Annotated in this window: 72 protein-coding genes and 1 riboswitch (1 of these 73 cut by a window edge); of the genes, 14 read left to right on the forward strand and 58 right to left on the reverse strand. The window is 41.4% G+C overall.

Going from position 1 to position 55,012, the window contains the following annotated elements:
- Positions 1-116: 116 nt before the first annotated feature.
- The 3 genes from JOC54_RS19560 to JOC54_RS19570 all read right to left on the reverse strand — a co-directional run bounded on the left by JOC54_RS19560 (position 117) and on the right by JOC54_RS19570 (position 4,511).
- Positions 117-317 carry a DUF6501 family protein gene (locus tag JOC54_RS19560; protein WP_054793088.1) on the reverse strand — a complete coding sequence of 67 codons (201 nt, stop codon included), beginning with the start codon at positions 315-317 and terminating at the stop codon, positions 117-119.
- 87 nt (positions 318-404) lie between these two features.
- A complete protein-coding gene (gene odhB / locus JOC54_RS19565) occupies positions 405-1,658 on the reverse strand; it encodes a 2-oxoglutarate dehydrogenase complex dihydrolipoyllysine-residue succinyltransferase (protein WP_204468539.1) in 1,254 nt (417 codons plus the stop codon).
- Positions 1,659-1,673: 15 nt separating this feature from the next.
- Positions 1,674-4,511 (reverse strand): 2-oxoglutarate dehydrogenase E1 component, encoded by a 2,838-nt coding sequence (locus JOC54_RS19570; RefSeq protein ID WP_204468542.1) that lies wholly within the window; start codon positions 4,509-4,511, stop codon positions 1,674-1,676.
- Positions 4,512-4,929: 418 nt separating this feature from the next.
- Between JOC54_RS19570 and JOC54_RS19575 the strand changes: the two genes are divergently transcribed.
- Positions 4,930-5,160, forward strand: coding sequence for a hypothetical protein (locus tag JOC54_RS19575; RefSeq protein ID WP_204468544.1), 231 nt, complete (start codon positions 4,930-4,932; stop codon positions 5,158-5,160).
- Here JOC54_RS19575 and JOC54_RS19580 read toward each other — a convergent pair.
- On the reverse strand, positions 5,135-6,121 hold the full coding sequence (locus tag JOC54_RS19580) for a class I SAM-dependent methyltransferase (RefSeq protein ID WP_367617837.1): 987 nt from the start codon (positions 6,119-6,121) through the stop codon (positions 5,135-5,137). The genes JOC54_RS19575 and JOC54_RS19580 overlap by 26 nt on opposite strands.
- A 7-nt stretch (positions 6,122-6,128) precedes the next feature.
- Entirely contained in the window at positions 6,129-7,427 is a 1,299-nt protein-coding gene (locus JOC54_RS19585) for an FAD-dependent oxidoreductase (RefSeq protein ID WP_204468546.1), read from the reverse strand.
- Between the two features lie 118 nt (positions 7,428-7,545).
- On the opposite strand from JOC54_RS19585, the gene JOC54_RS19590 reads away from it, so the two are divergent.
- A complete protein-coding gene (locus JOC54_RS19590; protein WP_367617838.1) occupies positions 7,546-8,175 on the forward strand; it encodes a lytic transglycosylase domain-containing protein in 630 nt (209 codons plus the stop codon).
- Positions 8,176-8,211: 36 nt separating this feature from the next.
- On the opposite strand, the gene JOC54_RS19595 is transcribed toward JOC54_RS19590, so the two are convergent.
- The 6 genes from JOC54_RS19595 to JOC54_RS19620 form a co-directional block, all read right to left on the reverse strand.
- Positions 8,212-9,105 (reverse strand): serine hydrolase domain-containing protein, encoded by an 894-nt coding sequence (locus tag JOC54_RS19595; RefSeq protein ID WP_204468548.1) that lies wholly within the window; start codon positions 9,103-9,105, stop codon positions 8,212-8,214.
- Between the two features lie 96 nt (positions 9,106-9,201).
- On the reverse strand, positions 9,202-9,372 hold the full coding sequence (locus JOC54_RS19600) for a hypothetical protein (protein WP_204468550.1): 171 nt from the start codon (positions 9,370-9,372) through the stop codon (positions 9,202-9,204).
- A complete protein-coding gene (locus tag JOC54_RS19605) occupies positions 9,365-9,811 on the reverse strand; it encodes an OsmC family protein (RefSeq protein WP_204468552.1) in 447 nt (148 codons plus the stop codon). The genes JOC54_RS19600 and JOC54_RS19605 overlap by 8 nt, the downstream gene beginning before the upstream one ends.
- Before the next feature lie 103 nt (positions 9,812-9,914).
- Positions 9,915-10,775 (reverse strand): transglutaminase-like domain-containing protein, encoded by an 861-nt coding sequence (locus JOC54_RS19610; RefSeq protein ID WP_204468554.1) that lies wholly within the window; start codon positions 10,773-10,775, stop codon positions 9,915-9,917.
- A 40-nt stretch (positions 10,776-10,815) separates the two neighbouring features.
- Entirely contained in the window at positions 10,816-11,727 is a 912-nt protein-coding gene (locus JOC54_RS19615; protein WP_035420378.1) for an alpha-E domain-containing protein, read from the reverse strand.
- Between the two features lie 9 nt (positions 11,728-11,736).
- Positions 11,737-13,131 carry a circularly permuted type 2 ATP-grasp protein gene (locus tag JOC54_RS19620; protein WP_239586849.1) on the reverse strand — a complete coding sequence of 465 codons (1,395 nt, stop codon included), beginning with the start codon at positions 13,129-13,131 and terminating at the stop codon, positions 11,737-11,739.
- A 262-nt stretch (positions 13,132-13,393) separates the two neighbouring features.
- On the opposite strand from JOC54_RS19620, the gene sda reads away from it, so the two are divergent.
- Positions 13,394-13,525, forward strand: a complete 132-nt coding sequence (gene sda, locus JOC54_RS19625; RefSeq protein ID WP_081761256.1) for a sporulation histidine kinase inhibitor Sda — start codon at positions 13,394-13,396, stop codon at positions 13,523-13,525.
- Positions 13,526-13,747: 222 nt separating this feature from the next.
- On the opposite strand, the gene JOC54_RS19630 is transcribed toward sda, so the two are convergent.
- The 6 genes from JOC54_RS19630 to queC form a co-directional block, all read right to left on the reverse strand.
- Complete coding sequence (locus JOC54_RS19630) at positions 13,748-14,032, reverse strand: hypothetical protein (RefSeq protein WP_204468558.1); 285 nt, start codon at positions 14,030-14,032, stop codon at positions 13,748-13,750.
- 143 nt (positions 14,033-14,175) lie between these two features.
- Complete coding sequence (locus JOC54_RS19635; protein ID WP_204468560.1) at positions 14,176-14,394, reverse strand: small acid-soluble spore protein Tlp; 219 nt, start codon at positions 14,392-14,394, stop codon at positions 14,176-14,178.
- A 149-nt stretch (positions 14,395-14,543) separates the two neighbouring features.
- Positions 14,544-15,044: a preQ(1) synthase gene (gene queF / locus JOC54_RS19640; protein ID WP_035420386.1), complete on the reverse strand. Its 501-nt coding sequence runs from the start codon at positions 15,042-15,044 to the stop codon at positions 14,544-14,546.
- 9 nt (positions 15,045-15,053) lie between these two features.
- Positions 15,054-15,767 carry a 7-carboxy-7-deazaguanine synthase QueE gene (queE, locus tag JOC54_RS19645; protein WP_204468562.1) on the reverse strand — a complete coding sequence of 238 codons (714 nt, stop codon included), beginning with the start codon at positions 15,765-15,767 and terminating at the stop codon, positions 15,054-15,056.
- Positions 15,760-16,185 (reverse strand): 6-carboxytetrahydropterin synthase QueD, encoded by a 426-nt coding sequence (gene queD / locus JOC54_RS19650; protein WP_054793055.1) that lies wholly within the window; start codon positions 16,183-16,185, stop codon positions 15,760-15,762. The genes queE and queD overlap by 8 nt, the downstream gene beginning before the upstream one ends.
- Positions 16,182-16,847: a 7-cyano-7-deazaguanine synthase QueC gene (queC, locus tag JOC54_RS19655; RefSeq protein ID WP_204468565.1), complete on the reverse strand. Its 666-nt coding sequence runs from the start codon at positions 16,845-16,847 to the stop codon at positions 16,182-16,184. The genes queD and queC overlap by 4 nt, the downstream gene beginning before the upstream one ends.
- Positions 16,848-16,889: 42 nt before the next feature.
- A riboswitch (PreQ1 riboswitch) is annotated at positions 16,890-16,933 on the reverse strand.
- A 121-nt stretch (positions 16,934-17,054) separates the two neighbouring features.
- On the opposite strand from queC, the gene JOC54_RS19660 reads away from it, so the two are divergent.
- Positions 17,055-18,284, forward strand: coding sequence for an aminopeptidase (locus JOC54_RS19660; protein WP_204468567.1), 1,230 nt, complete (start codon positions 17,055-17,057; stop codon positions 18,282-18,284).
- A gap of 177 nt (positions 18,285-18,461) precedes the next feature.
- Positions 18,462-18,866: a GNAT family N-acetyltransferase gene (locus JOC54_RS19665; RefSeq protein ID WP_204468570.1), complete on the forward strand. Its 405-nt coding sequence runs from the start codon at positions 18,462-18,464 to the stop codon at positions 18,864-18,866.
- A gap of 37 nt (positions 18,867-18,903) precedes the next feature.
- Here the strand turns inward: JOC54_RS19665 and JOC54_RS19670 are convergent, their stop codons facing one another.
- The 3 genes from JOC54_RS19670 to JOC54_RS19680 form a co-directional block, all read right to left on the reverse strand.
- Positions 18,904-19,482 (reverse strand): TetR/AcrR family transcriptional regulator, encoded by a 579-nt coding sequence (locus JOC54_RS19670; RefSeq protein WP_204468572.1) that lies wholly within the window; start codon positions 19,480-19,482, stop codon positions 18,904-18,906.
- Positions 19,483-19,512: 30 nt separating this feature from the next.
- The gene (locus JOC54_RS19675; protein WP_035420394.1) at positions 19,513-19,785 is read right to left on the reverse strand and encodes an acylphosphatase; all 273 of its coding nucleotides are present in this window, start codon (positions 19,783-19,785) and stop codon (positions 19,513-19,515) included.
- A gap of 135 nt (positions 19,786-19,920) precedes the next feature.
- Positions 19,921-21,573, reverse strand: a complete 1,653-nt coding sequence (locus JOC54_RS19680) for a glycosyl hydrolase family 18 protein (RefSeq protein WP_204468574.1) — start codon at positions 21,571-21,573, stop codon at positions 19,921-19,923.
- A 392-nt stretch (positions 21,574-21,965) separates the two neighbouring features.
- On the opposite strand from JOC54_RS19680, the gene JOC54_RS19685 reads away from it, so the two are divergent.
- Positions 21,966-22,247, forward strand: coding sequence for a spore morphogenesis/germination protein YwcE (locus tag JOC54_RS19685; RefSeq protein ID WP_035420395.1), 282 nt, complete (start codon positions 21,966-21,968; stop codon positions 22,245-22,247).
- A gap of 41 nt (positions 22,248-22,288) precedes the next feature.
- Here JOC54_RS19685 and qoxD read toward each other — a convergent pair whose 3' ends face one another.
- From qoxD to qoxA, 4 genes are read right to left on the reverse strand one after another with little or no spacing between them, the layout of a single operon-like run.
- Entirely contained in the window at positions 22,289-22,609 is a 321-nt protein-coding gene (gene qoxD / locus JOC54_RS19690; protein WP_035420397.1) for a cytochrome aa3 quinol oxidase subunit IV, read from the reverse strand.
- A complete protein-coding gene (gene qoxC / locus JOC54_RS19695; RefSeq protein ID WP_035420400.1) occupies positions 22,610-23,224 on the reverse strand; it encodes a cytochrome aa3 quinol oxidase subunit III in 615 nt (204 codons plus the stop codon).
- Between the two features lie 3 nt (positions 23,225-23,227).
- Entirely contained in the window at positions 23,228-25,177 is a 1,950-nt protein-coding gene (qoxB, locus tag JOC54_RS19700; protein ID WP_094189967.1) for a cytochrome aa3 quinol oxidase subunit I, read from the reverse strand.
- Between the two features lie 30 nt (positions 25,178-25,207).
- Entirely contained in the window at positions 25,208-26,146 is a 939-nt protein-coding gene (gene qoxA, locus JOC54_RS19705) for a cytochrome aa3 quinol oxidase subunit II (protein WP_204468721.1), read from the reverse strand.
- A 298-nt stretch (positions 26,147-26,444) separates the two neighbouring features.
- On the opposite strand from qoxA, the gene JOC54_RS19710 reads away from it, so the two are divergent.
- Positions 26,445-26,696, forward strand: a complete 252-nt coding sequence (locus tag JOC54_RS19710; RefSeq protein WP_035420402.1) for a DNA alkylation repair protein — start codon at positions 26,445-26,447, stop codon at positions 26,694-26,696.
- Between the two features lie 44 nt (positions 26,697-26,740).
- Here JOC54_RS19710 and JOC54_RS19715 read toward each other — a convergent pair whose 3' ends face one another.
- The 7 genes from JOC54_RS19715 to JOC54_RS19745 form a co-directional block, all read right to left on the reverse strand.
- A complete protein-coding gene (locus tag JOC54_RS19715; RefSeq protein WP_204468723.1) occupies positions 26,741-27,928 on the reverse strand; it encodes an alpha/beta hydrolase in 1,188 nt (395 codons plus the stop codon).
- Between the two features lie 44 nt (positions 27,929-27,972).
- Positions 27,973-28,503: a peptide-methionine (S)-S-oxide reductase MsrA gene (gene msrA, locus JOC54_RS19720; protein WP_204468576.1), complete on the reverse strand. Its 531-nt coding sequence runs from the start codon at positions 28,501-28,503 to the stop codon at positions 27,973-27,975.
- Positions 28,493-29,389 (reverse strand): UV DNA damage repair endonuclease UvsE, encoded by an 897-nt coding sequence (uvsE, locus tag JOC54_RS19725; RefSeq protein ID WP_204468578.1) that lies wholly within the window; start codon positions 29,387-29,389, stop codon positions 28,493-28,495. The genes msrA and uvsE overlap by 11 nt, the downstream gene beginning before the upstream one ends.
- 10 nt (positions 29,390-29,399) lie before the next feature.
- A complete protein-coding gene (locus JOC54_RS19730; RefSeq protein ID WP_035420405.1) occupies positions 29,400-29,705 on the reverse strand; it encodes a HesB/YadR/YfhF family protein in 306 nt (101 codons plus the stop codon).
- 249 nt (positions 29,706-29,954) lie between these two features.
- Entirely contained in the window at positions 29,955-30,833 is an 879-nt protein-coding gene (locus JOC54_RS19735) for a chemotaxis protein CheV (RefSeq protein WP_204468580.1), read from the reverse strand.
- Between the two features lie 61 nt (positions 30,834-30,894).
- Complete coding sequence (locus tag JOC54_RS19740; protein WP_204468582.1) at positions 30,895-31,566, reverse strand: SurA N-terminal domain-containing protein; 672 nt, start codon at positions 31,564-31,566, stop codon at positions 30,895-30,897.
- 13 nt (positions 31,567-31,579) lie between these two features.
- On the reverse strand, positions 31,580-32,527 hold the full coding sequence (locus JOC54_RS19745; RefSeq protein ID WP_204468585.1) for a dipeptidase: 948 nt from the start codon (positions 32,525-32,527) through the stop codon (positions 31,580-31,582).
- Between the two features lie 87 nt (positions 32,528-32,614).
- Between JOC54_RS19745 and JOC54_RS19750 the strand changes: the two genes are divergently transcribed.
- Together JOC54_RS19750 and JOC54_RS19755 are read left to right on the forward strand one after the other, a co-directional pair.
- Entirely contained in the window at positions 32,615-33,034 is a 420-nt protein-coding gene (locus JOC54_RS19750; protein WP_204468587.1) for an Hsp20/alpha crystallin family protein, read from the forward strand.
- Between the two features lie 14 nt (positions 33,035-33,048).
- Positions 33,049-33,369: a YppG family protein gene (locus tag JOC54_RS19755; RefSeq protein ID WP_035420416.1), complete on the forward strand. Its 321-nt coding sequence runs from the start codon at positions 33,049-33,051 to the stop codon at positions 33,367-33,369.
- A gap of 21 nt (positions 33,370-33,390) precedes the next feature.
- Here the strand turns inward: JOC54_RS19755 and JOC54_RS19760 are convergent, their stop codons facing one another.
- The 4 genes from JOC54_RS19760 to metA are packed head-to-tail and all read right to left on the reverse strand — an operon-like array spanning position 33,391 to position 36,844.
- Positions 33,391-33,720 carry an iron-sulfur cluster assembly accessory protein gene (locus JOC54_RS19760; protein WP_204468589.1) on the reverse strand — a complete coding sequence of 110 codons (330 nt, stop codon included), beginning with the start codon at positions 33,718-33,720 and terminating at the stop codon, positions 33,391-33,393.
- A 20-nt stretch (positions 33,721-33,740) separates the two neighbouring features.
- On the reverse strand, positions 33,741-34,961 hold the full coding sequence (locus JOC54_RS19765) for an EAL-associated domain-containing protein (RefSeq protein ID WP_204468591.1): 1,221 nt from the start codon (positions 34,959-34,961) through the stop codon (positions 33,741-33,743).
- 59 nt (positions 34,962-35,020) lie between these two features.
- On the reverse strand, positions 35,021-35,869 hold the full coding sequence (locus JOC54_RS19770) for an alpha/beta fold hydrolase (protein WP_204468594.1): 849 nt from the start codon (positions 35,867-35,869) through the stop codon (positions 35,021-35,023).
- A gap of 60 nt (positions 35,870-35,929) precedes the next feature.
- Complete coding sequence (metA, locus tag JOC54_RS19775) at positions 35,930-36,844, reverse strand: homoserine O-acetyltransferase MetA (RefSeq protein WP_035420420.1); 915 nt, start codon at positions 36,842-36,844, stop codon at positions 35,930-35,932.
- Between the two features lie 153 nt (positions 36,845-36,997).
- Between metA and JOC54_RS19780 the strand changes: the two genes are divergently transcribed.
- Complete coding sequence (locus JOC54_RS19780; RefSeq protein ID WP_204468596.1) at positions 36,998-37,297, forward strand: hypothetical protein; 300 nt, start codon at positions 36,998-37,000, stop codon at positions 37,295-37,297.
- A gap of 118 nt (positions 37,298-37,415) precedes the next feature.
- Positions 37,416-38,378: a bile acid:sodium symporter family protein gene (locus tag JOC54_RS19785; RefSeq protein WP_204468598.1), complete on the forward strand. Its 963-nt coding sequence runs from the start codon at positions 37,416-37,418 to the stop codon at positions 38,376-38,378.
- A gap of 74 nt (positions 38,379-38,452) precedes the next feature.
- On the opposite strand, the gene JOC54_RS19790 is transcribed toward JOC54_RS19785, so the two are convergent.
- The 10 genes from JOC54_RS19790 to JOC54_RS19835 all read right to left on the reverse strand — a co-directional run bounded on the left by JOC54_RS19790 (position 38,453) and on the right by JOC54_RS19835 (position 44,412).
- Complete coding sequence (locus JOC54_RS19790) at positions 38,453-38,623, reverse strand: hypothetical protein (protein ID WP_158332423.1); 171 nt, start codon at positions 38,621-38,623, stop codon at positions 38,453-38,455.
- A gap of 194 nt (positions 38,624-38,817) precedes the next feature.
- Positions 38,818-39,363, reverse strand: coding sequence for a DUF1572 family protein (locus JOC54_RS19795; protein WP_035420421.1), 546 nt, complete (start codon positions 39,361-39,363; stop codon positions 38,818-38,820).
- Between the two features lie 57 nt (positions 39,364-39,420).
- The gene (locus JOC54_RS19800; RefSeq protein WP_054793038.1) at positions 39,421-39,630 is read right to left on the reverse strand and encodes a hypothetical protein; all 210 of its coding nucleotides are present in this window, start codon (positions 39,628-39,630) and stop codon (positions 39,421-39,423) included.
- A 73-nt stretch (positions 39,631-39,703) separates the two neighbouring features.
- Positions 39,704-39,910: a hypothetical protein gene (locus JOC54_RS19805; protein WP_204468600.1), complete on the reverse strand. Its 207-nt coding sequence runs from the start codon at positions 39,908-39,910 to the stop codon at positions 39,704-39,706.
- Between the two features lie 21 nt (positions 39,911-39,931).
- Positions 39,932-40,231 (reverse strand): hypothetical protein, encoded by a 300-nt coding sequence (locus tag JOC54_RS19810; protein ID WP_204468602.1) that lies wholly within the window; start codon positions 40,229-40,231, stop codon positions 39,932-39,934.
- Between the two features lie 125 nt (positions 40,232-40,356).
- The gene (locus JOC54_RS19815) at positions 40,357-41,136 is read right to left on the reverse strand and encodes an AAA family ATPase (protein WP_367617839.1); all 780 of its coding nucleotides are present in this window, start codon (positions 41,134-41,136) and stop codon (positions 40,357-40,359) included.
- A gap of 163 nt (positions 41,137-41,299) precedes the next feature.
- Complete coding sequence (locus tag JOC54_RS19820; RefSeq protein ID WP_035420427.1) at positions 41,300-42,100, reverse strand: lytic polysaccharide monooxygenase; 801 nt, start codon at positions 42,098-42,100, stop codon at positions 41,300-41,302.
- A gap of 275 nt (positions 42,101-42,375) precedes the next feature.
- The gene (locus tag JOC54_RS19825) at positions 42,376-43,095 is read right to left on the reverse strand and encodes an alpha/beta fold hydrolase (RefSeq protein WP_204468607.1); all 720 of its coding nucleotides are present in this window, start codon (positions 43,093-43,095) and stop codon (positions 42,376-42,378) included.
- 156 nt (positions 43,096-43,251) lie between these two features.
- Complete coding sequence (locus JOC54_RS19830) at positions 43,252-43,647, reverse strand: DUF3888 domain-containing protein (RefSeq protein WP_204468610.1); 396 nt, start codon at positions 43,645-43,647, stop codon at positions 43,252-43,254.
- Positions 43,648-43,716: 69 nt separating this feature from the next.
- Positions 43,717-44,412: a hypothetical protein gene (locus JOC54_RS19835; RefSeq protein ID WP_204468612.1), complete on the reverse strand. Its 696-nt coding sequence runs from the start codon at positions 44,410-44,412 to the stop codon at positions 43,717-43,719.
- 366 nt (positions 44,413-44,778) lie between these two features.
- Here JOC54_RS19835 and JOC54_RS19840 point away from each other — a divergent pair, with 366 nt between their 5' ends.
- Positions 44,779-45,240 carry a hypothetical protein gene (locus JOC54_RS19840; RefSeq protein ID WP_204468614.1) on the forward strand — a complete coding sequence of 154 codons (462 nt, stop codon included), beginning with the start codon at positions 44,779-44,781 and terminating at the stop codon, positions 45,238-45,240.
- Here JOC54_RS19840 and JOC54_RS19845 read toward each other — a convergent pair.
- The 3 genes from JOC54_RS19845 to JOC54_RS19855 form a co-directional block, all read right to left on the reverse strand.
- The gene (locus tag JOC54_RS19845; protein ID WP_204468616.1) at positions 45,237-46,367 is read right to left on the reverse strand and encodes an MFS transporter; all 1,131 of its coding nucleotides are present in this window, start codon (positions 46,365-46,367) and stop codon (positions 45,237-45,239) included. The two genes, JOC54_RS19840 and JOC54_RS19845, sit on opposite strands and share 4 nt — an antisense overlap.
- Positions 46,368-46,439: 72 nt before the next feature.
- Complete coding sequence (locus JOC54_RS19850; RefSeq protein ID WP_204468619.1) at positions 46,440-46,961, reverse strand: TetR/AcrR family transcriptional regulator; 522 nt, start codon at positions 46,959-46,961, stop codon at positions 46,440-46,442.
- An 82-nt stretch (positions 46,962-47,043) separates the two neighbouring features.
- Positions 47,044-48,255 (reverse strand): MFS transporter, encoded by a 1,212-nt coding sequence (locus tag JOC54_RS19855; protein ID WP_204468621.1) that lies wholly within the window; start codon positions 48,253-48,255, stop codon positions 47,044-47,046.
- A gap of 120 nt (positions 48,256-48,375) precedes the next feature.
- Here JOC54_RS19855 and JOC54_RS19860 point away from each other — a divergent pair, with 120 nt between their 5' ends.
- Positions 48,376-49,260, forward strand: coding sequence for a LysR family transcriptional regulator (locus tag JOC54_RS19860; protein WP_204468623.1), 885 nt, complete (start codon positions 48,376-48,378; stop codon positions 49,258-49,260).
- A 196-nt stretch (positions 49,261-49,456) separates the two neighbouring features.
- Here JOC54_RS19860 and JOC54_RS19865 read toward each other — a convergent pair whose 3' ends face one another.
- The 7 genes from JOC54_RS19865 to JOC54_RS19895 all read right to left on the reverse strand — a co-directional run bounded on the left by JOC54_RS19865 (position 49,457) and on the right by JOC54_RS19895 (position 53,302).
- A complete protein-coding gene (locus tag JOC54_RS19865) occupies positions 49,457-49,666 on the reverse strand; it encodes a hypothetical protein (protein ID WP_204468625.1) in 210 nt (69 codons plus the stop codon).
- Between the two features lie 68 nt (positions 49,667-49,734).
- The gene (locus JOC54_RS19870; RefSeq protein WP_204468627.1) at positions 49,735-50,607 is read right to left on the reverse strand and encodes a class I SAM-dependent methyltransferase; all 873 of its coding nucleotides are present in this window, start codon (positions 50,605-50,607) and stop codon (positions 49,735-49,737) included.
- Positions 50,608-50,682: 75 nt separating this feature from the next.
- On the reverse strand, positions 50,683-51,090 hold the full coding sequence (locus JOC54_RS19875) for an Rrf2 family transcriptional regulator (RefSeq protein WP_054793027.1): 408 nt from the start codon (positions 51,088-51,090) through the stop codon (positions 50,683-50,685).
- Between the two features lie 83 nt (positions 51,091-51,173).
- Positions 51,174-51,599: a hypothetical protein gene (locus tag JOC54_RS19880; protein ID WP_204468629.1), complete on the reverse strand. Its 426-nt coding sequence runs from the start codon at positions 51,597-51,599 to the stop codon at positions 51,174-51,176.
- Positions 51,596-52,369, reverse strand: coding sequence for an HAAS domain-containing protein (locus JOC54_RS19885; RefSeq protein WP_204468632.1), 774 nt, complete (start codon positions 52,367-52,369; stop codon positions 51,596-51,598). The genes JOC54_RS19880 and JOC54_RS19885 overlap by 4 nt, the downstream gene beginning before the upstream one ends.
- Positions 52,356-52,712 carry a PadR family transcriptional regulator gene (locus JOC54_RS19890; RefSeq protein WP_204468635.1) on the reverse strand — a complete coding sequence of 119 codons (357 nt, stop codon included), beginning with the start codon at positions 52,710-52,712 and terminating at the stop codon, positions 52,356-52,358. Before JOC54_RS19890 ends, JOC54_RS19885 begins: the two co-directional genes overlap by 14 nt.
- A gap of 116 nt (positions 52,713-52,828) precedes the next feature.
- Positions 52,829-53,302 carry an SRPBCC domain-containing protein gene (locus tag JOC54_RS19895; protein ID WP_204468637.1) on the reverse strand — a complete coding sequence of 158 codons (474 nt, stop codon included), beginning with the start codon at positions 53,300-53,302 and terminating at the stop codon, positions 52,829-52,831.
- Between the two features lie 110 nt (positions 53,303-53,412).
- On the opposite strand from JOC54_RS19895, the gene JOC54_RS23275 reads away from it, so the two are divergent.
- Complete coding sequence (locus JOC54_RS23275) at positions 53,413-53,541, forward strand: hypothetical protein (RefSeq protein ID WP_275582733.1); 129 nt, start codon at positions 53,413-53,415, stop codon at positions 53,539-53,541.
- A gap of 221 nt (positions 53,542-53,762) precedes the next feature.
- Here the strand turns inward: JOC54_RS23275 and JOC54_RS19900 are convergent, their stop codons facing one another.
- The 3 genes from JOC54_RS19900 to JOC54_RS19910 form a co-directional block, all read right to left on the reverse strand.
- The gene (locus JOC54_RS19900; RefSeq protein WP_204468639.1) at positions 53,763-54,413 is read right to left on the reverse strand and encodes a VOC family protein; all 651 of its coding nucleotides are present in this window, start codon (positions 54,411-54,413) and stop codon (positions 53,763-53,765) included.
- Between the two features lie 110 nt (positions 54,414-54,523).
- A complete protein-coding gene (locus JOC54_RS19905) occupies positions 54,524-54,793 on the reverse strand; it encodes a hypothetical protein (protein WP_054793019.1) in 270 nt (89 codons plus the stop codon).
- An 83-nt stretch (positions 54,794-54,876) separates the two neighbouring features.
- A protein-coding gene (locus JOC54_RS19910) for an ABC transporter substrate-binding protein (protein ID WP_204468641.1) crosses the window boundary here: on the reverse strand, positions 54,877-55,012 show its 3' end. 797 nt of this gene lie beyond the right edge of the window; the window shows 136 of its 933 coding nt (coding positions 798-933); its start codon lies beyond the right edge, outside the window; it ends in the stop codon at positions 54,877-54,879.

The raw sequence follows: 55,012 nt of genomic DNA on the forward strand, positions 1-55,012 counted from the left end.
TTTTCACCATCAAATTTCGTCATTGGGACCAATCAAAAGACCATAAGAGAAAGCCTGGGTTCACAGAACCAAGGCTTTCTCGACAATCTGAGAAGGCGCTTAGCGCCTTCTCTTTTTTAGCCTTGAAAATACGTTTTATAAAAGCCACCGATTTTACCAGAGTTGTCGATAATGAAATAAAACTCATCGGTTTCGTTTTTAAGCTCGTATTCTTTTCCAACCGTTAACACGTGATCAACGACGAATTTTGCAGCATCGGTATGCACACATTTAATCGTGCGAATGGTTGGCGCTTCTGTCCAAGTTTGATGAATCATGTTTGCTTCACTCCTTTGTTCCAATCCTTTTTCATTGTACAAGAAAAAAGGCTAGCAAGCTAGCCTCCTTCCTTACATGATTCGCTATTACCCTTCAAGTAAAAGTTGTTCCGGATCTTCAATCAAATCTTTTACTTTGACTAAGAAGCTAACCGCTTCTTTTCCATCAACGATGCGGTGGTCATAAGAAAGAGCCAAGTACATCATTGGACGGTTTTCAAAGCGCTCGTTGTCAATCGCAACAGGACGCATTTGAATCTTGTGCATGCCTAAAATACCGACTTGAGGCGCATTTAGGATTGGTGTTGACCATAGGGAACCAAACACTCCACCGTTTGTAATTGTAAACGTCCCGCCCTGCATATCGCCAAGCTGAAGTTTGTTATCACGGGCTTTTTTACCGAGCTCGCCAATTCCTTTTTCAATTCCAGCAAAACCTAATCGGTCTGCATCGCGTAACACTGGTACTACTAATCCCGTATCCGTTGAAACTGCAATACCAATGTCATAGAATTTCTTAATTAATAGTTCGTCACCTTGAATTTCCGCGTTCAAGAGCGGGAATTCTTTTAACGCACCAACAACGGCTTTTGTGAAAAAGCTCATAAAGCCAAGCTTCACTCCGTTCTTGTCTAAGAACGCGTCTTTGCGACGTTTTCTTAAGTCCATTACCGCTGTCATATCAACTTCGTTAAATGTTGTTAGCATGGCAGATGTTTGTTGAACTTCAACAAGACGCTTAGCAATCGTTTGACGACGACGAGACATTTTCTCGCGCTCAACTGGCTTACCAGCTTCAGAATCAGAAGAAGACGCTTGAGGCTTGCTTTGTTTCGGCGCTTCCGCTTGTTTCGGTTTTTGGCTATGAGCATCCACATCTTGACGACGGATTTTGCCTGTTGGATCAGTTGGCGTAATGGAATCAAGCGAGATGCCTTTTTCACGCGCTAACTTACGCGCTGCTGGAGAAGCAAGTGGGCGATTTGTGCTCGTTTCTTCTTCCGCTACTTGTGTCTCAGGTTGCTTTTCTTCTTTAGGAGCCTCTTCTTTCTTAGGCTCTTCCCCTTTTTCTTCTTTTGGAGCTGACGTATCCCCACCGCTTGTGCCACTTTCATCAATGATCGCTATAACTTCACCGATCTCAACTGTATCGCCTGGCTCACGCTTAAATTCTTTAATAACGCCTGATGTTTCAACAGGAATTTCTGCATTTACCTTATCTGTTTCCAACTCAGCAATGAAGTCTCCCTGTTCTACATAATCGCCTACTTCTTTTAACCACTGAGAGATCGTTCCTTCAGTAATTGATTCACCTAGTTCCGGTACTTTAATTTCAGTCACGTTACAATGCCTCCTCTAGTTTTTACGGGTTAACGATTCACTAATGATGCGTTTTTGCTCTAGCTTGTGTGCATTGGAAACGCCTTCCGCTGGACTTGAACGTTGAGTTCTTCCAATGTAACTTAATGGAACATCTTTCGGTAAAATTTCTAGAATACGAGGCTCAACAAATGTCCAAGCACCCATATTTTTTGGTTCTTCTTGAACCCACTTCACTTCTTCTAAATTCGGGAATTCTTTTAACAGTTCGCGAATCGCCCGACGTGGGAACGGATAAATTTCCTCGACGCGAATAATGTGAAGCCAGCTCCAATCCTCATCATTCTTTTTAATATGGTCTTGAAGCTCAACCGCAAGCTTACCACTCGCAAGCAAAATTCGTTTTACTTTTTTCTTATCTTGACCGAGCAACGGCTCTTCCAAAATCGCCTGAAATTCACCTTCTGCAAAATCAGCCGTTGTTGAAGCAATTGCTTGATTACGCAATAAGCTTTTTGGTGTCATGATAATTAGTGGTCGAACAGTATTCTTTTGTAAAATCTTCGCTTGTCTACGCAAGATATGAAAATACTGTGCTGCGGACGTACAGTTGGCAACCGTCCAGTTATTTTCGGCAGCAGAGCTTAAGAAACGCTCCACACGCCCACTTGAATGCTCAGGTCCAGCGCCTTCATAGCCATGCGGCAATAGGATGACTAAACCTGACTTTTGGCCCCATTTCGCGCGAGCAGCAGCAACCCATTGGTCAAAAATAACTTGTGCTCCGTTGACGAAGTCACCGAATTGGGCTTCCCACATAACAAGCGTTTCTTTTGAAAATACGTTGTAACCGTACTCAAAACCAACACATGCTTGCTCTGATAAAGGACTGTTATAAACAGCAAACGATGCATTTGCGTCTTCAAATGATTGCAATGGTGTATACGTTTCATTGTTATCACGATCATGAAGCACGAGATGACGGTGAGCAAAGGTTCCTCGCTCTGTGTCTTGACCACTTATACGTATTGGCGTTCCATCATGAATGATGGAAGCAAACGCAAGAACTTCAGCAAGTCCCCAATCAACGCTTCCCTCGTCGTCAAACGCTTTGAGGCGTCTTTGTAGAATCTTTTCCAGCTTTTGGTTTGGCTTAAATGATTCTGGCCACTCAAGTAGCTGTTCATTAAAGGAAATAAGCTTCTCTTTTTCAACGCCGGTTTTCACTTTCGGAAGACCGTCAACGATAAAATCGGGTGGGCTTAATTCATACTTTCGTTCCGCCTTATCGGCATTTACTTTGTTGTATTCCTCTAATAAGTAATCATACATGTCCGCATCAAGCTTCTTCGCTTCATCTGAACGAACAACGTTTTCATTTGCTAATTGCTCTGCATAGATTGCTCTAGCCGTTGGATGTTTACGAATTTGCGTATACAAGTCCGGTTGTGTAACAGCTGGTTCGTCTCCTTCGTTATGACCAAACCTTCTGTAACCAATCAAATCAATTAAGAAATCTTTCTTAAACTGGCGACGGTATTCAACCGCAAATTGAACGGCCTTTACACACGCTTCAGGATCATCAGCATTAACGTGTACAATTGGTACTTCAAATCCTTTTGCAGGGTCACTTGCGTATGTAGTTGATCGGGAATCGTACGTTTCAGTTGTGTAGCCAATGTTGTTGTTGGCAATTAAGTGCAATGATCCACCAACTTGGTAGCCATTTAAACGACTTAAGTTTAACGTTTCCGTTACAATTCCTTGACCAGGAAATGCGGCATCCCCATGAATTAAAATAGAGTAAGCACGCGTTGTATCTTGTGTTGGTACCCCTTTTTGACTGCGGTCTTCTTGGGCAGCTCGGGCATAACCTTCGACAATTGGTGAGACAAACTCTAAGTGACTTGGATTGTTCGCCAAGGAAACGATTGTTTCTGAGCGATCATCATCCGAAATTTGGCGATCGGCACCTAGGTGGTATTTAACGTCTCCGGTCCAACCAGAATACGTTTCACCAAGTCCTTCAGACGGAGCGATTAGTTTGTTTGGTGCTTGCAAAAACTCCGCAAAGATAGCCTTAAACGGTTTTCCAAGCGTGTGTGCAAGAACATTTAAACGTCCGCGGTGCGCCATACCAATCATGACATGATCGGTTTTTTCTTTGCGCACTTCATTAATCGCCATATCAAGCATTGGTACAAGTGAATCAACGCCTTCAATTGAGAAACGTTTTTGTCCAACAAACGTGCGGTGGACGAACTTCTCAAAACCTTCAACTGATGTGAGGCGCTCAAGTAAAGCTTTTTTTTCTTCATCTGTTAAACGCTCGGCGTGTGTCTCAGACTCAACTCGTTGTCTAAGCCAGTTACGCTCGTCTTCGTCCTGCACATGGCCGAATTCAAACGCCATTGTGTCTGTGTAGACACTACGTAAGTGTTTAATTGCTTGAAGACCGTCTTTTACATGGGACGGTGCATCCGCACAAATGAAATGAACTGGAACTTTTCTTAACTGCTCTTCCGTTACATTAAAACGCTCATAGCTGAACAAGTCATCATTCTCACTGCTTTTCCAGATTGGTTGAATGTTTGACGCTAAGTGACCTTTGGCACGAATAAAGTCGGCCAGCTTCACTGCTCCTACTACGGCATTTATCATGTCCGCCCCGATTGCACTTGCTTCACTTGCGTTAGATGAGCTGACGTTCTCCTCTAAAGCTGGTGGACCCCATTTCTCAAAGTGAGCACGCGTTTCTTCATCAACGGAGTTTGGGTCTTCCGCATATTGATCGTACAGCTCAATCACGACTCCAAGGTTAGGACCATAAAATCCTTGCCAAGGCTTTTCCGGGCTGTGTTCCTTGCTGGACATGTGATATAGACCTCCTAAAACGATTGTTCGCACTATTTGCGAACGTCTATTTTCAAGCGCTTACAGAACTATCCTACCATTTCCAGGCGCTTTTCTCAAAAGATCCGCTTGCTTCATTGCAAAAATCATAGAGAGCGGAGACCTGAAAAATTGGTCATCTAAATTTTAGCGCGTTTGCGCACGAAAATCTAGCCTTTTTAACAAGGATTCTACCAATTTCGCCAAAAAGCGCTTTCTTTTTACAAAAAAACATCTCTATCTACTTGTTTGATGAGCTAAATATAGTTAAGGACGTCAATTCCTAATTCGTTCAACTCATGAAACAACTTTTCACATTGACCATTTGCTTTTCAGATAATGAAACGAGTCGAATAAAAGCATGTTCGACTGTTTATGCTATCCAATGGAGGTGTTGTTAGTGGAAGTTGAACTTGATTCAATCCATAGCAGAATTCCTTGCTATATTGTTCTTGATCCTGATCAAGGTCGATACGCCATTCGCACGTTTGATACTAGCGGCGTATCGTTTGCTAATGGATCAGACTTATTAGCTTGGATTAAAGCAAATTGGCAGGAAGATGATTTTATCGTTCCAAACGAATTTAGGAAAAGTATAAAAGCTCTTACTTCCCTTTCTTCTGAAACGTAAGCATATACCAACCACCTTCGCGAACAACGGGCTTCTCGCTCTGTAGTTCAAGCCCAGCCTGTTTGCAGAAGCGGACAATTTCTTTTTTGGACGGCAGCGGGTGCATATCCTCATGAGCACTCATAAAACTGTTAAACGCACTTGCAAACCGTTTGCCATGCTTGCCGTTTGCAAGAGGGCTTATTAGAATTAGGACACCATTTTTCTTCATAACTGCTGATGCTCGCTTGATCATCGCTAGTCTCTCTGTTGCTGAAAAATAATAGAGAATGTTATTAAGCATGACGGCTTGATATGGTTTTTGTGGCTGAATTTCATAAAAATCACCTTGCTCAATCTTTACATTTTGAAAATGATTGGATTCAACTGCCCGTGTACAAACTTCTTGATCGACCTCAATTCCATCAAACTGAACCTTAGGGAATTTATCAGCCAACTTTTTCAAGTACCCACCGTAGCCACAGCCCACATCAAGAACAGATGTGATCCGGTGCTTTTTCAAAACAGAAGCGACTTTGGGTAGCGTTAACGTTTCTAGCAAGCTTGACGTTTCAGCGACCATGTCAGCCATTCCTGGTACTTTTTCTTTATCGTCTTTTTGAATTAAGTCCCGATAACTCATTAATGTAGGGATATGAAGTTCAAACATCTCTTCAAGTAAAATCCCAACGGATTGCTTACTTTCCTTTGTTAGATACGTGATCATCTTTCGTTCGGTCTTAATTTTATTGCCTCTTTTTTTAGCAAGATGACCGACAGCTAGACCAACTTCAACCCAGCGGTTGAGCAACACCTCGTCCAGCTGATGGTTTCTCGCAACTTGCTCGACCGTTGCCTTCTTTTTAAAATGTTGGAATAGATTTAAACTATATCCTAAATGTGCGTGCCATGTTTGTAAGAATGGCTCCGTTTGTTTCATCCACTTCCTAGCATTCCACACTTTTAAGTATTCTTTTATCACTCGCTGTTCACCTCATTCTCGACTTCCAAGGATAATCATCCTCGACTTTAAACATATAGCGAGAAAGCTGCTCGCTTAAATCACCATCACTAGAGTGAACAAACCGAATACCATCCTTAAAGGAAAACGGCCAGTGACCGAGTCCTGAGATATTAAAGATGTACTTCGTCAGCAACACTTTATTATTAATGAGCTGCTTCAAGGCAAGCGCCCTACTTCTTTGCCAAGCGACCCCTGATTTTCCATAAACGACGCCACCCATATGGGAGAGATCCATAATTGATTTAACTCGCTTCTTTCGGACATTCTCGTATTCCTCAAGCCACTTTACCTGATCTTGATTGCCCGTTTCATACATATCCCCAAGAAGTTCACCTAAAACATCTGCCCCTTGAATCGCTAAATTCATTCCTTCCCCCGCCATTGGATGAACGCTGTGGGCAGCATCACCAATTAAAACAAACGAGTCTTTTACATAGCGATCTGTATGCTGCCTGATTGGGACCATCAACTGAATGTCCTTCCAAGCTTGAATGTGCTGTACATATCCATCCAGAGGTGGATAAAGCGATATGTAGTGATCATAAAATTGCTGAAGTGGCTCTGACCTCCATTTTTTAAATTCACCTTTGCGAATTAAATAAACGGTTCGAACCTCTTGATTAGGCAATGGAAACAGGCCTAAAAAACGATCATGTGTTGCGACCATTTCTCCAGCTTTTAGTTCTTTTGGTGCTGGAAATGAGACGGTCAAGAAATCGTGGTTATACGTTTGTTTCGAAACAGATACGCCCATATGTTTGCGGACTTTTGATCCAACTCCTTCTGCACCAATGATAAAGCGTGCTTGAATCTCTACTTTCTCTTTTCCTATGCGAATCACCGCCTCATTGTCCTTTTTTATCTCACTAAAAACAGCTGGCTGTAAGTTCGTAAAACTCTCATAGGTTAAAAGTTCTTGTAGCAATAATTTCTTAATTTGGCTATGAGGCAGCATCGTTGCATAATTATAAGGTCCCGGCAGTAGTTGATAAGACATCGCCTGATTTAAAATAGGGGTATTCTCTTTGCTTAATTCAGTCGTATGAATGGTCGAAAACGTGTTCCATTGTTCTTGAAAAAGCTGTAACAGTCCTAGCCGATCAAGCAGCTGTATCGTTTTCGGCTGAATTAATTCCCCTTTATACGTCCGTCCCAGCGTCGGATCTTTTTCGACAATAACAACATCAATCTTTCGTTTAACAAGCTTAAGAGCAAGAGTTAAACCGGCAACTCCTCCTCCAATTATTAAAACTTCCGTCTTCACAACGTCACCTCATTTTCTTACAACCTCATTCCCATTTTTTTATAAAATCAAACGAAGGGCTATGTTGCTTTTGCCTTTCACATGATATGATAGACAAGTATTTTTTAAGAGGGAGAGAATGAAAATGCGCAAATGGCTGTCGATCCTAATCATTCTTATTGTGATTGGTGCAATTGGGCTTATCTTATTATTTGAACAAAATGACCGCTTTCGCCAAACGGTTTATCGAACAATCATTTCAGAAAATCAAATTCCTGAAGCATACCTCCCTGTTTATAAGGAAGCCTCAGAAGAATACGATATCCCCTGGGAGCTTTTAGCTTCTGTACACCGGGTTGAAACCATCTTTTCAACGATGGACCCACTCATAAGCCCTGTTGGCGCATTAGGCCATTTCCAGTTCATGCCACGCACCTGGGTTGGCTGGACGTATCCAGGGACGGATGAGATCGGCAATATCGATGAATCAATTGACATTACTGACATCGACTTAATTGAAGAACATCAAGGTTATGGAACGGATGCCAGAGATACTGGGGATGCAGACCCATTTGATATTTATGATTCTGCCTATTCCGCCGCGCGCTACCTCTCCGATCACGGAGCACGTGAAGGCGATTATGAAGCTGCGTTGTTTTCTTATAATAAAAGCAACGACTATGTTGAAGAAGTAATGAAGTATTACAACATTTACATCGAAGAGTTTGAATTAATTGACCTCCCGTTTCACGAACAGGCTTCAAAATAAGCAAAAGACAGCTGCAGAAATGCAGCTGTCTTTTGCTTAGAATAGCTTAGGATTTTGAAGATGAGGGAGAAGGTTGTCCATAAAGAAATTAAAAGGACGTGACGCGTCACCCTTTATGCTACTATTAATCACCACTACTAAGTCATCATTAGGGGAAATGATCAGATACTGACCTTCAAGCCCTGTAGCAAGGAATAGCTCTTTGTTTGCTTGATTTTTTCTTGGCGTCCACCAATGATACCCGTAGCTCCATTCTTCATTTACGGCAACCTTTGCCCTCGTCGACTCATGTATCCAATTAGCGGAAACAATTTGCTTCGACTTACATGCACCTTGTTGTAGATATAATATACCGATTTTCAACAAATCTTCTGTTTTCATCGTTAATCCAAATCCGCCAATTGCAATACCTTTGGGATCGGAATTCCATTTAAATTGTGTAATATCAAGTGGATCAAAGAGATGCTGCTTTGCGAATAACGCAGTCCGTTGTCCAGTAGCTTTCTCAATCATAGCACTTAAAAGATGGGAAGAACCACAGCTATAAACCATCTTTGTGCCAACTGGATCGTGTTGATCTTGATTCAGAATGAAATCGACCCAGTTTGAACTTGTCATCATACGATTGTTTCCCGGCCAGTGTAATCCTGAGGTCATTGTAAGTAGGTGTTCAATTGTAAGTGAATCATTCTTATATTGAGGGAAATAGTTGTTTATCGGCATTTGTACATGTTCAATATACTCTTCTTTTACCGCAATCCCGATTAAAATGGAGAGGATGCTTTTTGTAATAGAATAAATTTTATGCTGCTTCGTCCGCATTTTTGCATTGCGAAAGGATTCAAATACGAGAGAATGCTGATGGTAAATAAGTACGCTGTTGACTTTATCCTGCTTAATCGCTTTCTCAAAAGCGGAAAATTCTATCAAAATTAACCAGTCCCCATCTTGACATTTTAAAGCTTAAGCGTATTTTAGTAGAGTTTATAAAAAACCGCTCTGTATAAAAAAGCGGTTTTGACTAGGTTACTGAATATGCACCGGTTTTTCCTCGATAATTTTAATTGGAACAGGCTCAATATAACCATCTGGCTTTTTTTGATGCGATCCATTTGTGTCATTTTGTTGACAAGCACTTACCATCAAAAGCGGCAGACAAACAGCTACAATAACGGATGTAAATCTTCTTTTATTCAACTGAAGCTCCGCTCTGAACAGTTGGTTCGACTGTAATCTGTACATTTCTCGCAACCGCTTTGGAAATCATACATGATTGCTCCGCTTTAAAAGCAAGTTGTTCTGCTTTCTTGATTTGACTCGCATCAAAAACAGTCACAGTTGGTCTATGATGAATCTGTTTAAAAGTGAAGACATTGTTCGTTACATCAACAATAGCTTCAGATGCTAAGGCAAGAGCATCTGTCTTAATCGCTGCTCGCTCAAGGATTGCTGCGTATGTAATTAAAAAACAAGTTGCCGCAGCACCAAGCAGCATCTCGTCTGGGTTTGTGCCAACACCAGGGCCATCCATTTCTTTGGGAATCGAGATCGATTGCTTCAGATTTCCCGCTTCAATCGTTCCGGTGCTGTTTCGTCCGCCGTCCCAGTGGGCATCTAAATAAAATGTATGCTCCATTTCTATGCACCCCTAACACTTGCTTATGATTAAGCATGAGATTGTATCCTTTAGAACGATTATAGCATACCTACTAATTCGCAACAAAAAAAGCTAGATAAATCTAGCTTTTAGCTTCGTCAATTAATTCAACCGAGACCTCAACGCGAAGACTTTGTTTACCGCCACGATACACTCCTTCAACAGGACTAACATCCGCATAATCACGTCCTGCACTTACGCGAATATGTTGGTTAAGTGCTTCCACTTGATTGGTCGGATCTAAGCCGATCCAGCCAATGCCAGGTACGATGAATTCGACCCATGCATGGCTTGCCTCATCTCCTAATAAAGAAGCATCTTTTCCAGTGAATAGATAGCCACTTACGTAGCGAGCGGGAATTCCTTGAGAGCGAAGCAGTCCAATCATCATATGTGCCTTGTCTTGGCACACTCCTTGAGTTAAAGCAAATGCTTCTGTAGCTTTTGTCTGTACCGTAGTAATTCCTGCTTTATACGTAAACGAAGCATAGAAATAACGCATCGCAGCCAATGCAAATTTAATTGGATCAATACATGGTCCAATTTCCTTAAGCACTGAGTCAATTTGCGCCTGTTCTAAAAACGTAAACGATGTTTGACTCAAGTAAGGCAGATATCCCTCATAAAAGGAAGGGGAGATAAAGATGGTTTGCATTTGCGCTGAATAGTGAAGCTGCTCCACAAGGGGGCTTTTTTGAATTCGGACTATTGATGTTGCTTTAATTTCCAGTGCAGAATGTAGATCAGCAATGTAAAAATTCTCTATCGTATTTCCCCAAAGGTCGCGTTGGTTTTCTAAACGAGCAGCTGGGCTAATCTCAACTTGGTAATCAAGCAGTCGTTGACTTTCGTCATGACACGGTTTTAGGCGCAGCGTATTCATACTCTGGTCTGCTGGGGTTTCATATTGAAACTGATTTAAATGAATAACCTTGTACTTCAACTCCTATACGCCTTCTTTCTAAGCACTTACACGAGCGCCATTAACTTACCTGTAGTTTATGGTACTCCAATTGAAAGTGTTCAATACAAGGTTCAAGCTCTTCCTCAATCAATTCGAGTTCTTCCATACGTTTTACTATATCCTCCACCTGCTGTTTTAAGTAATTCGAGTAACTCGTTCCCTGCTCCCCATCGATACGTTTAATCGAAGCGGATATTTTTTCTATGCAGTACATTACTGAACAAGGAAAATTGGCTTCATTTAATATAAAAGGAATAACAGCTTTTGGCTGCATCATTGGTCGATTTTGCTTCAAATAAGCGTTTGACCCATTTATAAGCTGCAGTGCGAGCGACATGTAATAACCCGTTTGCTCAGGAAACTGTTTTGCTTTTTGACAAACAGCCAATAAAATTCGAACGGTAAAATCAGCTCGCTCAACCCATTTACCAATTTTTATCATCCGGTAATCCATCCCCCGTGTAACGGTAGACTCTATGATTCCTTGAGCAGATAGGGACGTCATTTTTACGCGTTGTAACAAATGTTGAATTTGCGTAACGGAGAATGGCTCGGTTCGCGCCGCCATCATCGTCAAATGGAACTCGTTAATAATAACCCAAAAGTCATTACTTAGTTGATCACGGCACGTTCGCGCATTTTCACGGGCAATTCGAATGCAGTTGTAAATTGAACTATCGTTTGAACCTGCAAACAATAGATGGTTTGCTACTGATTTCATCGAAAGCTCATTCTTTTCAACGAGCTGATCAGTGATTTCATGTGAAGCGGCAATCCCCAAAACCATATCTAGTTCTTGTCTAATATAATCATCCTTATCAGAGGATTCCAGGACATTTGTTAGTTCTGTTGACAAAATACCGGCGATCTTCTCAGCACGCTCAATATTTCTTGACATCCAATATAAGGAATCTGCTGTTCTCGTTAACATAATGACCTCCTATTTTTTTAATACCCACGTGTCTTTTCCTCCACCACCCTGTGAAGAATTAACAACTAACGAACCTTTTTTTAAAGCAACACGGGATAGTCCACCTGGTATCACATGAGTTGACTTTCCATTTATAACAAAGACTCGTAAATCAATATGGCATGGGTAAAATTCATTGTCTTGAAACACTGGTGTTCTTGATAATTGAATGGTCGGTTGCGCTATATACTGATTAGGACTTTCGATGATTTTTTTTCGAAAACGCTCAATCTCCTCGTTAAACGCATGCGGTCCAATCAACATATCATAGCCGCCAGAAGCACCCACGTTTTTAATAACCAGTTTAGGCAAATTGTCTAATACCCATTCTCTTTCCTTTTTGTTTTCAAGCATATAGGTTTTTACATTTGGTATAAGAGGCTCTTCGTTTAAATAATAGCGAATCATGTCTGGCACATAGATGTACGTCGCTTTATCATCGGCAACGCCATTTCCGAGAGCATTAACGATTGCGACATTACCCTCTTTATAAGCTTTAAACAAACCATCTACTCCAAGTAACGATTCTTTCTTAAATACTGTCCGATCTAAATAAGCATCATCAATTCGCCGATAAATCACGTCGACCTTTTTTAACCCATAAATGGTCCTCATATAAACAAAGCCATTTTCAACAACAAGATCAGATCCTTCGACTAAGTCAATCCCCATTTGCTGAGCCAAAAACACATGGTCATAATAAGCGGAATTGTAAACACCAGGTGTTAAGAGGACTGCATTTGGATCCTTTGAATTGTTTTGTTGACCGTAATCCAATAGCGCATTTCTCATTTGCGAGAGTTGTGTTTGTAATGTATACAACTGATAATTTTCAAAAAACTCCGGAAATATTTGTCTCATAACGAATCGATTCTGATAGACATAGGACAAACCTGATGGATTACGCAAATTATCTTCTAATACACGGTACGTCCCTTCTTGATCGCGGATTAAATCGATTCCAGCTAGAAAGATTCGTTGTTTCAAGGGAACAGACACACCTTTCAGTTCACCTAGAAAATTTTCATTCTCTTCTATTAAGCGTCTTGGAATAATGCCGTCCTTAATAATTCGCTGTTCACTAAATACATCTTCAAGAAAAAGGTTCAGTGCCTTAACACGTTGCTTCATTCCCTTCTCAATATGTTCCCACTCATCGTTTGGCATAACCACTGGGATAAAATCAAACGGCATGGTTCGTTCTGTACCAGCATAGTCTTGGTAAACAGTAAATGTAATGCCTTGGCGCAAAAAGGATGCCTGCGCTTGATCATGCTTCTCTTTTAAATCCTGTTTTGAAAAAGCTTCAAGTGTTTTATAAAAGGATACATAATGATCTTTTGGAGCTCCATTCTCCATAAACATTTCATCGAAAAATGAGTTGTCTTGTTTATAATCGATGCTTGTCAACGCTATTAGCTCCTTCACCTCTGCATATTCAGAGTTATAATTAGTGACTCTATACCTTTTTTTGAAAATTAGTAAACCTTTCTTAGCAAAAAACCGCATGATCGATAAATGCAATCTTCAAAAAATGATGGTTTTAAAAAAATATAAGTTTTAAAAATTTTTTTTAGGGAAAGAAAAAGGGTACTATTGTTAATTATGGAATGGAGTGAGTCATTTTATGATCAATGAACTAAACGATGAACTATTAGTGGAAGCTTGCCATTTAGCTATTATAAATCAGCTGAACGCCGACTTTATTGATCTATTAAAAGGAGAACTCGAGAGACGAGGATTAATGATTACGAACTAATAACTGAATGATTTCTTTTTCAGCATCGGTTAACTTCCTGTTTAATGTTGTTTCAAATTCATTGAGCAATTCTTGATAGTTGTTTGAGCAGCTTATTTTCATAACTTTCCACCCTTGCTTCTTATCATTCGACAACGTATTCATCTTTTTCCCTAATTTTTTCATTTTAAAACATATTTAAAAGAGCGGATCAAGATTTCCTTGATCCACTCTTTATTCTCTTCACCCTGTTTCATTAACCGCTAGAAACAAAAACCAAGCAATCCAAACCGGTAAGAGCATCAGTAAACAGGCTTTTAAAAGTAGACGAGCATCATGCTTTTGTCTCCATAGGAGCGCAGACACAGCTATCATATAAAGTGGGTGCAATACGAAGGTCATCACTAATGCAGATTGCAAGAAAATGACTGGGCGATCAAATAGATGAGGGCCAAATAAGATAAAGCATACTTCGCAAATCATTACCACGACAAGTGAAATCCAAAACCAGAGCGGATAGTTTTTCATTTTACCTCCTTCATTAATTGTTTTATCTTCAATTTTAAATATATATTTTTTTCAAACAAATATCAGTTCTTAAATTATGTAAAAAAGCTACAAAAACCAAGACTTAAAAGTCTTGGTTTTTGTAGCTTTTTATCTATTCATTCCTATTCCGTTCGCTCATCCTCTACCTCTTGGCGCATAGCTTCAATACTCACTTCTCGATTTTCGTTCTTTTTGGCAATTTGCTCTAAATCGTTTTCAGTCATTTCCTTGCCATGCTCTTGTACGAGCTTTTCGGCTTCTTTCATTTTTTCCGTTGTGTTTGTAATCATCTCTTCTAGTCTTTCTGCATTATTGGATCGGTCATCTTTGTTTGGCATCATTTGGCCCTCCTTTTTCATTCATCATTTAGTATGTGTGTAATTGCTACTACTATGTAATTAAACGTTAAAACGAAACAGAACAAGGGAATATATAAATTAAAAAGACTGTGATTACTAACATCACAGTCTAGTAGACATTTCATTTTATCTTACCGATTCGTAATCGTCTCCGGGTTCATGTCATGGTTCATCATTCGGTAATTCGCCATCTCTTCGTATTTCGTACCCTCTTTGCCATAATTGCAATACGGGTCAATCGAAATGCCGCCTCTTGGCGTGAACTTCCCCCATACTTCAATGTAGCGTGGTTCCATTAGCTTAATTAAATCATTCATAATCGTGTTAACACTGTCTTCATGAAAGTCACCATGATTGCGGAACGAAAATAGGTAGAGCTTTAAGGATTTGCTCTCAACCATTTTTACATCAGGAATATAGCTAATATAAATGGTCGCAAAGTCGGGTTGACCCGTCTTCGGACAGAGCGTCGTAAATTCCGGGCAGTTAAATTTCACAAAATAATCGCGGTATGGGTGTTGGTTGTCGAATGTTTCCAGCACTTCTGGATTGTAGCTTGCTTCATAAGCTGTACCTTGATTACCGAGCAGCGTTACACCTGTTAGCGTCTTCTCATCTCTTCCTTGGTTCATTAGATCCTCCTATACGCCGCGCTTATTGCCCCAGAGCAGCGTATGCAGCTGTGGGAGCACGCGGACGTAATTCATTTCTGTATCTTCCATGGTCCAATTAATTAATTGTTCATAACGATCGAGTAACTGCGTTAGTAAGCGATTTTGATCTCCTGTTGTCGTGTCTTCATTACCTACTTGCAAATAGAGTGAAGTAGTCGGATAACGCTTGTGCACGTCCTTCGCATAGGCATAATCTATCTCATCAAACACAACGACTTTAAGGCTTAATTGTGATGGCTCAAGTGTATCAATAAAATAGTCAAGTTTGTCCCAATCCGTCTTCATTCCTGAGCTTGGTGGCTTCGGACTAATTGTGACATCATCTACAGCAAGCAGCCAGTCTTGCCAGAGACTCCCCTGTGTTTCAACAGCAGTCTTAATCCCGCGTTCATTTAGCTGCTCAATTAACTGGGCAATTCCTTGATGAAGCAATGGATTCCCGCCAGATATTGTGACATGCTTATACTGAGACGGGGCAAGCGCATCAAGACGGTTAATAATCTCTTCAGGCTGAAGCGCTTCGCTTTTTCCTGTTCCATCCCAGGTAAACGCCGAGTCACACCAGGAACAACGGTAATCACAGCCACCGGTACGAACAAACATTGTTTTTTGTCCAATGACCATGCCTTCTCCTTGAATGGTTGGTCCAAAAACTTCTAAAACGGGAATTGGTTTAACCATTGGCTTGCTCCTTTGGCCGGTAAATCACATAGCTGGTTGGTGTTTCCCTAACAAACACCTGCAAGCAAGTCGGTTTATTTTTAAGCTGAAGCAGCTGATTTTCTACTAGCTGATAAATCGTTTCGGCCATCTTTTCAGTTGATGGCGGCTGATTGTTAAAATACTCATCTTCATTTAAGAGCGTATGATCGAAGCGATCATGAATCGTTTGTTTTAACGTTTTAAAATCAACGAGGAAACCGAGCTCATTTAATTCATCTCCACCAATCGTTAGATTGATAACATACGTATGTCCATGAAGCTGACGGCATTTACCTGCTTCCTTATGATCAATATAATGTGCAGCAGCTAGCTGCATATCCTTGTTTAATTCGAATGTATATGGATGAACAACGCTTGGGTAGAGTTGATGGATCATTGCACAGCACCTTCTTTTTGCGCAAGGTACGTATCCAAGCCATTCTGCCTTAATTGACAAGAAGGACACTCGCCACAGCCATCTCCCTGAATCCCCTCATAACACGTTAGCGTTCGTTCTCGCACATAGTTCAGCCTTCCTAAGTTATCGGCAAGAGCCCATGTTTCTGCTTTGTTTAACCACATAAGTGGCGTGTGAATAACAAAATTCTCATCCATCGCTAAATTAAGCGTGACATTTAAAGATTTGATGAAGACATCTCGGCAGTCTGGATAGCCGCTGAAATCCGTTTCACATACTCCTGTAATCAAGTGCCTTGCCCCCATTTCTCGTGCAGCAACGGCTGCAAACGAAAGAAACAGGTGGTTACGCCCGGCAACAAATGTGCTCGGCAACTGGCCTTCGCCTCCCCCATCAACAGCAATATCGGTGCGGGTTAGCGCATTTGCACTTAATTGATTAATGAGCGTCATATCGAGCACTCTTGATTCCACACCAAGATCTTTGGAAATGGACTCCGCACACTCAATTTCTTTTTGATGGCGTTGCCCGTAATCAAAAATGATAACGGAAACTTCGCTAAATCGCTCCAGCGCCCAAAACAAGCAAGTTGTGCTGTCTTGGCCTCCACTGAAAACAACAATCGCTTTTTCTTCTTTCATGCTGCATTTCTCCTTTGAGAACGAGCATTCGATCACTCCAATAACTAAATAGTTTTTTATAGAGGGAGTTCGCGAACCTCTTCATTCTAGTTTGTAAAGCAACCTACATTGTACCACTTTTTGCACGTTATTTGTTTGCAAAAGCGCACGTTCTTCGGTATCCTACATAAGAATAAACAATTTATCTGCAGAAAGAAGGCGTTTAAGATGAGTTTTCAAGAAAAATTGGAGAACTATGCGGACTTAGCTGTCCGAGTTGGTGTAAATATCCAAGAAGGTCAAACGCTTTATGTACGGACACCGATGCATGCGGCACCGTATGTGCGTGAAGTTGCAAAGAAAGCCTATGCTGCTGGCGCAAAACATGTTCGTGTTGAATGGAATGATGAAGAATTAGCAAAGATTAAGTATGAAATGGCTCCAGATGAAGCGTTTTCTGAATTCCCTGAATGGCAAGCGAATGTGCTTGTTAAAGAGGCGGAAAACGGAGCTGCTTTCTTAAGTATATCTGGTTCAGATCCCGACTTATTAAAAAACATTGATCCTGAGCGCATTGCCACAGCCAATAAAACGAGTGGCGCTGCAAACTCCACATTTCGCCGCTACATACAGTCTGATAAAGTTAGCTGGTCGATTGTCGCTGTTCCATCTGAGAAGTGGGCAGAGAAAGTGTTCCCGGAAGCTAAAGGGGAAGAAGCGATTAACTTGTTATGGGATGCTATTTTTGCGGCAACACGAATGGATGAAAGCGATCCGATAGCAGCTTGGAAAGAACACCTCGCCACGCTTGACGAAAAAATGACATTGTTAAATGAAAAACACTTCCATGCGCTTCACTACACAGCGGAAGGAACAGATCTGACAATTGAGCTGCCAGAAACACATATTTGGGCATCTGGAGGCAGCACGAGCAAGGACGGCATTGATTTCGTCGCCAATATGCCGACAGAAGAAGTCTTTTCAGCTGCAAAAAAAGACGGTGTAAACGGAACCGTTACAAGTACAAAACCGCTTAATTACGGCGGAACCTTAATTACTGACTTCACCCTGACGTTTAAAGATGGCAAAGTCGTTGATTTCTCCGCGAAAGAAGGCGAAGAAACGCTGAAGCGTCTACTCGATACAGATGAAGGTGCTCGCTCAATTGGTGAAGTTGCGCTTGTCCCGCATCAGTCACCAATTTCCGATACAAACATCATCTTCTTTAATACGTTGTTTGATGAAAATGCCTCCAATCACTTAGCGCTTGGTAGCGCCTATGCCTTTAATATTGAAGGTGGAAAAGATATGTCACCTGAAGAGCTTGAAGAAAAAGGCTTAAATCAAAGCATTACTCACGTTGACTTTATGATGGGTTCCGCCGATATGAATATCGACGGCATTCATAAAGACGGCAGCAAAGAACCCGTCTTCCGCAATGGCGGTTGGGCGCTTTAATACACCATTACACCGGCCTATTTAGTTAGGTCGGTTTTGTGTTTTTTAAAGGATTATTGGAGTTTAGCTCGAAATCCTTTTTAAGGTTTTAACTGAATAGGAGGAATTTCATTTGCTTTTTTATCATTGATTCACAACTGCCTCAGACGAACTAATACAATGAGGAGTTGAATTTTTATGATTTACAAAACAGAACTTACTGCTATTACGCCTAATCAACTAAACGGTTTCTTCGTTGACTGGCCCAATCCACCCAATCTTGAAACACACTTAAACGTATTAAAACAAATCAGCCATATTGTTCTCGCTCTCGATCAACAAACGAATCAAGTCGTTGGTTTCATTACGGCGATCAGCGACGGTATCTTATCAGCTTATATCCCTTTGCTTGAAGTACTGCCTTCCCATCAGCATCAGGGAATCGGTCAAGAATTAGTGAAACGGATGTTAACGCAGCTCAGTGAGTTTTATATGATTGATCTGTGCTGTGATGAGGACTTAGCCCCATTTTACGAAAAGCACGCCATGCGTAAAGGCACTGGCATGCACGTCAGAAATTACAGCATGCAGGCTGGAAGATAGGAAAACGAGTGCTTGGACATTATCCAAGCACTCGTTTTTAGCTTTCGTTCTTTTTTATGCCGTTAAAGAGCAGTTCATAAATAGCAGCGGCCCATTCTTCCAACGCTTCTTGTGAGCGTGCTTTGTTTAACGAAATGGATTGAAACAGCATCATCTCGATTAAAGACACAGGTAAGTCTGTACGAATTTCGCCCGTCTTTCTTCCTTCAGCAACGAGATTTTTGATGCGCTGAAAAATAAGATGATGGTAAGACCACAGTTGTTGAAGAACATGTTGAACTTGCTCTGAGCCATTTTTTTCAACATGGGGTGTTAAATCAATTGCCATTAAAATTCGATCATGTTTAATAAACAAATAAATAAGCTCTTTCATCTGTCTCTTAACTGATGTGGTCTGGTCAATTTTTTCGTGATCCTCCATAAACTGGTTCATTATATGATGCATATAAGCTATAAGTAGATCATCTTTACTACTGTAGTATTCATAAATCGTGCTCCTACCAACGTTAAGCTTCTCTGCTAGTGGTTTGAAATGAAACCCTTCATAGCCGACATCTGCTAACAATGAATCGGTGGCTACGAAAATATCTTCTTTGTTCAGCTTTCTTTTGGCCATCCAATTCATGCCTCACTTTTCTACTTCAGTTTAATAGACAATTGTAAACCTAGTTTCATTCGGCTCATGTTCCATTTCTTTTTTTGTTAGCGTACTAACCGTTGAAAAAGAATTTCCTTTTTTGACATCTGCTAAGAAAGCAGTTAGTTCCTCCGCCTCGCCTTGCGCTACAATCTCTACACTTCCTTCTGCTCTATTCATGACCGTTCCCGTCACTTGATATTTTTTCGCCGTTTCACTTACAAATGCACGAAATCCAACGCCTTGAACATGTCCTTTTACTTCAACTTGATAGCGAACCATCGTTATCACTCCTCCACATCCTTTACCCAATTACAAAAAGTGAAAACCTCTTTTTATTGTACTTCTAAGGAAAAATGTCCAAGCAAAAAGCTGGCTGTTAACGTTTTAAATACAAACCTAACAGCCAGCCATCTTTTATTGTTTCATTACCTTTTTCCAAACATCCCACTCGCCTGAACGACTCGGATTCTCGCCTTTGGTCCACCATTTTGCTTCATATAGAACACCATCATAGGTCACTTGATCTCCTTTCGTATAAGTTGTACGGGCTGACCACTCTGACTGTCCAGGCACTTCTTCTAAACAGTCGGCTGCTTTTTTCCAAACATCCCACTCACCAGACTTCGTTGGATCTTCTCCTTTAGTCCACCACTTCGCTTCATAAACGACGTCATTCAGTTTGACTCTGTCACCTTTGGTATACACCTGCTTTGAACTCCATGCCTCTGCTTGACATTCCCCACTCTCTTCTTCCGCGAGCAAGACATCGGCGATCGCCTTAACCAACTCTCCATCACGATTGTTGCTCGCTTCCCAGAACATCGCTCCCGCAAAGTTATTTTCTTTCACATAAGTAGCTTTGTGCGTAATCGATTCGGGATCATCGTATGTGATAAACGTTCCGTTACTGTTATTAAATAAAAACGGAACTTTTGAAGCGTCATTCCAGTAGCGCGTATACCCATTCTTGTTTACATAATTTTCTTTTAAATCTTGATAATCAAATGTTGCATTTGTCCACGTTCCTTCGTTGGCAGGACCGGTACATTGTGAATACTCCCCATTATTGGCCGAATCACATCCCGTCCATCCGTAGCCGTAAAACGGCATGCCAACAATTAATTTATCATTGGGTACACCCGCATTTAAATGACCGGTAACCGCCGCATGAACATTTAAGGCATCTGCCCAAGGTACCGTTGCTTCTTTATCATGAAACAATGGCGCATTATGACCATTTTGCGCTTGCCATGTTCCATTCAAATCATAAGTCATAATTTGAATCCAATCTAAAATACTAGCTAATTCTTTAAGCTCATTGTTTTGTAAGTAGCTTGGTGATGCAGATGAAGCGATAGTAAGTAAATAGTCTTTCCCATCCTCTTCTCCTGCTTTGTCTAGCGCCGCTCGTGTAGCTTCAAGAAGCAACGTATGATTTCTTTTGTCAGCAGGATCTCGTTCATTTTCTGGCATCCCCCCACTGACTGGGTATTCCCAATCTAGGTCGAGCCCATCAAAACCATAAGCGCGGACAAAATCGACTGCTGATTGTGCGAAATTAGCGCGTGTTTCTTCCGTTGCAGCTACAAGTGAGAGCCGATTTGACCAGGTCCACCCGCCAACTGAAATCACCGTTTTTAAATGAGGGTGCTCCTCTTTCAATAACTGTAGCTGTTTGATATTCCCTTTTATCAGCTCATCTTCTGAATCACCAGGATATGACTTGTGCACATCTTGTTCCGGGTCACCGAGGACGATTGAGCCATTTGGCACATCAATCGGCCCGTTCTCATCTTCACAAACCCACTCTTTTGGATTCGGTCCACTTGGATCAAGATTACCGTGTACGCCATCCCAACAAACATTAGCAAACGCATACATAATATGTGTCATTTGCTCTGCTGGAAGATCCATCACTTCATAACCACGCTCTTCTGCAACCCATGATGGATAATAGCCAACAATTTTGAACTCTTCACCAGTGGAATTAGATTGAGCGGAAGTTGGCGAACTAAAAACTAGTAACAGTAGTAAAGCTAATGATAAACGAGTCATAATCTGTCTCATACAAAACCTCCTGTTCTTCTTTTGTCATGACAACTATTAGTTGTCATGACAAAAGATTCGCGATTCGTGTACGAACTCCTACATTTTTAATCAAAATAATCTGAAAGTAATGATTTTAAATCCTAGTTCCGCCGTTTTCATTACTAAAGTACTATGAGTTCCCGATTAAACTTAAGTTTTTGTTACTTAATGATAGGATGCTAAATGGTTTTAGTTGAAGCTGTAAAACCATTTAGCCTGCACAGCTTAAGTCAAAAACACAAAAAAAGCCTAATTTTTACGCAAACGCTTTCAAATGTGACAACTTTGTGATAGTATAAAGAGACACAAAAAAGACACAATGTAGACAAAACCTAGTCACAATTAAACGAACTTGAAAGGACGTGCTGATAATGGATTTATTCTTTGCATATATGTTTGTCGCCAGTGCAACGCCGCTGTTTCTATGGCTTGAGCACCGCAAAATCGCTTTGTTGAGTGTTCCTTTTATTTTCGTCATGTGGGCGTTAGCAATTTCCTTCCTCTTTGAAGGGTTTATGTTCCATATTTCAGAATCGACCTTTATTGCTGGATTCCTCATTAATGTTTTAATTGCTCATGTGGCAGCGTTTATTTTATACGCATCGCCTTATTACCAAGCAAAATCAAAAAAGTTATCTGAAACATCCGAGTGATTAACAAAAAAAACCATTCCCGCCTGAGCGGGAATGGTTTTTTAAATGTGACCAGTCATAATAACAAAGTACGTACCGATTACAATAATGATCGCGATCACAAGAGCAAAGAGCGTATGCCCAATTTGCCACTTGCCGTCTTTTCCTTCACCAATATGCATGAACATAAAGAGCTGAACAGACATTTGAATGAAAGCAAAGATGAAGACAATCACCACTCGAATGGACCATTCTAGATTCGTCTGCATCATAACCCATACAGCAAGCAAGGTTAGTACAATCGATAAGCCAAATCCAATTAAATGCTTCCAAGGAAAGCCGTGGTGCTCACTAGAAGTCGTTTCTTGATTTTGGTTCGCCATTTAGATCCACTCCATTCCGAGCATGTAAACGCCCGTAAAGATAATGATCCATATTACATCAAGGAAGTGCCAATATAAGCTAGCAATAAAGAACTTTGATGTTGTACGTGGCGTTAATCCTCTTTTCTTAATTTGAATCATCAGCATTGTAATCCACCCAATACCAATCGCTACGTGGAGACCGTGCGTTCCAAGTAGAACAAAGAACGCGGACCAGTGGGCACTTGCAGACAAGGTTGCACCTTCATGGGCATAATGAACAAACTCATAAATCTCAAATGCAAGGAAACCGAGACCGAGTAGTAAAGTTAAACCTACCCAAATCATCATCCGGTTCACCCTGCCGGCTCGCATCTCATGAATCGCAATTCCGGCAGTAAAAGAACTGGTTAAAAGTAAGAACGTCATCGATAAGACAAGCCCTAAATCGAATAGCTCCCCTGTTGTAATGGCTGACGCGTTACGGTCAACCAATACAAAGTATGATGCAAATAAAGTGGAAAACAAGGCAAATTCAGCACCGATGAAGACCCAGAAACCTAAGATGTTGTTTTTGCCTTCAAATGACTGATACTCTAGTGGCTCATTTGTATTAATCGTTTCATTTGCTGCCATCGGTTATGCCTCCTTCGCTTTGTCTTCAGTTTCTTTTATTTCTTCAACAGATACATAGTACCCGTCATTGTAATCAAATGAACGCATGATCATGCAGACAAAGATGCCAACAGCGCTTATAATCGCTGGGATCCACCAGCTAAAGACGAGCGCAAACGAGGCTGTGAACATGAAGAAGGCCATTAACGGTCCAATCCACGTATTGTTCGGCATGTGAATCTTTTCGTAATCTGTGCTGGCATTCAAATCAATGCCTTTTTCTTTCATATCCCAGAATGCGTCTCTTTCAGTCACAACTGGTGTATGAGCAAAGTTGTAATGCGGTGGAATCGCTGAAGATGTCGCCCATTCAAGCGTACGACCATCCCATGGATCACCCGTTGTATCGCGTTTCTCATAGCGCCAGCTGTAGTAAATGTTATAAACAAATAACGCGAATGCTGCTGCCATCATAAATGCACCAATTGTAGAAATAAAGTTAAGCGAGAACCAACCATCGGACTCAAGGTACGTGTAAATACGACGCGGCATCCCGTCTAGACCCAAGAAATACTGCGGGAAGAAACAGACGTTAAAACCAATCATAAATACCCAGAATACCCACTTACCGATACGCTCGTTCATACGGTGACCAAACATTTTCGGATACCAATAAATTAGACCTGCAAAACAAGAGAATACCGTAGCCGCAATTAATACATAGTGAAAGTGAGACACTAAGAAATACGTATTATGGTACTGGTAATCTGCTGCTGCCATCGCTAGCATTACGCCGGTTACCCCACCGATTACGAAGTTCGGAATAAATCCAAGCGACCATAACATCGGTACGGTGAAGCGAATCTTTCCTTTATGAAGCGTAAAGAGCCAGTTAAAGATCTTAACCCCGGTTGGGATCGAGATTGCCATCGTCGAGATTGAGAAGAATGAGTTAACAGCCGCACTATTCCCCATCGTGAAGAAGTGGTGAACCCAAACTAAGAAGCTCAAGAATGAAATAATGACAATTGATGCGACCATCGCATTATAGCCAAACAGTTTTTTCCGGGCAAACGTTGAGATAATCTCAGAGAAAATACCGAATGCCGGAAGCGCAACAATGTAAACTTCAGGGTGACCCCAAATCCAGAACAGATTCGCCCATAACATGTCGAGTCCTTCGCCCTGTAAGGTAAAGAAGGCGGAGCCGAACAGTAAGTCGAACGTCATCATCGCAAGTGCTACAGTTAGTACTGGGAAAGCAAGCACGATGATTAGAGACGTAATGAATACCGTCCAGGTAAACATCGGCATCTTCATCAAGGACATACCTTTTGTCCGCATTCTTAGAATCGTGACAATGAAGTTAATCCCTGTTGCAAGTGTACCAATTCCTGATAACTGAATACCAAGCGCGTAATAGTTTTGCCCTACGCCTGGACTAAAGTCATTTGAGGCGAGTGGAAAGTAAGACGTCCACCCCGCTGATGGAGAACCACCAATGATAAATGAAATATTAAAGAGTGCCATTCCGAAAAAGAATGTCCAAAAGCTTAAGTTATTCAAGAAAGGAAACGCTAAGTCACGCGCTCCAATTTGCAGTGGTACAACAACGTTCATTAAACCGATTAAGAATGGCATTGCCATAAAGATAATCATAATCGTACCGTGCGTTGTAAAAATCTCATTGTAGTGCTGGCCGCTTAAGAAGTCCATTTCTGGTGCCGCAAGCTGTACACGCATCATCATCGCGTCTACACCACCGCGGAACATCATCAGCAAGGCACAGGCAATATACATAATACCGATCTTTTTATGATCAACAGTTGTGATCCAATCAGACCATAACATTTTCCACTTTTTAAAGTATGTGAGGGCGACGATAGCGATTATACTAGTAAGAGCAATGGAAATCTGCGCTCCTAGAATAAACGGGTCACCCGTTACAATAAATTCATCCCATCTCAACGGTATATCCCCTCTCTTCCGCTGTATCTATCTCGCTTATTCATCCTCTAGCTCCACGTCGTAACGCTGATCAACATCAATCGGCTGCGTTAGGTAAGGCATTTCAAATGCTTTTCCTTCACGTGAATGAGGATTTAGTGCTTCATAGCCAAGCTCTGCTCGTTTATCTAATGAATACGTCGCGTCATACACATGATTAACGAATTCAAGATGTGTAGAAGAGAATGTCATTTCTGCTGCATGACCTGGAACCATTAAGTGCGCATACTCTTCCTCAGTTAATGGAGGAAATTCAGTCTGGGCTTCTTCAACCCAGTCATCGTAACTATCAGATGTCATTGAGTTAACGGTAAAGCGCTGCTCCGCAAACCCTTCACCTGTGAAGTTCGCATTGCGTCCTTCGAAATTACCAATCTGATCTGCTGCTAGAAACAGTTCTGTTTCCATACCTGACATGCTATATTTTTGACCGCCTAGCTGAGGAATCCAGAAGGAAGCCATCGAATCTGCTGATGTTAAGCGAAACAAGACCGGGCGATCAACAGGAATATTCACGTAATTGACTGTCTCAATTCCTTCGTCCGGATAACTGAAAATCCACTTCCAGTTTACGCTGGTCGCATGAATTTCAAGTGGTTCTTCTTGCACCTCCGCACCTTCAATAACAGGTGCTTCTTCAAGATTGTAAATCGTAATAACGGTTGGGACAGATAAGATCGTCACAATAATGATCGGAATAATTGTCCACGTTAATTCAAGCTTATGGCTTCCTTCAATCGACGGGTCGTAATTATCGTTGTTTCCGCGATCACGGTATTTAACGAGCATGATCGTTAACATAACAAAGACAACCAAAACGATGAAGACCATAAACCAAATTGATAACGTTATAAGACCTTTTTGTTCTGCTGCTACTGGTCCTTGTGGGTCAAGCACGGTAAGGCTCCCACAGCCACTTAGAAAGATAGCGACCATCGCAAACGAGATCCATTTAAAATAGGATGGTGTACTCAATAATATCACCTTTCTTTTGGCATAATAGAAAACAAGTGTGCGCATAACTATGTGAAATAGTGAACGTGCAACTTAGCTGACTTCATCCTAACACTTTCTGAGTGAGAATAGGGCAATTTCCTTGTGCGTCTCAGAAATTATCATAAATTAGACAAAAAAAAGTTACGAAGCAGACACATCTTTACCAAGACTTTCTTGTTAGCGCAATCACTAAATACCCGAAAAATGGGCAATGTAAACAAAAGGAGGTTGATCGATAATGAGTGAAGCCTATTTATGCCCAAAATGTAAAACGAACCGAACCCGGTTCCATCAAATCACACAAGATGCCCATCCAGTAAAACTTGATCCCCGCAGTGGTGAATTAGTTGAGTCCTATACTGAGGACGAACTAACGGCCATTCATATGCATTACAATGGTCCAACTGTACGCATTCAGTGCGGCGCATGTGGGCTAAATGAATCGGAACAATCGTTTATTGCCTTTGCTAAAAACAGTCCGCTTACTTAAATTAAAATGCCTGGTTCCACTAGCGGAACCAGGCATTCACTTATTTACGCTTCGTTTTGAAGAAAAATGTCACTAATACGTCTTTCTATATGACGTCCAATTAAATAGGCACCCATTGCATAGGCTTCTAATTCATCCCGCCATGAATCTTGAGTTTGGAGTACACTTATTTCAAAGCCTTCCTTATTATAAGTCTCTTGCCCTGTTGAGGAAAAGGACTGATTTAAATAAGAAGCCATCTGCCTCATTCCGTCATTCCCCCGCTCCATCACTTCATAAAAAGAAACAAAGCCGTGCATCACACCATCATAGCGAACGGCCGTCACCTGATTCCCTGCTTCAAACAATCGCTTGGCATAAGCCTCGCCCTCATCTCTTAGCGGATCAAACTCAGCTGTTAACACGAGCGTATCCGGCATGTTGCTTAAGTCTTCCGTCAAAAGCGGAGAGGTAAATGGGCTTGACCAATCTTCTTCAATAGGTGCATACGTTTGACGTGAACGCTCCATTACGCCTCTAGATAAAAAGTAATAGCCGCTTGAATACAGGTCTCTAGAGGCAAATTCGCTGTCTAGAAACGTTGTTAACGGATAGAGCAGCACTTGACTTTTAATGGAAGGCCCTTCTTCACTCTTTGCCCGATACGATACGGCCGCTGCTAAATTTCCGCCGGCACTATCCCCAGCTACAGCTAGTTGGCTCACATCAGCATCTAGCAAATCCGCTTCTTGTTCAACCCATTTCACTGTTTCATAGCTATCATTAAAAGCAGTAGGGTATTCGAATTCAGGTGCCAATCGGTAGCCTGGTGCAACAACAATTGCCTGCGTTCTGCCTGCAAGTGAGCGAATGACATTATCGTGCGATTCAATATTGCCATACCCCTCCATAAAAGCTCCCCCGTGGTAATAGACGATGACCGGGTGTGGTCCAGCAGCAATCGGTTTGTAAATTCGCAGTGGAATCGAACCACCATCGCTTGTTGCCATTTCCGTATCAATTCGTGTTATCGTCGGTGCGGTGGGGCTTGCTAAAAAAGATGGCGTCGATAAGCCCTGCGGTAAGAGCTGTTCATCCACTGCATGCAAAATCACAGCTGTTTTAGGGGGAACACGACCAGCTTCTGTGTAGCGCCATGATTGAACAGTCCCAATAATAATGAAGCAGGCGACAACAAAGACCAAGCCAACAATCATACTACCGCGCACTAGTCGCTTTTTCCCTGTTTGCATCCCCACAATGCTTCCCCCTCTACCCGCCTGTTAATTAACGCAAACTAATTCTTCCTTTGCCAGTTCTCTTCAATGAATTCGTCGCGTCCACTTTGTTTCCGATCCGCTTTGTAAGCACTTGGTTCTTTTTTATAGAAATCCTGATGTTCTTGTTCAGCTAAATAAAACGCTTCAGCTGGTCGTACAGCTGTAACGATTGGCTTCTTAAAACGACCACTGTCTGCCACCTCTTGTTTAGTAGCAAGCGCCTGCGCCTGTTGCTCAGTCGAATGATAGAAGATTGCTGTGGTGTACTGACTGCCACGGTCTTGAAATTGTCCGCCTTCGTCTGTTGGATCAATTTGTGGCCAGTAGAGCTCCAGCAGCTTTTCATAGGGGAACAGCGCTGAATCAAATGTAATTTGCACCACTTCTAAATGACCTGTCTCTCCCGTTTTTACTTGCTCATAGCTAGGTGCTTCAACCGTGCCGCCCATATAACCTGACTCAACAACCTTAATACCAGGAAGCTGATCAAAGGGCTGTACCATGCACCAAAAGCAGCCTCCAGCAAATGTCGCTTTTTCAATTGCCATCGTTTTTCCCCTCCGTCTCTAGCACTTGTTGTCTTAAGGACAGTAGCGCTTTCTCTTTTGCTTTCGCTTCAAGCATCACATCTGTATCGATGTCGCCAAGCACACGCTTTAGTACTTGAAAATCTGCTAGTTCAATGTAATCACGGTGACGCGGGTCACTTGTGCTGTCCTTACCCGAACTAATATGAACTTTTGGCTTCATCTTCCATGTTTTTGCCACTTCAGCATATAGCGTTTTAAGATCGTCTTCCTCGGTATGAAAACAGCGCTCATGGTGAATATCAAAACAAATCGTTACCCCTGATTGATGGTGAATATCTAGCACGTCTCGCGTATGAAACGTTTTATCATCGTTTTCAAGCCGTATTTTTTCTTTTACATCATCTGGTAACGTCTGATAAACCTCAACGAACGTTTTCTTCGCTTTTTCCTTATCGCCATAAGCTCCGCCTGTATGAATAATGATGTCTGTTCCGCCGACTAAATCAAGCAGTTGACTGTGATAGCCTAAGTCGAGCTTGGCATTCTCAACCACCTGTTCACGAGGGGAATTTAAGACAGTATATTGGCCTGGGTGCATCGAGAAACGTAGCCCTTGTTCTTTCTTTTTCGTTTTAATTAGCGCTAACCTTTCAAGTACTTCCTCATCTTTAGCCCATTCCCAATTCATCTCTGGATGGGTCGCAAACGGAACAATATCGCTAGAGAGACGCAAAAAGCGTATTTGGTGCTGTTCATTAAAGCTTAGCATTGCCTCAACTTGAGCAATATTATGAAGCGTTAACTCTTTTATTTTGGCCATACCTTCTTGACGCATTGTTGCCAAACGACATGTTCTAAACTGACTCGGTAACGTTAAGTTCAGACAAGCATATCCAAGTTCCATATCAAGCTCCTTATGACGTAGCCGACTCCTCGTATTCAAACTCAATTTCTTCATTTTTTCGACTGTATTTGATTTTGACGCTATGATGATTAAAGTACCACATATCTTGTTCCTCTATGAAAAAGCGGAAGCCGCCTTCTTCTTGAATTGCTTTTGGATTCACAGGTTCCGTTTGGCTTATTCCAATCGAAAACCCACTTTGTAAATTGCCACAACCACCGTAGCGACCAAATAACCGAATCGGTGTTAGCTCCTCTCCTTGCCCAAATTCCTCTTTAAACCAAGCCATGGCAGGCTTTGTAATTTCAATATTCATGTCTAATTCCTCCTACCACAAGGGTTTTTTGATCTTTACACTCATTATAAAACAAATAGGTCTTGTTTACATCTTTCCTTAAGGAAACTTTTTTTACCGTGGTGAATACACTAGCAAAAAGGAGAATCTCTTATGCTTAAAAATAACACATTCGCGTATATTCAACTACTTGTAAAGCTCAACTTAATTACAGAGGAACAATCAAAGGCATACAAAAAACCGATTCGCTAAAAGCCAATCGGTTTGTTTCTACTTTAATAGATGCTGATCAAGAACAGCAATTAATTTTTCTATATCAGGTTTCACGACATGACTCGTCACTCCCGCCTCTTTTCCCTTCCTCTCTACAACAGATGGATGTAAGGACGAGAATGAGAAAACAGGCACGTCTTGGAATAGAGGCAATTGCCGCAGACGCTTTGTGAATTCGAAACCATTTCGATGAGGCAGATCAATATCTGTGATCACCGCATCAAATACGTCCTCATCTTCCATATTCGCCGTATAATCATTGGCATCTTTTCCATTATTGAAAACAAGTACGTCTTTGTAACCAGCATCGGCTAGTGCCTCCGTTAGGAGAAGTCGCATCGTCTGAGAATCTTCTAATAAAAGAAGGGACATCGTTTCTCGTTCAACTCGATAATTCTCCTTGAAATCAATCGAGAAATGCAGCGGGTGAATGTAATGAACCGCCTTTTCCAAATCAAGTATAAACGCCATCTCTTCCGCCGAAATGGTGACAATACCGGAGAGAAATTTTTCTTTTCCTTTTGACACATCATCAGGTGGCGTAATTTGCTTTGTATGGATGCGTTTAATGCTGGAAACATCCCCTACACGCAGGGCAAATTGGCGTTCGGCAAATTCGACGATAATAAAGTATTTATTTTCTTCCGCATCCAATTGCAAAAGCTCATATGTATTTAATAACGGTATAGCCGTATCGCGAACGCGAATCATGCCCTCGACCATCTTGTGTCGGTTTGGTGAAGCATGAACTTCTACCGGACGAATGATTTCTTTTACTTTTAACACATTTAAAGCATACTGTTGCTCATTTAATCGAAACAAAATTAATTCTTGATCGTATTCTTGTTGCTCAGACTGAAACAACGCAAGCGCCATGAAGCTCTCCTCCTAAAACAAACAGGCTTTGCCTTCTTATCGGTTGGAAAAGCGGAATTGTTTAGTCCTGTTCAATAAAGATTTTAATATCAGCTTCTGCCATAAGTTCGTCGATCAGCTCTGTTGCTGCGGCTTGACGTTTTCCAGCTTCTAGCTCAGCAATTATTTGTTCACGAACGTCGTCAAGGTCTTGCTCTGTGTCTTGGGCTTCATAACGCTGCTCTATTTCTTCTTCAGTAATAACCGGTGCTCCTTTTTCGGCTTCGACAAAACGAAAGCGGATTAAATCCTGCTTCACTTCAGCCTCGTACTCCTCAATCGTCATGCCAGAAGCTTGGACGACTTCTTCATAGGCTTCTTCGGTTTCAATGCCTTCTTGTTCTAGTAGCTCCGCAATTACTTCATCAACTTCCTCATCACTAATTTCAATTTGTTGTTCCTCCGCCGCTTGAGTGAGTAAGCGCGTATGTATCTCGCTTGTAAGCAATTGTTGCAAGATATTTTCTTGCACTACCAGTGTTTCTTCCGCGGCTTCTTCATACGCTCCTGTAAATGCAATAAAATCTTCCTCTATGCTCGCCTTATCAATCGATTCACCATTTACTGTAGCTAGGACGTCAGGCCATTCCTCCGGATCAACCGATTGATAAACTCGTTCATAATCATCTTCAGCCGATGAACAGCCAGCAAGCACAACTGCCATTAGCGCTAAACCCAATCGTTTCATTTCCATTCCGTTCCCTTCTTTATCTACTACCTTCTTGAAACATCTGATGCCGCACAACTTTATCTATAAAATTGGTTTGACAAAAACCGTTTACTTCTTCTTCACGATAGTGTTTTAAGAGTTCATTTATCAGCTGATCATATCTCCCTGCATGCTCTAGCTGAGTAACATGCCTTGATATGCCGTCAAAATCAGAGCCGAAGCCAATGTTTCGTACGCCGCCACGACTTGCGACATAATCAAAGTGACGAAGTAAGTCTGCGATCGTTGCACCAGATTCATCTTTAATGAACGTCGGGAAAAACACAAGTCCAATAAATGAATTGTTTTCAATAAGCGCATCGATTTGATCATCGCGTAAATTTCGCTCATGTTGACAAACTGTATAGGCATTTGAGTGACTTGCAATCGTACAAGTTGACCGTTCGATCACATCCCAAAACGCACGCAAGCTCAGATGAGAGACATCATTTAAGACCTTTGCTTGATTATTCCGCTCAATCACTTGTTTGCCAAATGACGTTAACCCAGCTCCTCGTTCTTCTCCAATTCCGTCAGCACATAGGTTGGCTTGATTCCACGTTAACCCGATTGAACAAATCCCCTGCTCATAAAGCCAGTCTAGCTTACCTAGATCGGTCCCAACAGGGTCCATCCCTTCAAGTGACAAGACAGCTCCTATTTGGTCTGGCTGCAGCTGCTCAATCTCTGGTAAAGAACGAATATGAATCATTCCCGGTACAGCTAACACCCGTTCATGAAACACATTAATCTGTTCTTGTACGACGCGGAACTTCACTTCATGAGGAGTGGTCTCAGGTACCCAAATAGCAAAGACCTGTACGTTAACCTGTCCTGCCTTTAATCGCATAGCATTCGTATCAATCTCTACATCGTCTGCAAATGATTTACTCGTATCACGCCATAATTTTAAAAGTGCATCACAGTGCGTATCAATTATTTTCATCTCAATCACCTTTCCGCCCGTCTATTCATACGATAAAGCAGATACCCATCGACTTGAACGTCATACGATGGCTGGAGGTCTTACATTATGTCCGATCATACACCTAAAGATAATCGTAATCCAAACTTCATGAATTCACTTGACCAGTTTTTTCAACAGACATTCAGGCAACTGCCAAATCAATTCTGGTCGCAATCGATCCCTGTTCATGTTAACGAACAACGCCAACAATTCGTTATTACAGCTGATCTTCCTGGTGTCCAAAAACAACAAATAGAATTGCTTACCCGCTACCAATCCCTGATCATTCGCGTTGATCAGCATACAGAACAAACAACGATTGATGAGGATACGACCGCTGTCTCAAAGCAGAGGAGCAGCTCTCGTCGTGAACGGCGCATTCCTGTTCCGTTTTCATTCAGCGACGACGACATTCACGCTCAATTTGAGAACGGTCAATTAATCGTCACCATAGCGGATAAGAGAAAATCGATTCCAATTCGTTAGAAAGGAGACTATCGATGTTCATGCCACCACCTAGAAGGGGCTATCAACAACAGCCTGAACACATGAACCGTCAGATGCCACAAAGACGTGGTCGAGGCCAGCGTCCGCAACAGCAGCAACACCATCCACATCAAGGAGGCCCACAGCGATTTTATCCAGGCGTGTCCCCTCAGCAACAGGCACAACCAAAGAAACGAAGCATGTGGTCTGCCCCTTTCACAAATGAACAAGGCAAGTTTGACATCGGCCGCTCTGCATCATCAGTCGATCAATTCGTCAAAACCATGCAGCAAGTCACCCCGTTTGTCTCAAAAGTAGGACGCTTCTTTAAATAGAGAAAAAGCGGGATAACCCGCTCATTTAGTTAAATGATGCGGGTCCCAGCTTTTAGGTCGAACCTTCTGTGCATAGGCAAGCGTTCCTTGTGGCGCAAGAATTTTTAGCCCTTGTGACTCTACATAATCAAGCTTCACTTGCTCGCCAATTTCCTCGACTGCTTTCTTATCATAGAAAACCGTCAGCTCACCTACAGTAACAGACTCGTCTCCATCTAACTGCTCGCCTTCTTGCACAAAATACTCAACCATCGTGCTGCATTCAAATGTATCTCTAGCACCAATCCGAATAAGTGCATGATCCCTTTCAAGCAAATACGCCACTGCTGCATCCGTTACTTCAACTTTCATTCGTTGCATCCTCCTCTTTCTTAAAGCAGATCGTCCTGCTCAAATAAATAGTCATACGGTATATCAATAAACACATACTGATTAGAGCTAATTGGATAGGAATACGTCCGAATCTGCTCATCTCGCTCAATATCGGTATATAAATCTGAAAGAATTCCTTTTTTTTCAACGTTCATACGAACAATGTTTTCAAGAAAGTACGGGCGCCAGCTCCAATTTTTTGCTCGGCTTTCCTTTAAAAGAACCCAGTTGCCCTCGCTCGTCTTTTCCGCGTTACTTGATTCTTGTATACCGTCATCGTTGCATATGTAAACGCGAAATGTATAGGAAGTAAGTGCTTTAGCAATTCGCAGAACAACCGCATCAAATGATTCAGCTTGTTCAACCGCTTTTAAAGCAAGCTTTAATTCTTGAGTAAGAGAATTAGACAGTTCAAACTGCGCTTCCATCTTTTTTCGTTCGAATAAAATAAAATGATTCATGTCTTTCATTAACTTTTCTTTACAAGCTTTTCGTTCAATAAATGCTGAAGAGCCTTTTTGTAAGTAACCACCTTGGTAGTACCTACCTCCACTTCTCCAGGCATAATTTAGCTGTGCAAACGACTCAACTTGATCAAACAAAAGCGTTGCTCCAATCTTTCGAGCAAGAAGAGCGAGTGGCTGATGAATATCGCGATACATTCCTGGAAGCATATTTTCTTCTAGGAAGGAACAATTAACGCGAATGACATTCGGTCGTAGCTGTGAAATAAATTCAAGCTGATGCGCTGTTGTTGAATCGGCATCAATTGCGATATGCACACCGAGACTTTGCAAATAAACAAGTGTATGCTTTACATCGAGTAACTCTTCTACTCCATGATCAAATCCAATAATAAAAAAGAGTTTCTCAAGCCGAATTCCAACTGCTTTCATTTGCTCAATTCGCTCAAACAAGACGTCTCCACCGTTTTTTTTCAACAGCCTCACATTGTAATGAAAAAACAGCAGCTGATTTTGTCCTTCCTTTGACAAATAATACTGAACGGCCTTTTCCTGTAAGTCATCCTCAAGCTCAATCCGAAAGTCACTCGGAATATCCTGATCAGCAAAAAACCAATTCAAGTTCCGTTTTTCACTTCCATCATGCCAAAATGCCTCTACTTCGTAACCAATCACAGATTGCGTATCTGCGCTTAAAATAGGGGTAAAATACGGAACAACTTGGTTTTTGTTCATCATAATATCAAGTGGATCCACGTGATCACCCTTTCTTTCAACGACATCTGCGCCTATTGTATCACATTCATTACCACTTTCTATGAATGGAGTGCTTGTAAAAAGACCTTGATTTTTGCCGCGGTTTGCTTCGGCTGTTCTTCTGCTAATAAATGCCCACATTTTTTTAATGATTCAAACCGGCTGTTCGGTAAATCACGGACTAGTCTTTTGGAAGTTTCAACTGGAATTAACGGATCATTTTCACCCGTTATCACAAGCGTTTGCTGCGTAATCTGCTGCAATTGTTCAGGGGATAAATCACCTTCCCGTTGACGCGTCAACTGCAAGAGTCCTTTTGCAAAATTCGTATCCAACAAAGGTTGCTTATAGGCATGAATCATGGCTTTCGTTAACGTTTTTTTTCGATAAACAGCTTCTTGTAAAAGCAATTCGATTGGCGGCTTATTAATGTATAGGCTTAAATAATGGGACACAAAAGGCAAATAGGAGGCAAGCCGATAAAGCGACTTCACTTGTTTTAAATAGCCAGAGCTCGCTAAAAGTATGAGCGCCTCTACCCGTTCACGGTGATACAATGCGGTATAAAGCGCGACTTGTCCTCCCATTGAATGGCCAACTAAGACAGCTTGTTGAATGCGTAAGGAATCGAGCAAAGCTACAACGATCGTCGAATAAGCTTGAAACGAATAAGCTCTTGCTTCATGTTTTGAGCTTCGGCCAAACCCCGGTAAATCACAAAGCAACACATCGTAGTCCTTACGAAAATAAGAAATTAAACGGCTAAATGAATGGGTAGATGCAAAAAAACCGTGAATCATACATAAAGTCCCTTTTTTTCTACCAGTACATGGATACCATTCGTAATACACACTCGCTCCGTGTAAAGCTAAATAAGACGATTTAAGCATGGCGTTTCTCCTCTTCATTCGCTCACCCCCTTTAGCCTTAGAATGCACGATAAACGAAAAAAAAACCGATTGCTCGGTTTAGTAATCGTGTAAATGAAACGGTGTTTCCTGATACACATAATAATTTAACCAGTTGGAAAACAGTAAATTAGAATGAGCCCGCCACTGCAGCGGTGGCATCGCTTCTGTATCTCCTTCAGGAAAATAATTAAATGGAACATCACATGCAAGCCCCTGCTTCTGATCACGTTCATATTCAAGCTTAAGCGTATGAGCATCGTATTCTGAATGCCCCATTACAAACACACGCTTTCCGTCTTTTGATGAAGCAATGTAAACACCAGCTTCTTCCGAAGAACTCAAAATCTCTAGATCTGGAATTTGCTCAATATCTTCCCTAGCAACGGTTGTATGACGGGAATGAGGTGCTAAAAAATAGTCATCAAACCCCCGCAGCAGATTAACGTTTGGCACGTCGACGGTATGCGTGTAAATGCCAAACAATTTCGACGTTAATGGCTGCTTTTTTACATCGTAATGATGAAATAAGCCCGCTTGCGCTCCCCAGCAAATATGAAGCGTTGAGGTCACATTTGTCGTCGTCCAATCGAGAATAGAGGTCATTTCGTTCCAATACGTGACGTTATGAAATGGCAACGTTTCAATCGGAGCACCGGTAATAATCATGCCATCGAACTTCATCTGCTTCACTTCATCAATTGTTTTATAAAACAGGTTAAGATGTTCTTTTGAAGTGTTTTTCGGTTGGTGTGTACTTGGATGTAACAGCGATACATCTACTTGAAGCGGAGTATTTCCAAGCAGTCGGATAAGCTGTGTTTCTGTTTCTTGCTTCGTTGGCATCAAATTTAAAATACAAATTTTTAACGGACGAATATCCTGCGTATATGCTCTGCTCTCATCCATAACGAAGATTTTTTCTTTAAGTAACTTCTCTTTCGCAGGCAAGTGATCAGGTATTTTTATCGGCATTGGTCCACTCCCCTATGATGACTTGTTTTGCTTTTTCATATTATCTTATCGCAGTGTAAAAGGCTTTTCAATGAGTAAATTCAATCTTGACTTTTTATTCAGAAAATCATACATTCAGCTTAAATGTTCTTTATTTCAAAAAGAGGTGGTTAGATGGAAAAACCCAATAGGAGTGTTGTGAACAAGTCTCTTTTTATCGTCACGCTGGTGCTAAGTCATCTCATGATGATTTTCCCCTACGTATTTTATGTATTTTTCAAATCTTTCGTTAATCCTTCCGCAGACCAACCTGAGGTGCTTTATTCGAATGGAATGATTTTGTTTTTAATGATTGTAACGGTATTTGTGCTCGTTAGCTTTGTCCTCAATTTTATTTTTAAAAACTATTACGGTATTTTTTTAGCATGCCTAATATCTGTTGCATGTTTAATTACGTTTATTCAAGCCTTTTAAAGCAATACTATTGTACAAACATATCGACGATCTTCCCCACAGTCTGTATAATGTTGTACACACAAAGAGAACAAAAGTATTTTAAATACGCACATTTGTAACGAGTGGGGAGAGAATTATGAAACAGCTAGAAGCAATCAGTTCATTCGCAGGAAAATATTTTGTGTTTTTCGTCATTGGAGCAAGCGTGCTTGCTTTTTTTGTTCCTGATCCGTTTTTACCAATTAGTAGCTACGTTCCAATTCTACTCGGCGTTATCATGTTTGGCATGGGCATGACTTTAAAACCAGTTGATTTTAAAATGATTGCAAAACACCCACTACCCGTCCTTATCGGTTTGGTTGCCCAGTTTTCAATTATGCCGTTAGCAGCGCTTGCGATCGCTTATCTCTTGCAATTACCAGCTGAGCTCGCTGCCGGACTCGTTTTACTTGGCTCAGTACCTGGAGGAACGTCTTCCAATGTGATGGTTTATTTAGCAAAAGGCAATTTGCCTCTGTCCATTACGATGACCTCGTTCTCTACACTCGTAGCACCATTAGCCACGCCAGCGATTTTGTATGTCTTAGCGAATCAATGGATGCCCGTGCAATTTTGGGATATGTTCACAATGATTGTTCAAGTCATTATCGTACCAGTTGCATTAGGCGTAACAGTCAAACGCTTCCTACCAACCTTAGCCCGTCAAACCGAGAAAGGCATGCCACTCCTTTCCGTTTTAGCGGTACTCGCCATTTTGTCAGCTGTTGTCGCGGCCAATAACGAAGCACTTGCCTCAACTGGACCTGCCGTATTTATTGCGGTAATGCTTCATAACGCATCTGGTCTAGCACTTGGGTATTTGGCAGCTGCGGCTTTTCGTTTAACCCCAAGTCAGCGCCGTGCCGTTTCTATTGAAATTGGGATGCAGAACACAGGTCTTGGCGCAACACTTGCGACTGCGCATTTAACACCATTCGCAGCGATTCCAAGCGTCATCGGTGCGGCTTGGCATAATTTTACCGGAACAATCATGGCAACGTACTGGTCGCGGAAGCAGCTGAAGGATGAGGATCTGCCTCACAAAGAGAAAAGTGCATAATCATAAGTTTGTCTTTAATTAAAAAAGTCTGCGGCATCGGGTTACATGTAAACCCGATGCCGCAGACCTCTTCATTATTCTAGCCTTGTGCCCCAATGTTTCATAAATAAAGCAACCAAAAGAATGATAGCTGCGCTTATCGCCTGACCGATCCAGAACCGTACTCCATAATCTCCTGTGAAAAACAAGATGAGCCAAGCAAGAATGAGGACCGCAAATATGATCGTCCTCCACTTCTTTTTCAATGCGATCTCCTCCTTTCCCCTCTGTCTCTCTTACCCGACATCTCAAAAAACGACGCTATAAAAAAAGAAAACTTTAACACCCCAAGCTTTCTTTGAAATCATGTAAGAGCCCTATTTCTCTATGCTGATGTCTGCCGTGCTTTATTAACCCTACACGTTATTCGTAAGATGCCAAAAAACAGAGGCTTTTCGTTTCAACCTCTACTTTTTTTCATCATCTGATTCCTATAATCTTCCGACTGTCCTCTTGCAATGCTTAGCGTTTCCCAGTCCTCACCTTTGAGCATTTTCCCAACATAAACAATTTGTCCAACATGATAACCGTAATGCGCCATTTGCCGCTCAATCGCATCTATAACGGTATGGGTTTCTCCTCTAATCGTGATAATTTTCGTTAAATCATTTTCATTTAAATAGTTGAGCGTCTCCATTACGACTTGCCAGCCTTTTTCCCACAGCGCAAAAATCGTTTCTTTAGAACTTTTTCCTTCAATAAATTCTTGATCACGATTTCGATTTGACTTCTCGCCATCACTCGTTAAAAAATCAGACCAGCGCGAGACCATATTCCCACTCATATGCTTGATAATAACGGCGATACTGTTAGATTGCTCATTAGGTTGGTAATGAAGTTCGTTTTCAGAGAGCTGAGCAATCGTCTTTTCACCAAGCTGTTTTGTGCTTAGAAATCGTTCTCTTACAACTTGAAGGTAGATGAACGCAATCGTTTGGTCTGTCATTTTCAAACTCCTTCAGTAATAATTTATGCTCGCTAATGATCATATCAAAAGTCAAGATTACTCGTTACATTGAAACGATTTCACTTCAGTCAACGTCTTAACAATCTTCGGCTTTCCTCCATTGTCGTAACAACCCTCGGTTAAACTGTTTGCTTCTACATGCGTAAAATAAACTTGTGCTGCAAACAGAAGTAAGCTTACTAGTAAGATTAGAATGCTACAAATCAAGATCCATTTTAAGCCAGTCGTATGTCTTATTCTTTCCATATACAAATGCCTCCGATAATGAAATGTAAAGCTCAAATTTCTCAATAAAACTGACTCTGATGAATTTAAACGTTTAACAACGTTCCTCTTTCATTTTTTGTCGGAGATGATGAACCACCGCACTCAAGCCAAGACTAGTAAGAATGAAAGAAATAGGCAGAGAACTGTATGATGAGCTACCAACTGGACTCCATAGTAGAAGTGCAATTGAGCTTAGAATGAACAAGACCGCTAAGACAATGAAACTGTTTTTTATTAAAATTAAATTCTTAATCTTCATTTTGTGCCCTCCTTTTACCCTTTACTGTCGTTTATTACGAATCACATGAAAAACAACTCCAACAATGACCATTAAAATGGCCGCAATTAATGAGATAAACATGGAGAAGACTGCTCCGAATGCTGGACCTGCCCCTTCATTATGCTCAGTATATTTGAGAACGAGCATAATGATTACGTAGCATAAAATCCCCGTACCGGCTAAGACAGAAGCGCTAATATAAAACGAATATGGTTTCCGAGTAATTAATAGAAAAATGATTAAGCCCACCGTCAGTAAAATCGGAAAACCTGAAACAAATTCAAGCCATTCAGAATTCACATTTAGCACACCCTTTAACAGAAAATGGTATTAACCTCACTCTAACATAGGGTTCTAGAAAGTTCATACTTTTAAAGCGATTCAGCTTGTTATTACTTAATCGTTAAATTTTTCAAGCAAATCTTTTATAAATGCCTTAGAAACCGCATGGGATCATTTAAGAAATCCCGCGTTAGCTGAACATGTTCAAGCTCATCGTATGCTTTGGGCTGAAGTTTCCCGTCTTCAATCAGATAAATATCCGCATCCGGTAATGCCATTAAAATAGGCGAATGGGTCGCAATAATAAACTGTCCGTTTTCGTTAAGCATCTCTTTAATTAATGAGATGAGTGACAGTTGTTTCAGCGGTGATAAAGGTGCCTCAGGCTCATCTAGGATATAAAGCCCATCTTTTTTAAACCGGGCTTGAAACAATGTTAGAAAGCTTTCACCGTGCGATAGCGTTTCGAGCCCGTCACCGTATAGCTGCTGTAATTCATGTAATGTGCGCATATGAGGCATTGCCTCTAATTGATTTCGCTCGGAATGCTTGATCTCTTCTACCGTTAATTTTGCTTCTCTTTGCATTTCCTTTAGACGATTGATGTAACGGATAAACTCATTAGCACGAAAGAAAAACCCTTTCTTTGTTTTTATGCTCCAGCTTAACTTCAGCGCTTCGCCAAGCACTCGTGCTTGCTCTAGTGAGTCATCTGAATCAAGATTATCACCGCCGATGAGAATGCTCTCTGCCGCAGCCGCAATTCCTTCAAGAAGCGTTGATTTTCCTGTCCCATTGTCACCGACAAAAATGGTAATTGGCTTTTGAAATTGAAACGTCTCCAACTGCTTAATGACTGGTAAATCAAATGGATATTCGTTGAACGTGTCCTGTTGCTGTAAGGAAATTGTTTTTAAATGCACCAAATTAGCCTCCATATCTACCGTTATCTAAATACATACTTTTTTATGTAGGTGCCTCTTCGTAGAAAACGTTATGTAGTCATCATAACAAAAAAAGCTCGCCGTAAGGATTTGTTAGACCCTTTTAGCGAACTTTATAGTGTAGGGGGGGAAGTAAATGAATTTAGCGAACAAGCTCCCAAACTTCCGCGCGTCCTGGTGTTTCACCATAAGTCCACCACTTAGCACGGTACACTTGTCCGTTATGGCTTACACGATCTCCACCAACATAGATGGCCGTTGCACTCCAAGCTGGAAACTCTGAAGGTGGATCAGGTGTTCCTGGACCTGGTCCCGGATCAGGATTTGGATTACTTCCTCCTGTAAACTGCGCGTCGATTACTTGATAGAAAGCGTTTGCGGTATCGGCAACATCCCATACACCTAAAATGATATGGTAGCCAGACCGCTGTGGTACCGTTAATTCATGGCTTACTTTTTGACCAGGACGTGCGCCACCGTCAAATACTTCGTAAAACGGAACAAGTTCAAATTGATTTCTCGTTAGAGGCTGGTTTGGATTCCAGTTTGGTTTTGTAATATAGTAATGCCACTTCGCTGTGGCGTGCATCGCTGTCAGGTGCCATCTGAATGTTTGGCGGCCACTATTCATGCTCACTTTTGACCATCGATTGGATGATTGCGCATCTAGTTGTGGAAAAACTCCGCCCGCTGAAGCAATTTGTCCATCAGGAATACTCGTTCCTGGAAAACCCTTCGGCGCTTCAAGGCTCTGCGGTTCATAAATGACACCGCCACAATCTGTGTTTACACGTTCTGAACAAAGTAAAGCTCTGGACTTAGGAGATTCAATGTAGCCATGTGCACTCGCCGCATCGGCATTGCCAAAGATAAATAAAGCAGAAGCGAGAGCTGTGAAACCAATTGACTGAAGAAACGTGTGACTTTTCCTTTTACCAATCAAACGAACTCCTCCTTTTTGTTCGCAAGTAGCGCTTGCGTACCTTTATTGTAACGTTGTCTGAAAAAAAAGATATTGGGAAAAAGAACGGTCCATTTTCATGTAATCGAAGGAAAATATCAAATTTATCTGTATATTTATGAAAAACTTCGTAAAAATAAGCTTTTTTGTTGGGAAATTATTGTTAAAAATGTTGATTGCTATGCTTACCGACAACCTTTGTTAAAAGTATTTTTCGACAATAACCTAGGTTCGTCTCGTCTCTTTCAATCTAATTTTTACAAACGTTTACTACTGCCGGCTAAAAATGTTTGCATAAGCTTTGTATACAACTCCGGTTGCTGCGCATGTACAAGATGAGAAGCGAAAGGCACAATCGCTATGCGGACATGTTTACTAAGCCCCTGATAGTAAAGTGCTCCCCTTACCTCATCCTCCATTCCCTCACCAACAATAATAAAAATAGGGGCTTTTATCCCAACTATATTGTTCATTTTTTGAAACGGGTACCACGCCTCATCCTTGGCCATTTCTAAAAATGAGCGCCAATCTGACTGATGCAAGTGGTCATAATACGCAACCGCCTCCTGATTTGTTAGAAGCTGTGCCTGCGCGTCAACTTCTGACTGATGAATGAGTGACCAATTAGACGGTTTAACAGGCTTCACACCTGAAAGCGTAAGACTATTGATAAGATGAGGAAACTTCTTTGCAAATGTCATCGCAACAAGCCCTCCTAAAGAAGAGCCAATCACGTGAACTTTATGTACTTCCAAATGAGCCAGTGTTTGAGCTAAATCATCTGCACTATCTTCAAAGAAGTTATTAATATCATTACTTTTCGAACGACCATGACCACGAAGGTCCGGGCGTATGACAAAGAATGACTGGTTTAATTCGCTAGCAAGATGGACAAAATCAGTCTTCCCCGTTTGTAAACCGCTATGTAGAAGTAGAACCGCATCGCCCTTGCCTTCACGTTCTGTGTGTAGAATCATTTTTCCCCCTCGCTTTCATCTTGTGTACTTTTAAACAACGTGTTTTATCTCCTCTAAAAATTCGGGAATCAAATCGAATGTACCATTGCTACGTTAAACAGGTCTACGACTATAACGAATGAAAGGATTCATTTAACGAACCGAACGCTTACTTGTTTAATTGGCTCGGCGTCTGCAGGGAATTGGCTCCCCCTCTTTTAACAAACGCTTCTGAAACGACGTTACTTTCCATTTCTCATCAGTAGTTGCATTGGTTAGCGCCATCTTTAGTAAATAGCTAGGTGGATTATGCGGCCCTTCAAACGTAACGACCTGTAGCTCTATATCAAAGTAGAATCCACCGATTTCATTTCGTTTCAGTGAAGTGAGCTGCTGGCAATCATACTGGGTTAGTTCATGGAATTGCTTCGTCAGTTCTTGATCAATAATGGGGAATAGCAATTCTAGTATGACATCATCTCTTAATTCAATCTCTTTCGTTTGTGCTGTCACACTATCTGATTGATGCATGAGGAGTCCAATCATTAGGAAGCAAGCTACTATTCTTTTCAACAAAACGTTTCACCCTTCTTTGCTTATTATTCCTTTTCTCAAGCAAAAAATGTTCGGGTGATTTGCTCGTTAGCTTTCCTTTTGTAAATCCTGAAGTTTATGGATGATTTCGCGTGCCTCCTGCAAATAATTGTAGTTATTCGCACTTTTGATTGAAAGTTCATTTGCTGGCTCTTTTCTAGAGTGAACCGCTGGCTGGAACCCCATATATTGAACGATAAAAGCCCCTTTTTCAGTTGTGGGCATATGCACGAGCACTTGTAAAATATCATTAAGATTAATCGTTAATGACCCTTTCGCACCATTATGTTTGCGGTTGTAATGAAGGGAAACCGCGTGTGCTTGAATTTCCACTTCTCCAGAATGAGCCGCGAACGTGATAGAATGCTCTGGGTCTGCGAGGAGCTGCTTTGCTTGCTTATCGAAAGCATCTAGTATTACCATGTTCTCTTGCATTTCTTCAACTGCCGCTTTAAGCTTTAAAAATGACTTATACTGTCTTTTTGATAACATGACGGCATATTCACTCGTTCTAAGCGCCATATGTGTAGCGTGATTTGTTTGCACTCCTTTTCGTCTAAAAAAGCAATAACCGCTTTGCACTAAACCCTGCTTTTCCATAATAATTTCTTCAATCTCATCAATAGCAATTTCAACAACAGCTCGAACACTGGTGAGCTTTTGCCTCGTTCGATTATGCGTTAAGACAATTGTATTTTCCTTGAAGTGGAGTTTTGTGTGCGTTCCTTTATATCTAGCAGTCATGATTTCCCCCGTTTTCCTGTCTATTGATCTATCTTTTTCCAGTCTACTAAAATGCAAGGAAGCTGTTAAGTATTTAGTCGTTTTTGTTTTTTATTAAGGGAATGTAAAGAACACGCTATAGAAAGGTGTTGATTTCTGTGCCTCGCCCAAGTCGTCGAGAAATAATGTTAACGATTGTAGTCGTGCTTTTTATGTGTTTAATTTTTACGCTTCTAACGGGAGAAAGTATATGGGGATTTTTTTACTACCTTTTTATTATCACAACTGCCATTACCCTTGTATATTTCATTGAATTCCTTCGTAAGCGTCGAAAAAAACGCCACTCTAGAAAAAAGGAATCGAATAAAGCTAAAAAGGAGTGACTATATGACACTGTCGCATGATCAAGAGCTTACATGGAGCATATCTCAAGTAGATAGGTTCTTTCATGAAACGCTTATGGCTCAGCCAATTTCTTATACTTATCCGATATTACAACCGTATCTACTTGATCCTTTCATTCCGCCTCGTGCCGAGATTTGTGCCATCTATGTTCTATACAACAAAGCTGTCCTCGGCCTTCTTAATGGAGAAATTGAGCATGTTCATGGTTTGCACTACCAGCAAGCACTTCGAAAATCGACCGAATTAACGGATCTGGAAACCATTCTCGACATTGGTAGCTTAGTAGTCTTAAGCAATGCTTCTATTGGTTACAGCTGTTACATTGGCGGATCAATTGAAAAACTGTATGCCCTTATCACTTACTTTTCTGGGAAAGCTGGAAGTGATAGCGATCGAGACTACTTTCATGCCAAAAAAATAGTAGAGCGAATGGGTCTTGCTTAATCCCCTTTTTGCATAACTGGTATGAAGAATCCAGCGATACCAACACTGGCAAACAAGATAAAGGCGCTTGGGTAGGACCACATCTCAATGACATAGCCCCCAGCAAATGAACCGAGCGTTTGACCGAGCCCGAGCGCGAGAAATGATAGGCTCACACCGATAGACGGGTTATCGTTAAATAAACGAGCAGACCAGACAATAAACAAACCCGTCATAAAAATGTACATACTGCCGAAAAAAATGGCAGAGCTGAATACAGCTAATACGTTCGATACCGTTAATAGAAAGATCGAGCTAATGAGAAAAACGAGCGTTAGCCGGTAGGAAAGCGATAAACCGAATTGATTAATTATGCCCCCACTTAGTCCCCCTACCACTCCTGATACGCCCATAAGTACCCAAAAAACGATGCTTGCAAAAGTGGTCCATTCATATTCAACTGTTAAAAAACTACGTGAAAACGTCCAATAGATTGAGGTGCTTACACCAACAAGCAGCGCAGCCAAGATGATACTCTTCGCTCGCGCTAAAACGGCTGAGCCAGAGCCCTTTTCTTTTGAGTTATCTCGTTTCGACCGTTTCTCAGAATGTTGATTCAGCGTATGTCGATTCCATATGAGAGCGATGAGCGCCATCGCTGCAAATAGTAAAAACGCAACGCGCCAGTATTCTGTAAAAAACAGCGCGATAGGTCCAGAGATGATTAAGCCGAAGCTCGTTCCGCTATTAATCCACGTATTTCCTCGATCAGCCTGCTTATCTGAAAGCCGTTCACTTACAATTTGAGCATAAGCAGGTGATGCCCAGCCGCTGCCAAGTCCGGCAATAAAAACTGCGCTTAGTAAGACAGTGAAATTTGGTGCAATCGCCATCACAAATAATCCAATTACAGCCGTAAAACCTGCCCAAAAAATAACGCGGTTAGCCTGATACTGCTTAATGAAAAAAGCTGCGCTTGCCAAGGCAAGTGTGTATGCAAGGTATGCCGATGAGCCAATCATCCCTGCCTCACTATCACTGAGACGAAGAGACTCCGTAATTTGTGGCAGAAACAAACCAAAACTGAAGCGAGCAAAGGCATAGGTCACGCCAATCAATGCAATCCCCGGTAAAATGTATTTCCACATTATCATTCCCTCCTTTTATATAGAACGATCATTATATTTTTAGTGAAATGGAAAGCAAGTACCCTTCAGTACTTACTCGTGATAAAGCTGTTCAATTAGCTTTTTTAATTCGCGTTCAACTTCTGAAAGCTTCTTGACCTCGGCAAGTGCTGTCGCCCCTTCCAAGAGCAAGGCAAGCTGAAGTGCCTCTCCTCTCGTAAAGCCTGACAGCTGAAACGACTCAATCATCTGATTTTTATGAGCTTCAACTTGCCTAACGATTGCTTCGTTCACATGGGCAAACTCTTCTTTTGCTCTTAAAAACATGCAGCCATTTCCATGCTTGCTTAACCATTTCACATGAGCTGCCACGATTTTTTTTGCTTTCTCGTGCTTGCTTTTTTCGCTATGATTTTCTAGCAACGATAAATACCTTGTCTCACGACTTTTTAACACTTCTAAGATTAAATCTTCTTTTGAAGGAAAATGATTGTATAACGTCATTAACGCGACACCTGAATCGCTCACAATTCGTTTGAGTCCAACATGGTGAAAGCCATTTTCGTAAAATAAATGTTCTGCCGTTGTCAGCAGTTGTTTTCGTTTTTCACTCATCGCAATCCGCCTCCTTGATAGAACGATCACTCTATTTTTACATAGATAGGTGGTTTATGCAAGCAAGAAAGGCCACTTCCGCTCAAACAGAAGAAGCCTTGTCTTGTTCTATTTCTAATCTGGTTGTTTTGGAAAACCAGCGAATTAACCCGATGCCGATCACCATAAACCCATTTACAACGATGACGACACCGGCCCAGCCGATCTGCCCCCAGAATACGCCTGCAAGCGTCCCGCCGACGCTGGAACCAGCATAATACATCAGCAAGTAAAGGGAGGATGCTTGTGCTTTATTTGCCATTGCCATTCGGCTAACTAAGCTGCTCGCAATCGAATGTCCGCCAAAAAAGCTAAACGTTGTCAAGGCTAAGCCGATAATTTTAAAACCGACCCCATCCATGAGCGAGACAATCGTACCGCAACTTATAAGCAGGAATACCGTATAAAGCGAATAAACTTGCCCAATCCTTGCCACAAGTCGGCCAATTAAGACCGAGCTGAACATGCCGATTATAAACAGAAGGTAAACGCCGTTAACATAAACTGCTTCTACTTGATAGCGATTAATTAATTCAAACCCAATGAAGTTATAAAGGGCAACATTGCTTCCGAGTAATAGAAAGCCTAAGCCAAACAACGAAAGCAATGGTTTGCTTTTTAAATGGACTCCTAGAGCGCGACTTAACTCGCCAAAATGAAGGTTTTTCGCTTGAAAATGCTGTGACGGTCGCAACAAATAGTAAAAAGCAATCGCTGCTGCTAAACTGATCATGCCAATCGCAAACAAAGCGGTCTGCCAATTAAACAAATCAGCTAGAGATCCAGCTAAAAATCGTCCTGCCATCGCCCCAAAAGCATTTCCGCTAATATAAATACCAATGGCTTTCGCCAAGCTTGATTTTGCCATTTCCTCACCTAAATAAGCCATCGCAATGGACGGCACACCAGCAAGCGTAATCCCAATGACCAGTCGTAAAAGAAGCAGTGTATAGAAATCTGGCGCAAATGCCGATGCCAAACATAAGAAAGAAGATGCGAACATCGCCACGACCATTACACCTTTGCGTCCCCACACTTCTGATAACGAGCCCATCACAAGCATACTTACTGCTAAAAAAATGGTTGTAACGGACAGTGCCAAACTTGAAACAGACGGAGACACAGCAAACTCTCTTGTAAACGGTTCTAATAATGGCTGTACACAATAAAGAATCGCAAACGTGTTAACCCCAGCAATAAATAAGGCAAGATTTACTTTCTTAAATGATGATGTTCCTTCTCGAATGTAGTCCAATTCCCTCATCCTTGCCTCTTTTTTCGTTTCAATTAATCGTATCACCTCCGCTTTATGTTGTATAATTCATTATAATAATGATTTCAAGTCTTCTATGTAATAAAGAAGGAGGAATAAGCGATGGAATGGGAACAGTTTACATATTTTTTATCATTGGCAAAGCTAGAACACGTTACGCAGGCAGCGAACGAGTTGGCGATTACACAGTCTGCACTAAGCCGCTCCATTGCCCGGTTTGAAAGTGAGATTGGCGTTCCCCTCTTTGACCGACGTGGGCGCTCCCTCAAGTTAAATGCGTATGGAAAACGTTTTAAACTTCGCGTTGAGTCCATGCAGAACGAGTTTGAGCAAGGTAAACAAGAGCTGCAGGAATTGCTTGACCCGGGAAAAGGCAATGTCGCTTTCGGCTTCCTTCACTCGTTAAGCAAGGAACAGATTCCACAATTAATTGCCTCTTTTCGCGTGACGCATCCATCGATTACATTTGACCTGGAGCAAAATGCTTCTCATCTCTTAGTCGAACAACTGGAAAGCGGAAGGCTCGATTACTGCCTTATTTCTCCCAATCAGCTAGCAACACATCCGCAGATTGAGTTTACAGCTTTATTTAAAGAAGACTTGTTTGTCTACCTTCCTAAAAATCATTTTCTCGCTGCGCAACAAAGCGTAACGCTCACCGATATTAAAGATGAAGCGATCGTTCATCTAAAGCAAGACTTTTCCTTGCGCCATTTTGTTGATGATTTGTTCAATCATGTCGGCATCGAGCCAGAGATCACATTTGAAGGAGCTGAAGTTGATACGGTTGCCGGGCTCGTTGCAGCTGGGCTTGGGATATCAATCTTGCCTGATATTCCATATAAACCGGCTAATGTTGTGCAACTGCCCCTGCAGGCACTTAAAGCACAACGAGTGATTGGCATTGCTTCTGCCAAAGGACGGTTTTTAGCTCCATCAGCACTTTTATTTCGTGATTTTCTGATGGAGCAGCTAAAGGATGCATGACAACAAAAAAGCGTTCGTTTAAAACCGAACGCTGCCTGCTTCACTGGTTAAAATGGTTCCACCGATTGGTCAAAAAAAGACCTCTTCAGTACATCACTGTTCTACCGCTCTTCCAAAAGAATAATACCTTCCTTAAACACAAGCCCTCATGCAACGTCAGTGCATAGTAGCCTCCTTTGAAACACTACGGTCTATTTCACCGCTTCTTCCCTTCACGGTAACCATAAACGGTAACTTCTACGCAATCGTCTGAATATGTATATTCACGATAGCCAATCACATAGCCCCAGCCGTCACGAATCCATGTATCGTCTCGATTTGGAATAAAGGGAAGGTTAGTTGTTTCAAAGACAACAGTCTCCGTTTCTTTGCCATTATCAAGCTTATAAATGATTTTTGTTTTCATCCAATCACCTCTAGCTATCCTACGAGTTGACTTACATAATTGTTTCACTTGAACAAACAAGCTCCCCGCTAGTTCGGAAAGCTTGTTTGTTCTTTCGTAATAAGCACTTTTCCAAAGCGTCCTCCTGTTATGACAGGAATATCGTCGTTATACTTTTTCTTTACTAAATCAGCTGCCAGGCGTTGTTGCTGATCCGTTAGCGTGACGTCGTAATCTAAAAACCAGGCATGAAGTTGCTGTAGCACATCGTCTCGTTTCATCAGCATCGTTTTTTCATGCTGTTCAATCAGTGATTGATACGAATAGCCAGTTAAGTAGAGAAGCTGGAGTACATACATCATATCCGATGTACGCTGGATAGGTGCTTCTATTTTCAACTCGTTTAGCAGCTCTTCAACGAGGCTATTTTTCTTCGGTCCTGCCATTAAGCTAATGTAAACATGCTTGCTTGATAGAGCAATTGCTTTTTGGACCGCATCCCAGTCAATCATAGCTGGACACATTGAAGCAAACACAAGATCATAGCGAGGCAGTTGGTCAACTGCTAACTCTTCAAATGATTGCCCAATTATGCTCACATCGACCGAATGGTTAGGTGCATTTCTTACAAGCTTCTCGCGCAGAATGTTCGTCGGCTCTAGGGCAGTAACGATTGCTCCTGCCTTTGCCATTGGCACGCTAAACACGCCTGAGGCTGCGCCGACATCTAAAATTGTTCGTCCATTTAGTGAGCCTGTATACTGCTCCACCCACTTGAGAATGCGTTCCGTTCGTTTCGTTGCTTCCGCTGTAAAAGAGTTGGCGTCAAATGCTTCTGCCCACTTGATAAATCCTGCTGAATGAGGCGAAGCGAGTCCTGCTTTCTTCATTTTTTTAATCGGTGAATGAGGATCATTCTTCCACGCTTCTGCCCAGTATGCAACATCACTTAATTGATTCATTCTTCTTTCATCTCCTTCTCACTCTATTAAAGAGCTGTAATATCTTTAATTCAACAAAGATAAAAGCTGCTCCGCTTATGTATGAGCAGCGCCTTTATCTTTTACTAAATCAGCAATCTTACTTTGCCGTAATTCCTCTTCCATCTTCTTCTCAGCTCGCACCATGACTTGCTCAATTGGGCAGCCTGACCCATGTCCAAAATGGCAGTCAAACAACGAGGTTTTTCCTTCAATCGCATGAATCACATCAAGAAACGAAAGGGACTCCCAATTGTGACGCAAGGAATAGCCGCCATTTGCGCCTGAAACGGATGTAACCATCCCCTCTTTCGCAAGCTTGGTCAAAATTTTTGATAAGTACGTTGGTGAAACCGACTGCTGCTCCGCTAACTGCTGAACACCAATTGGTTTATTATTATCCGACGACATCGCTAAATGCAGCATTGTATGAAGCGCATAGTTTGTTCCACGTGAGAATTTCACCGTATCACCTTCTTTTTTGAATAAAAGACTTGATGGGGATACAATATCCTTTAATCGTTCATCTGTCAACTCGCGCACGTTTACTACAATGAGACATTACCTTGCTTCTGTAGACTCATTTCCATTCCGACTTGAACAATTGGTTTTGGAAAATCCTCTGGAACTAAATCTAATTCATTAGTAAAATAATACCGAAAATCAGCAGCCGTATCCATCACTTGTTTGTCATCAGGACCTTTAATGATCGTACCTACAATATGGTAAAAGCAGCTGTATAAATCCGTACCATCGTCATTTTCCATCACGATAAAGACTTCTCCTTCCTTTCGCGGATCAATCCCAAGTGAATGAAAAAAAGCAGTCCGTTCGTTAGAAAATTGCGGGCATTGTGCAACATAATGTTGACAGTCCTCACATGTACAAGCAATCATCTTCGTTTGCCGATAATACGTTGCCGTCTTTTCAACATCGATATCTAGTAGCCATGAACCTATCTTTACTCGGTTCATACTGGCTCATTTTCCTTTTTCTTTTCTTTTAGAAAAAACAATAGGAGATAGCCGCCAATTATGCCGTACGTCAGCAGCATGCTGCTAATGAGTTGAGTCTGTTCACTAAGCGACGTTTGTTTTAAGAGTTCAGACGGTAGGTAAAGCGCAAGTAAGGTCAGCGGAATAATGATTGTTTTCGACCAGATCGATAAAGCGATTAGAAACAGAACGAATCCGAAACCAATAAAGAGACTCGCCGCTGTTCCAAATTCAATCACAGGCGTGACATAGCGCCTATCCATCAATAGTATTGCTACAAAAAACAGCACGCTAACCAAGATTGGTCCGGCAAGACAGAGCAGCTCCGTTGTTTTTCTAAAGCTATTTTTAGCGCTAATCCGGAAGCTTAGGGCTACGCCAAAAAAGAAAAGCAAGAAATTGAGCACCAGACCAACCAGTAAGAGAATACTGTAGCTTAGCGTTCCTTGACTAAGTAAATCACCAAGAATCGAGTAAGATAATCCACCTAGAAAAATGATTGGTATGATTTTTAACCAACCCCTATGATCGGTTTTCATTTCTTTAGAGATCGATTCCATGTAAAGCTTCGGCGAGTTGCCAACAACTTGTTCAATCGATTTCCCGTTTGCCTCTGCTTCAAACAGATGCACTTCCAGTTCTTCAATGATTTCATGAATTTCACTTTCTTTTTTGCCACTTGAATACAAATAGACGCGTAGATCTTCAATAAAACGGTTGCTTTCTTGAGACAAATTAATCGTTGTCATCGGACTTCTCCTCTCGATTGCTTATTTTTTTGTGAATTACGGCATTTACATTCGCTTCCAGCTTCTCCCATCTAGCAAGAAACGCTTGCAGCTCTTCCTCTCCCTTCGTTGTTAGCGAGTAGTACTTTCTTTTTGGTCCGGCTGTAGAAGCTTTTCGGCGTGATGTAACGAACTCTTCTCGCTGCATACGCAGCAATAGCGGATAAATCGTTCCTTCACTTATACTTGAAAATCCATACCGCTCAAGACGTTCCGCCATTTCATAGCCGTAACATTCTTCATCATGAATAATTGCCAGTAAACAGCCGTCCAAGATGCCCTTCATCATTTGAGTATGCGACAATCCATTCCCTCCTGCTAACTACTATGTATTACAAGGTAAAATAAGCATAGCCCATAGTATCTTGTAATGCAAGGTAATATCCAAAAAAAGTGCTGCTTTTTTAAGCAGCTTTGTTTTTACGCGGTTTTTTCTGCATCAGGACGTTTTTCAACATATTTCTTAAACGCTTCGAAAACGTCATTGTAAACAAACTTTACAGCCCATTTCGTCGTTTGGGCTAAGAGCCAGTAAAAAAGATTTCCTGGAATTAAAGAAACGATTACTTGAAAATGCGTACCACCATCTCGCTCTTCTAGTATGTATTGCGTAATGTTTACGCCCTCTTTTGTTCGGGCATGAGCAATGAAGTGGTTAGGTACATCCATCTTTTTAATGGTAACCGTAATTTCTATTTCTTTCTTTTCAACTCGCATCTTGCTTCTATATGTGGAGCCTTCTTTAAGTTCGTCTTCCGTTGTTTCATAGGTATTTTCAATTACTTGATTGTTCCACTGGAACAGATGACGGTCATAGTGAAGATAAGTGAATACCTCCGCTGCCGCAACTTCCTCAAAAAACGTTTCATATGTATAACAAACGATTTCTTTCATCGTAAACTCCTTTAAGGGATGATCTTTTTTTCATAATTGTACTACAATTTATTAATCATCCATAGTAAAAGAAATGGAAACAAATTCTCCTTTGAAAGGAGTACGATCATATGACAGCTGTGACAACTCGGTTTAGAAAATGGAGTGCGTGGATTCGTTACAGTGCACTAGCTGTTGGGAGCGCCTGTTTTGTTTTAACGTTTGTTTTCTCCATTGTGATGAAATGGTTCTGGTGGTGATCCTCTTGCATTTGCATTAACGGGACTTGGTGTTTTCTTATCCATTCTGGCAATCGTCTCATCAGAAAAGAAAGGTTTACCGATCTTCTCGCTCGTTCTCTCACTGTCATTTCCCTTCAATATTCTATTATGGATTATTTTTTTATTTACGGGCGTGATGGATTTCGGCACATAAAATTAGCCAATAAGATCTCAGTCGCTGAAATCTTATTGGCTTATTTTTATTCCTTTCGAGTGATCGTTCCTCGATCTGTTTCAATTAAAATCGGACACGCGATTGCCTCTTTTGTGGAAAACAGCCATCTTCGTCCGACTGGAGCCAGGATAATATAAACGCCGTCTGTATACTCCCCGAAAAAAGTTAAATAGCTTGAGTAATGAATGACTTCATCATTTCGAACTGGAATGCCCATTGAGAGCAGTTGATTTGCATCTTCTTTTAACTGATTTGATGACAATCCGATCTCACTTATTCCGCTGATGTGACCGATTGTAAATTTTTCTTCTGAGGCATTCGGTGTTGTCTCTTTCCTGGCAATAAATTCTACAATGTTACCAGCCGGATCTTCAAAATAAATCGCTTTCGCCATATCATCGGTAAAGTGAACGTCATCCTGTCCTCGCTCTCGCAGCAAAACAACTCTTTTTTTCGTCCATTCTTTCGCCTTTAAGAACAAGTTAGGTGGGATGTTGAAAGCAAAGTGGTAGTAATAATCGGATGTGCTTCGCTTAATCGTTAGAGCCGTCTCCCCACATTGAAAGGTTGCCTCAGTGGCAGATGTAGCTAATAGAGGAAAACCAAGTGTCTCCCGGTAAAACAGTGTCGTCTCTTCAAAATGCGATGTATGAATTTCTAGTTTTGTTATCTTCATGTTGAATACTCTCCTCTAAGCTTTTAATACTTCTAGTTTACGAGGAATGTTCAGTTCGCACATTGGACTTCAGACTATTTCTATCTACACCTTTTGATGTAGGAAGCTTGTTAATCATAGCCAAATATAAGCGATAATTCGATTGCAAATTGATAGAAAAACGGTATTGCGATAACCGAAAGAAGCAACAGCCACCATTTCTTCCACCTTACATTCATCCAACACGAAGCTATAATTAAACCAATTACACACCATAGAAAAAAATACGCGACATTCATGTTTCTTTCATAATCAGGAGCTGAAGGACCACCAATCATAAGCAAAAAGCCAAACAAAATAAATAACAGATGAATAAAAAGAACAATTGCTTTATAAACCATAGCATCCCCCTTTTTTTCTATTATTTTACAGAATCAGTCTGAGCGCAAGAAGAAGCTTGGCTAAGAGCCAAGCTTCTTTTCTACTACTTCGTTAGCGCATCCACAATAAATGATAGCTGTGATTCAAGCGCAACGGGATCATTGTAGTTTGAGAATTTGTTCTCAAACATATAAACGTTATCCTTTTTTACAGCGTCTAAGTTTTTCCATATGGAGGTT

Origin of the sequence: Shouchella xiaoxiensis, from assembly GCF_016907895.1 — a bacterium.
In the GTDB taxonomy this organism is placed as follows: Bacteria; Bacillota; Bacilli; order Bacillales; family Bacillaceae_D; genus Shouchella; species Shouchella xiaoxiensis.

Coding starts and splice junctions, on each gene's coding strand:
- JOC54_RS19630 (WP_204468558.1), bottom strand. CDS start 14,032: ATGAAAAACTATCCGCTCTGGTTTTGGATTTCACTTGTCGTGGTAATG.
- JOC54_RS19560 (WP_054793088.1), bottom strand. CDS start 317: ATGATTCATCAAACTTGGACAGAAGCGCCAACCATTCGCACGATTAAA.
- uvsE (WP_204468578.1), bottom strand. CDS start 29,389: ATGGAACTTGGATATGCTTGTCTGAACTTAACGTTACCGAGTCAGTTT.
- queE (WP_204468562.1), bottom strand. CDS start 15,767: ATGGTTAAACCAATTCCCGTTTTAGAAGTTTTTGGACCAACCATTCAA.
- JOC54_RS19785 (WP_204468598.1), top strand. CDS start 37,416: ATGAAACAGCTAGAAGCAATCAGTTCATTCGCAGGAAAATATTTTGTG.
- JOC54_RS19895 (WP_204468637.1), bottom strand. CDS start 53,302: ATGAAAGAAATCGTTTGTTATACATATGAAACGTTTTTTGAGGAAGTT.
- JOC54_RS19825 (WP_204468607.1), bottom strand. CDS start 43,095: ATGATTCTACACACAGAACGTGAAGGCAAGGGCGATGCGGTTCTACTT.
- JOC54_RS19860 (WP_204468623.1), top strand. CDS start 48,376: ATGGAATGGGAACAGTTTACATATTTTTTATCATTGGCAAAGCTAGAA.
- JOC54_RS19760 (WP_204468589.1), bottom strand. CDS start 33,720: ATGAAAGTTGAAGTAACGGATGCAGCAGTGGCGTATTTGCTTGAAAGG.
- JOC54_RS19805 (WP_204468600.1), bottom strand. CDS start 39,910: ATGAAGATTAAGAATTTAATTTTAATAAAAAACAGTTTCATTGTCTTA.
- metA (WP_035420420.1), bottom strand. CDS start 36,844: ATGCCGATAAAAATACCTGATCACTTGCCTGCGAAAGAGAAGTTACTT.
- sda (WP_081761256.1), top strand. CDS start 13,394: ATGATCAATGAACTAAACGATGAACTATTAGTGGAAGCTTGCCATTTA.
- JOC54_RS19845 (WP_204468616.1), bottom strand. CDS start 46,367: ATGTGGAAATACATTTTACCGGGGATTGCATTGATTGGCGTGACCTAT.
- JOC54_RS19880 (WP_204468629.1), bottom strand. CDS start 51,599: ATGAACCGAGTAAAGATAGGTTCATGGCTACTAGATATCGATGTTGAA.
- JOC54_RS19835 (WP_204468612.1), bottom strand. CDS start 44,412: ATGACTGCTAGATATAAAGGAACGCACACAAAACTCCACTTCAAGGAA.
- JOC54_RS19660 (WP_204468567.1), top strand. CDS start 17,055: ATGAGTTTTCAAGAAAAATTGGAGAACTATGCGGACTTAGCTGTCCGA.
- JOC54_RS19665 (WP_204468570.1), top strand. CDS start 18,462: ATGATTTACAAAACAGAACTTACTGCTATTACGCCTAATCAACTAAAC.
- JOC54_RS19730 (WP_035420405.1), bottom strand. CDS start 29,705: ATGAATATTGAAATTACAAAGCCTGCCATGGCTTGGTTTAAAGAGGAA.
- JOC54_RS19885 (WP_204468632.1), bottom strand. CDS start 52,369: ATGACAACGATTAATTTGTCTCAAGAAAGCAACCGTTTTATTGAAGAT.
- JOC54_RS19780 (WP_204468596.1), top strand. CDS start 36,998: ATGGAAAAACCCAATAGGAGTGTTGTGAACAAGTCTCTTTTTATCGTC.
- JOC54_RS19680 (WP_204468574.1), bottom strand. CDS start 21,573: ATGAGACAGATTATGACTCGTTTATCATTAGCTTTACTACTGTTACTA.
- JOC54_RS19740 (WP_204468582.1), bottom strand. CDS start 31,566: ATGGAAATGAAACGATTGGGTTTAGCGCTAATGGCAGTTGTGCTTGCT.
- msrA (WP_204468576.1), bottom strand. CDS start 28,503: ATGGCAATTGAAAAAGCGACATTTGCTGGAGGCTGCTTTTGGTGCATG.
- queC (WP_204468565.1), bottom strand. CDS start 16,847: ATGAAAGAAGAAAAAGCGATTGTTGTTTTCAGTGGAGGCCAAGACAGC.
- JOC54_RS19715 (WP_204468723.1), bottom strand. CDS start 27,928: ATGCAAACAGGGAAAAAGCGACTAGTGCGCGGTAGTATGATTGTTGGC.
- qoxC (WP_035420400.1), bottom strand. CDS start 23,224: ATGGCAGCAAATGAAACGATTAATACAAATGAGCCACTAGAGTATCAG.
- JOC54_RS19905 (WP_054793019.1), bottom strand. CDS start 54,793: ATGGTTTATAAAGCAATTGTTCTTTTTATTCATCTGTTATTTATTTTG.
- JOC54_RS19620 (WP_239586849.1), bottom strand. CDS start 13,131: ATGTTTATGGAGAATGGAGCTCCAAAAGATCATTATGTATCCTTTTAT.
- JOC54_RS19870 (WP_204468627.1), bottom strand. CDS start 50,607: ATGAATCAATTAAGTGATGTTGCATACTGGGCAGAAGCGTGGAAGAAT.
- JOC54_RS19745 (WP_204468585.1), bottom strand. CDS start 32,527: ATGAAAATAATTGATACGCACTGTGATGCACTTTTAAAATTATGGCGT.
- JOC54_RS19865 (WP_204468625.1), bottom strand. CDS start 49,666: ATGAAAACAAAAATCATTTATAAGCTTGATAATGGCAAAGAAACGGAG.
- JOC54_RS19570 (WP_204468542.1), bottom strand. CDS start 4,511: ATGTCCAGCAAGGAACACAGCCCGGAAAAGCCTTGGCAAGGATTTTAT.
- JOC54_RS19840 (WP_204468614.1), top strand. CDS start 44,779: ATGACACTGTCGCATGATCAAGAGCTTACATGGAGCATATCTCAAGTA.
- JOC54_RS19800 (WP_054793038.1), bottom strand. CDS start 39,630: ATGGAAAGAATAAGACATACGACTGGCTTAAAATGGATCTTGATTTGT.
- JOC54_RS19590 (WP_367617838.1), top strand. CDS start 7,546: ATGAAAATGCGCAAATGGCTGTCGATCCTAATCATTCTTATTGTGATT.
- JOC54_RS19605 (WP_204468552.1), bottom strand. CDS start 9,811: ATGGAGCATACATTTTATTTAGATGCCCACTGGGACGGCGGACGAAAC.
- queF (WP_035420386.1), bottom strand. CDS start 15,044: ATGAACCAAGGAAGAGATGAGAAGACGCTAACAGGTGTAACGCTGCTC.
- JOC54_RS19770 (WP_204468594.1), bottom strand. CDS start 35,869: ATGAAGAGGAGAAACGCCATGCTTAAATCGTCTTATTTAGCTTTACAC.
- qoxD (WP_035420397.1), bottom strand. CDS start 22,609: ATGGCGAACCAAAATCAAGAAACGACTTCTAGTGAGCACCACGGCTTT.
- queD (WP_054793055.1), bottom strand. CDS start 16,185: ATGATCCATCAACTCTACCCAAGCGTTGTTCATCCATATACATTCGAA.
- JOC54_RS19755 (WP_035420416.1), top strand. CDS start 33,049: ATGTTCATGCCACCACCTAGAAGGGGCTATCAACAACAGCCTGAACAC.
- JOC54_RS19795 (WP_035420421.1), bottom strand. CDS start 39,363: ATGACAGACCAAACGATTGCGTTCATCTACCTTCAAGTTGTAAGAGAA.
- JOC54_RS23275 (WP_275582733.1), top strand. CDS start 53,413: ATGACAGCTGTGACAACTCGGTTTAGAAAATGGAGTGCGTGGATTCGT.
- JOC54_RS19675 (WP_035420394.1), bottom strand. CDS start 19,785: ATGGTTCGCTATCAAGTTGAAGTAAAAGGACATGTTCAAGGCGTTGGA.
- JOC54_RS19750 (WP_204468587.1), top strand. CDS start 32,615: ATGTCCGATCATACACCTAAAGATAATCGTAATCCAAACTTCATGAAT.
- JOC54_RS19850 (WP_204468619.1), bottom strand. CDS start 46,961: ATGAGTGAAAAACGAAAACAACTGCTGACAACGGCAGAACATTTATTT.
- qoxA (WP_204468721.1), bottom strand. CDS start 26,146: ATGGTCGCTATCTTTCTAAGTGGCTGTGGGAGCCTTACCGTGCTTGAC.
- JOC54_RS19900 (WP_204468639.1), bottom strand. CDS start 54,413: ATGAAGATAACAAAACTAGAAATTCATACATCGCATTTTGAAGAGACG.
- JOC54_RS19685 (WP_035420395.1), top strand. CDS start 21,966: ATGGATTTATTCTTTGCATATATGTTTGTCGCCAGTGCAACGCCGCTG.
- JOC54_RS19735 (WP_204468580.1), bottom strand. CDS start 30,833: ATGGCGCTTGCGTTGTTTCAGTCTGAGCAACAAGAATACGATCAAGAA.
- JOC54_RS19670 (WP_204468572.1), bottom strand. CDS start 19,482: ATGGCCAAAAGAAAGCTGAACAAAGAAGATATTTTCGTAGCCACCGAT.
- JOC54_RS19615 (WP_035420378.1), bottom strand. CDS start 11,727: ATGTTAACGAGAACAGCAGATTCCTTATATTGGATGTCAAGAAATATT.
- JOC54_RS19635 (WP_204468560.1), bottom strand. CDS start 14,394: ATGATGCCAAACAAAGATGACCGATCCAATAATGCAGAAAGACTAGAA.
- JOC54_RS19710 (WP_035420402.1), top strand. CDS start 26,445: ATGAGTGAAGCCTATTTATGCCCAAAATGTAAAACGAACCGAACCCGG.